This window comes from Alloalcanivorax sp. C16-1 (assembly GCF_046507805.1).
Lineage (GTDB): Bacteria > Pseudomonadota > Gammaproteobacteria > Pseudomonadales > Alcanivoracaceae > Alloalcanivorax.
The window spans coordinates 1,007,088-1,063,050 of record NZ_JBKFTK010000001.1 but is presented as its reverse complement, the minus strand read 5'-3'; the positions used below and the strand labels follow the sequence as shown (position 1 = coordinate 1,063,050).

50 protein-coding genes (2 of these 50 only partly in view) are annotated in these 55,963 nt (G+C 67.1%); 21 read left to right on the top strand and 29 right to left on the bottom strand.

The features are described 5' to 3' along the window. Together recF and gyrB are read left to right on the top strand one after the other, a co-directional pair. On the top strand, positions 1-45 hold the final stretch of the coding sequence (gene recF / locus ACLD0W_RS05085; RefSeq protein ID WP_410306403.1) for a DNA replication/repair protein RecF. It extends 1,053 nt beyond the left edge of the window; the window shows 45 of its 1,098 coding nt (coding positions 1,054-1,098); its start codon lies beyond the left edge, outside the window; its stop codon occupies positions 43-45. Positions 46-54: 9 nt separating this feature from the next. After that, positions 55-2,469 (top strand): DNA topoisomerase (ATP-hydrolyzing) subunit B, encoded by a 2,415-nt coding sequence (gene gyrB / locus ACLD0W_RS05080; protein WP_410306402.1) that lies wholly within the window; start codon positions 55-57, stop codon positions 2,467-2,469. Between the two features lie 54 nt (positions 2,470-2,523). On the opposite strand, the gene ACLD0W_RS05075 is transcribed toward gyrB, so the two are convergent. The 7 genes from ACLD0W_RS05075 to ACLD0W_RS05045 form a co-directional block, all read right to left on the bottom strand. Beyond that, positions 2,524-2,889 carry an H-NS family nucleoid-associated regulatory protein gene (locus tag ACLD0W_RS05075; protein WP_410306401.1) on the bottom strand — a complete coding sequence of 122 codons (366 nt, stop codon included), beginning with the start codon at positions 2,887-2,889 and terminating at the stop codon, positions 2,524-2,526. An 86-nt stretch (positions 2,890-2,975) separates the two neighbouring features. Further along, complete coding sequence (locus ACLD0W_RS05070; protein ID WP_410306400.1) at positions 2,976-3,737, bottom strand: lysophospholipid acyltransferase family protein; 762 nt, start codon at positions 3,735-3,737, stop codon at positions 2,976-2,978. After that, complete coding sequence (gene gmhB, locus ACLD0W_RS05065; protein ID WP_410306399.1) at positions 3,734-4,285, bottom strand: D-glycero-beta-D-manno-heptose 1,7-bisphosphate 7-phosphatase; 552 nt, start codon at positions 4,283-4,285, stop codon at positions 3,734-3,736. The genes ACLD0W_RS05070 and gmhB overlap by 4 nt, the downstream gene beginning before the upstream one ends. A gap of 46 nt (positions 4,286-4,331) precedes the next feature. Then, positions 4,332-5,126, bottom strand: a complete 795-nt coding sequence (locus ACLD0W_RS05060) for an SDR family NAD(P)-dependent oxidoreductase (RefSeq protein WP_410306398.1) — start codon at positions 5,124-5,126, stop codon at positions 4,332-4,334. A gap of 96 nt (positions 5,127-5,222) precedes the next feature. After that, entirely contained in the window at positions 5,223-5,987 is a 765-nt protein-coding gene (locus ACLD0W_RS05055) for a GntR family transcriptional regulator (protein ID WP_410306397.1), read from the bottom strand. After that, on the bottom strand, positions 5,984-6,883 hold the full coding sequence (locus ACLD0W_RS05050; RefSeq protein ID WP_410306396.1) for a polysaccharide deacetylase family protein: 900 nt from the start codon (positions 6,881-6,883) through the stop codon (positions 5,984-5,986). The genes ACLD0W_RS05055 and ACLD0W_RS05050 overlap by 4 nt, the downstream gene beginning before the upstream one ends. Next, positions 6,880-7,320, bottom strand: coding sequence for a nuclear transport factor 2 family protein (locus tag ACLD0W_RS05045; RefSeq protein ID WP_410306395.1), 441 nt, complete (start codon positions 7,318-7,320; stop codon positions 6,880-6,882). Before ACLD0W_RS05045 ends, ACLD0W_RS05050 begins: the two co-directional genes overlap by 4 nt. Before the next feature lie 278 nt (positions 7,321-7,598). On the opposite strand from ACLD0W_RS05045, the gene ACLD0W_RS05040 reads away from it, so the two are divergent. From ACLD0W_RS05040 to ACLD0W_RS05030, 3 genes are read left to right on the top strand one after another with little or no spacing between them, the layout of a single operon-like run. After that, positions 7,599-8,783, top strand: a complete 1,185-nt coding sequence (locus ACLD0W_RS05040) for an ABC transporter substrate-binding protein (protein WP_410306394.1) — start codon at positions 7,599-7,601, stop codon at positions 8,781-8,783. A 10-nt stretch (positions 8,784-8,793) separates the two neighbouring features. Continuing rightward, entirely contained in the window at positions 8,794-9,678 is an 885-nt protein-coding gene (locus tag ACLD0W_RS05035; RefSeq protein WP_410306393.1) for a branched-chain amino acid ABC transporter permease, read from the top strand. Further along, positions 9,675-12,176: an ATP-binding cassette domain-containing protein gene (locus ACLD0W_RS05030; protein ID WP_410306392.1), complete on the top strand. Its 2,502-nt coding sequence runs from the start codon at positions 9,675-9,677 to the stop codon at positions 12,174-12,176. Before ACLD0W_RS05035 ends, ACLD0W_RS05030 begins: the two co-directional genes overlap by 4 nt. Here the strand turns inward: ACLD0W_RS05030 and glyS are convergent. Beyond that, positions 12,157-14,235 (bottom strand): glycine--tRNA ligase subunit beta, encoded by a 2,079-nt coding sequence (gene glyS, locus ACLD0W_RS05025; RefSeq protein ID WP_410306391.1) that lies wholly within the window; start codon positions 14,233-14,235, stop codon positions 12,157-12,159. The genes ACLD0W_RS05030 and glyS overlap by 20 nt on opposite strands. Next, on the bottom strand, positions 14,232-15,218 hold the full coding sequence (glyQ, locus tag ACLD0W_RS05020; RefSeq protein ID WP_410306390.1) for a glycine--tRNA ligase subunit alpha: 987 nt from the start codon (positions 15,216-15,218) through the stop codon (positions 14,232-14,234). The genes glyS and glyQ overlap by 4 nt, the downstream gene beginning before the upstream one ends. A gap of 115 nt (positions 15,219-15,333) precedes the next feature. On the opposite strand from glyQ, the gene ACLD0W_RS05015 reads away from it, so the two are divergent. The 6 genes from ACLD0W_RS05015 (at position 15,334) to ACLD0W_RS04990 (ending at position 20,557) form a co-directional block, all read left to right on the top strand. Then, positions 15,334-15,894, top strand: coding sequence for a DNA-3-methyladenine glycosylase I (locus ACLD0W_RS05015; protein ID WP_410306389.1), 561 nt, complete (start codon positions 15,334-15,336; stop codon positions 15,892-15,894). Between the two features lie 92 nt (positions 15,895-15,986). Next, complete coding sequence (locus ACLD0W_RS05010; RefSeq protein WP_410306388.1) at positions 15,987-16,709, top strand: glutamine amidotransferase; 723 nt, start codon at positions 15,987-15,989, stop codon at positions 16,707-16,709. A 52-nt stretch (positions 16,710-16,761) separates the two neighbouring features. After that, on the top strand, positions 16,762-17,382 hold the full coding sequence (locus tag ACLD0W_RS05005; protein ID WP_410306387.1) for an acyltransferase: 621 nt from the start codon (positions 16,762-16,764) through the stop codon (positions 17,380-17,382). Between the two features lie 91 nt (positions 17,383-17,473). Beyond that, positions 17,474-18,115, top strand: a complete 642-nt coding sequence (locus ACLD0W_RS05000) for a TetR/AcrR family transcriptional regulator (RefSeq protein ID WP_410306386.1) — start codon at positions 17,474-17,476, stop codon at positions 18,113-18,115. Further along, positions 18,112-19,983, top strand: coding sequence for an MFS transporter (locus ACLD0W_RS04995; RefSeq protein ID WP_410306385.1), 1,872 nt, complete (start codon positions 18,112-18,114; stop codon positions 19,981-19,983). The genes ACLD0W_RS05000 and ACLD0W_RS04995 overlap by 4 nt, the downstream gene beginning before the upstream one ends. A 19-nt stretch (positions 19,984-20,002) precedes the next feature. Further along, positions 20,003-20,557, top strand: a complete 555-nt coding sequence (locus tag ACLD0W_RS04990) for an ATP-dependent zinc protease (protein WP_410306384.1) — start codon at positions 20,003-20,005, stop codon at positions 20,555-20,557. Between the two features lie 14 nt (positions 20,558-20,571). Here ACLD0W_RS04990 and ACLD0W_RS04985 read toward each other — a convergent pair whose 3' ends face one another. After that, positions 20,572-21,243 carry a fumarylacetoacetate hydrolase family protein gene (locus ACLD0W_RS04985; RefSeq protein WP_410306383.1) on the bottom strand — a complete coding sequence of 224 codons (672 nt, stop codon included), beginning with the start codon at positions 21,241-21,243 and terminating at the stop codon, positions 20,572-20,574. Then, on the bottom strand, positions 21,236-22,630 hold the full coding sequence (locus tag ACLD0W_RS04980) for an FAD-binding oxidoreductase (protein ID WP_410306382.1): 1,395 nt from the start codon (positions 22,628-22,630) through the stop codon (positions 21,236-21,238). The genes ACLD0W_RS04985 and ACLD0W_RS04980 overlap by 8 nt, the downstream gene beginning before the upstream one ends. Before the next feature lie 115 nt (positions 22,631-22,745). Here ACLD0W_RS04980 and serA point away from each other — a divergent pair, with 115 nt between their 5' ends. The 6 genes from serA (at position 22,746) to ACLD0W_RS04950 (ending at position 29,574) form a co-directional block, all read left to right on the top strand. Further along, positions 22,746-23,975, top strand: coding sequence for a phosphoglycerate dehydrogenase (gene serA, locus ACLD0W_RS04975; RefSeq protein WP_204426735.1), 1,230 nt, complete (start codon positions 22,746-22,748; stop codon positions 23,973-23,975). A 105-nt stretch (positions 23,976-24,080) separates the two neighbouring features. Next, positions 24,081-25,442, top strand: a complete 1,362-nt coding sequence (locus ACLD0W_RS04970; protein WP_410306381.1) for a COG3014 family protein — start codon at positions 24,081-24,083, stop codon at positions 25,440-25,442. Further along, the gene (locus ACLD0W_RS04965; RefSeq protein WP_410306380.1) at positions 25,439-25,828 is read left to right on the top strand and encodes a YcfL family protein; all 390 of its coding nucleotides are present in this window, start codon (positions 25,439-25,441) and stop codon (positions 25,826-25,828) included. Before ACLD0W_RS04970 ends, ACLD0W_RS04965 begins: the two co-directional genes overlap by 4 nt. 33 nt (positions 25,829-25,861) lie before the next feature. Then, positions 25,862-26,455 carry a penicillin-binding protein activator LpoB gene (lpoB, locus tag ACLD0W_RS04960; RefSeq protein WP_262730120.1) on the top strand — a complete coding sequence of 198 codons (594 nt, stop codon included), beginning with the start codon at positions 25,862-25,864 and terminating at the stop codon, positions 26,453-26,455. Positions 26,456-26,489: 34 nt separating this feature from the next. Continuing rightward, on the top strand, positions 26,490-27,797 hold the full coding sequence (locus tag ACLD0W_RS04955) for a CsgG/HfaB family protein (protein ID WP_410306379.1): 1,308 nt from the start codon (positions 26,490-26,492) through the stop codon (positions 27,795-27,797). A 4-nt stretch (positions 27,798-27,801) separates the two neighbouring features. Further along, positions 27,802-29,574: a monovalent cation:proton antiporter-2 (CPA2) family protein gene (locus ACLD0W_RS04950; RefSeq protein WP_410306378.1), complete on the top strand. Its 1,773-nt coding sequence runs from the start codon at positions 27,802-27,804 to the stop codon at positions 29,572-29,574. Positions 29,575-29,592: 18 nt separating this feature from the next. Here ACLD0W_RS04950 and ACLD0W_RS04945 read toward each other — a convergent pair whose 3' ends face one another. From ACLD0W_RS04945 to ACLD0W_RS04920, 6 genes are all read right to left on the bottom strand, one after another. Then, a complete protein-coding gene (locus ACLD0W_RS04945; RefSeq protein ID WP_410306377.1) occupies positions 29,593-30,018 on the bottom strand; it encodes an SRPBCC family protein in 426 nt (141 codons plus the stop codon). A gap of 98 nt (positions 30,019-30,116) precedes the next feature. Next, positions 30,117-31,817, bottom strand: a complete 1,701-nt coding sequence (gene ggt / locus ACLD0W_RS04940; RefSeq protein ID WP_410306376.1) for a gamma-glutamyltransferase — start codon at positions 31,815-31,817, stop codon at positions 30,117-30,119. A gap of 45 nt (positions 31,818-31,862) precedes the next feature. Then, positions 31,863-32,354, bottom strand: a complete 492-nt coding sequence (gene coaD / locus ACLD0W_RS04935; RefSeq protein ID WP_228232733.1) for a pantetheine-phosphate adenylyltransferase — start codon at positions 32,352-32,354, stop codon at positions 31,863-31,865. Positions 32,355-32,458: 104 nt separating this feature from the next. Further along, the gene (locus ACLD0W_RS04930) at positions 32,459-34,072 is read right to left on the bottom strand and encodes a GMC family oxidoreductase N-terminal domain-containing protein (RefSeq protein ID WP_410306375.1); all 1,614 of its coding nucleotides are present in this window, start codon (positions 34,070-34,072) and stop codon (positions 32,459-32,461) included. A gap of 59 nt (positions 34,073-34,131) precedes the next feature. Further along, positions 34,132-34,713 (bottom strand): Tat pathway signal protein, encoded by a 582-nt coding sequence (locus ACLD0W_RS04925; protein ID WP_410306374.1) that lies wholly within the window; start codon positions 34,711-34,713, stop codon positions 34,132-34,134. Between the two features lie 48 nt (positions 34,714-34,761). After that, positions 34,762-36,204 (bottom strand): coniferyl aldehyde dehydrogenase, encoded by a 1,443-nt coding sequence (locus tag ACLD0W_RS04920; protein ID WP_410306373.1) that lies wholly within the window; start codon positions 36,202-36,204, stop codon positions 34,762-34,764. Positions 36,205-36,325: 121 nt separating this feature from the next. Here ACLD0W_RS04920 and ACLD0W_RS04915 point away from each other — a divergent pair, with 121 nt between their 5' ends. Together ACLD0W_RS04915 and ACLD0W_RS04910 are read left to right on the top strand one after the other, a co-directional pair. Beyond that, the gene (locus tag ACLD0W_RS04915) at positions 36,326-37,018 is read left to right on the top strand and encodes a TetR/AcrR family transcriptional regulator (RefSeq protein WP_410306372.1); all 693 of its coding nucleotides are present in this window, start codon (positions 36,326-36,328) and stop codon (positions 37,016-37,018) included. A gap of 41 nt (positions 37,019-37,059) precedes the next feature. After that, the gene (locus ACLD0W_RS04910; protein ID WP_410306371.1) at positions 37,060-38,346 is read left to right on the top strand and encodes a hypothetical protein; all 1,287 of its coding nucleotides are present in this window, start codon (positions 37,060-37,062) and stop codon (positions 38,344-38,346) included. Here ACLD0W_RS04910 and ACLD0W_RS04905 read toward each other — a convergent pair. Next, the gene (locus ACLD0W_RS04905; protein WP_410306370.1) at positions 38,327-39,352 is read right to left on the bottom strand and encodes a YheT family hydrolase; all 1,026 of its coding nucleotides are present in this window, start codon (positions 39,350-39,352) and stop codon (positions 38,327-38,329) included. The two genes, ACLD0W_RS04910 and ACLD0W_RS04905, sit on opposite strands and share 20 nt — an antisense overlap. A gap of 110 nt (positions 39,353-39,462) precedes the next feature. Between ACLD0W_RS04905 and ACLD0W_RS04900 the strand changes: the two genes are divergently transcribed. Then, complete coding sequence (locus tag ACLD0W_RS04900) at positions 39,463-40,176, top strand: 16S rRNA (uracil(1498)-N(3))-methyltransferase (RefSeq protein ID WP_410306369.1); 714 nt, start codon at positions 39,463-39,465, stop codon at positions 40,174-40,176. Positions 40,177-40,185: 9 nt separating this feature from the next. Here ACLD0W_RS04900 and gloA read toward each other — a convergent pair whose 3' ends face one another. The 4 genes from gloA to ACLD0W_RS04880 all read right to left on the bottom strand — a co-directional run bounded on the left by gloA (position 40,186) and on the right by ACLD0W_RS04880 (position 42,821). Further along, entirely contained in the window at positions 40,186-40,743 is a 558-nt protein-coding gene (gene gloA, locus ACLD0W_RS04895) for a lactoylglutathione lyase (RefSeq protein WP_410306368.1), read from the bottom strand. Between the two features lie 70 nt (positions 40,744-40,813). Next, a complete protein-coding gene (locus tag ACLD0W_RS04890) occupies positions 40,814-41,773 on the bottom strand; it encodes an SPFH domain-containing protein (RefSeq protein WP_410306367.1) in 960 nt (319 codons plus the stop codon). Positions 41,774-41,794: 21 nt separating this feature from the next. Then, positions 41,795-42,265, bottom strand: coding sequence for an NfeD family protein (locus tag ACLD0W_RS04885; RefSeq protein ID WP_410306366.1), 471 nt, complete (start codon positions 42,263-42,265; stop codon positions 41,795-41,797). A 70-nt stretch (positions 42,266-42,335) separates the two neighbouring features. Beyond that, on the bottom strand, positions 42,336-42,821 hold the full coding sequence (locus tag ACLD0W_RS04880; RefSeq protein WP_410306365.1) for a peptidylprolyl isomerase: 486 nt from the start codon (positions 42,819-42,821) through the stop codon (positions 42,336-42,338). Positions 42,822-42,935: 114 nt separating this feature from the next. Here ACLD0W_RS04880 and ACLD0W_RS04875 point away from each other — a divergent pair, with 114 nt between their 5' ends. Further along, entirely contained in the window at positions 42,936-43,847 is a 912-nt protein-coding gene (locus tag ACLD0W_RS04875; protein WP_410306364.1) for a cation diffusion facilitator family transporter, read from the top strand. On the opposite strand, the gene ACLD0W_RS04870 is transcribed toward ACLD0W_RS04875, so the two are convergent. The 7 genes in view from ACLD0W_RS04870 to ACLD0W_RS04840 are tightly spaced (at most 43 nt apart) and all read right to left on the bottom strand, a layout consistent with a single transcriptional unit that may run on beyond the window. Beyond that, positions 43,801-44,823 carry a lysophospholipid acyltransferase family protein gene (locus ACLD0W_RS04870; protein WP_410306363.1) on the bottom strand — a complete coding sequence of 341 codons (1,023 nt, stop codon included), beginning with the start codon at positions 44,821-44,823 and terminating at the stop codon, positions 43,801-43,803. The genes ACLD0W_RS04875 and ACLD0W_RS04870 overlap by 47 nt on opposite strands. After that, entirely contained in the window at positions 44,820-45,836 is a 1,017-nt protein-coding gene (locus ACLD0W_RS04865; protein WP_410306362.1) for an MBL fold metallo-hydrolase, read from the bottom strand. Before ACLD0W_RS04865 ends, ACLD0W_RS04870 begins: the two co-directional genes overlap by 4 nt. Beyond that, a complete protein-coding gene (locus tag ACLD0W_RS04860; protein WP_410306361.1) occupies positions 45,833-46,318 on the bottom strand; it encodes a chemotaxis protein CheW in 486 nt (161 codons plus the stop codon). The genes ACLD0W_RS04865 and ACLD0W_RS04860 overlap by 4 nt, the downstream gene beginning before the upstream one ends. 43 nt (positions 46,319-46,361) lie before the next feature. Next, positions 46,362-47,375 carry a chemotaxis protein CheB gene (locus ACLD0W_RS04855; protein WP_410306360.1) on the bottom strand — a complete coding sequence of 338 codons (1,014 nt, stop codon included), beginning with the start codon at positions 47,373-47,375 and terminating at the stop codon, positions 46,362-46,364. Continuing rightward, positions 47,375-53,740: an Hpt domain-containing protein gene (locus tag ACLD0W_RS04850; RefSeq protein ID WP_410306359.1), complete on the bottom strand. Its 6,366-nt coding sequence runs from the start codon at positions 53,738-53,740 to the stop codon at positions 47,375-47,377. Before ACLD0W_RS04850 ends, ACLD0W_RS04855 begins: the two co-directional genes overlap by 1 nt. A 16-nt stretch (positions 53,741-53,756) precedes the next feature. Next, positions 53,757-54,632: a CheR family methyltransferase gene (locus ACLD0W_RS04845; protein ID WP_410306358.1), complete on the bottom strand. Its 876-nt coding sequence runs from the start codon at positions 54,630-54,632 to the stop codon at positions 53,757-53,759. A gap of 31 nt (positions 54,633-54,663) precedes the next feature. After that, positions 54,664-55,963 carry the 3' portion of a methyl-accepting chemotaxis protein gene (locus ACLD0W_RS04840; protein WP_410306357.1) on the bottom strand. The gene runs 725 nt beyond the window's last position, so 1,300 of the gene's 2,025 nt are visible here — the last part of the coding sequence; its start codon lies off the right edge, out of view; the stop codon is at positions 54,664-54,666.

Sequence of the window (55,963 nt, the reverse complement as noted above, 5' to 3'; positions counted from 1 at the left end):
CACGTGGAACATGGCCGTGTTCGACGGATATCGGACGACCCATAGGATTAGGACATGGCGGAGAAAAACTACGATTCATCCAGCATCAAGGTGCTCAAAGGTCTGGATGCGGTTCGTAAACGTCCCGGTATGTACATCGGTGACACCGACGATGGCACCGGTTTGCACCACATGGTCTTCGAAATCGTGGATAACTCCATCGACGAAGCGTTGGCCGGCCATTGCTCGGAGATCAAGGTAATCATCCACCCGGATGAGTCCGTCTCCGTGTCGGACAACGGTCGGGGCATCCCCGTGGACATGCACCCCGAGGAGGGTGTGAGCGCCGCCCAGGTGATCATGACCGTGCTGCACGCCGGGGGTAAGTTCGACGATAACTCCTATAAGGTGTCCGGCGGTCTGCACGGCGTGGGGGTTTCCGTGGTGAACGCCCTCTCCGAGCACTTGAAGCTGACTATCCGCCGCCATGGCAACGTCTACGAGCAGACCTATCATCACGGCGTGCCGCAGAAGGACCTGGATGTGGTGGGCAGCACCGACAGCACCGGCACCGCCGTGCATTTCCGCCCGTCCCCGGAGACCTTCACCAACATCAAGTTTCACTACGATATCCTCGCCAAACGCCTGCGGGAGCTGAGTTTCCTGAATTCCGGCGTGCGCATTCATCTGATGGACGAGCGCAGCGGCGATGAGGACGTATTCCAGTACGACGGCGGCCTGAGCGCCTTTGTCAGCTACCTGAACCAGAGCAAAAGCGCCCTCAATGAGGTGTTCCACTTCCAGATCGACCGGGAAGACGGTATTGGCGTGGAAGTGGCCATGCAGTGGAATGATTCCTACCAGGAAAACATCTTCTGCTTCACCAACAACATTCCCCAGCGGGATGGCGGCACCCACCTGGCCGGCTTCCGCGCCGCCCTCACCCGCAGCCTGAACAACTACATGGACAAGGAAGGCTTCCTCAAGAAGGAAAAAGCCAACCCGTCCGGGGACGATGCCCGGGAAGGCCTGACCGCGGTGATCTCCGTGAAGGTGCCGGACCCCAAATTCTCCAGCCAGACCAAGGACAAGCTGGTCTCCTCCGAGGTGAAGACCGCGGTGGAGCAGACCATGTCCGAGCGGTTCCAGGACTACCTGCTGGAACACCCTGGCGAGGCCAAGATGATCGTGCAGAAGATCATCGACGCCGCCCGCGCCCGGGATGCGGCCCGTAAAGCCCGGGAAATGACCCGTCGTAAGGGCGCCCTGGATATCGCCGGCCTGCCCGGCAAGCTGGCGGACTGCCAGGAGAAGGACCCGGCGCTGTCCGAACTGTACATCGTGGAGGGTGACTCCGCGGGCGGTTCCGCCAAACAGGGCCGTGACCGCAAGTACCAGGCCATCCTGCCGCTCAAGGGCAAGATCCTGAACGTGGAGAAGGCGCGGTTCGACAAGATGCTGTCCTCCCAGGAGGTAGCTACCCTGATTACCGCGCTCGGGTGCGGCATCGGTCGCGACGAGTACAACGCGGACAAACTGCGCTACCACCGCATCATCATCATGACCGATGCGGACGTGGACGGCTCCCACATCCGCACGCTGCTGCTGACCTTCTTCTTCCGCCAGATGCCGGAGATGATCGAGCGCGGCCACATCTATATCGCCCAGCCGCCTCTGTACAAGGTGAAAAAGGGCAAGCAGGAAACCTACATCAAGGATGACCCGGCCCTGGAGGACTACCTCACCACCCTGGCGCTGGACAAGGCCGCGCTCTATCCCGGTGACGGCGCGCCGCCGGTCAGCGGCGAGCCCCTGGCCAAGCTGATCGCGGAATACCGGCAGGTGATGCGCATCGTCGAGCGCCAGTCCCGGGTGTTCCCGGCGGTGGTGCTGGAGCAGATGATCTATATGGGCTCCCTGGACGAACAGCGATTGTCCGACCGGGCCGCCATGGATGAGTGGTGTCAGCGCCTGGGTGCCCGGGTGGACGCCCTCACCGACGCCACCCAGAGCTTCACGGTGAGCGCCGAGGAAGACAAGGAGCGGGGTCTATTCCTGCCACGTGTGCAAGTCATCGCTCACGGCCTGCCCCGCGAATACCGGGTCTCCCTGGAGTTCCTGCAGTCGCCGGACTACGAACGCATCAAGCACCTGGGGGAAACCCTGGAAGGTCTGCTGGCCGAGGACGCGGCGGTGGAACGGGGGGAAACCCGCCGACCGATTCGCCACTTCGCCGATGCCCTGAGCTGGCTGATGCAACAGGCCCGTCGCGGCACCAGTGTGCAGCGCTATAAAGGGCTGGGTGAGATGAACGCGGACCAGCTGTGGGAAACCACCATGGACCCGGAATCCCGGCGCATGCTGCAGGTGACGGTGGAGGATGCCATCGCCGCCGACCAGATCTTCACCACCCTGATGGGCGATGACGTGGACCCGCGTCGTCGGTTCATTGAGTCCAACGCGCTGCAGGTGTCCAACCTGGATATCTGATCGACCGGAAGGGACGCGCGACCGGCGGGGCCGGTCGCGCCGAACAAGGCGGGCTTAAACCTCGTAGTCTTCCAGCTTGGCGCCCTGCTCCACGGCTTCGCGCAGCCACACCGGGCGTTTGCCACGGCCGGTCCAGGTCTGGGAGCTGTCCTTCGGATTGCGGTATTTGATCTTGGCCGGCTTACGCACGCCCGCTTTCTTCTTGCGGGTGGTGGATTTGCGTGCCGTGGTCTTCTTCTTGCGACCCTTGTTCTCTTCCAGCAGATCGTCAACGGAAACGCCCAGATCCTTGGCGATCTTGTTGATTTCCGCCTGGGCGTTCTTCACCGCTTCCATGCGTTTTTTCTCGAGCTTGCGCTCCGCCTGGCGGATCAGTTTTTCCAGATCGGCGACGGAGTAATCATCCAAATTAATGGTCATTTCGGGTGTTCCTTAACGGTAGCGACGAACATGATTTATAAGCGGCTATCGCGGCCGACTGTAAGTATTATCCCGGGAAAACGCAATTAGGGCGTTGTATTTTTGTTTAACCGTCCCGGATAGTGATAAATAATCCACTGTTCGGCGGCGGCGGTCACGGTTTTTGCGTCCTTGCCATCGGTATTAATCACCGGACTGATACGCAGGGTGATTTCACCGGGAAAGCGCAACCAGGAGCGGGCCGGCCAGCAGTCACCACTGTTGTGCGCCATGGCCACCACCGGTACGCCGGCGCGGCAGGCCAGCAAAGCGCCGCCGTGATTAAAATGACCGAGCGTGCCCGGTGATTGCCGGGAACCTTCCGGGTAAATGACCACCGGAATACCTTCGTGCAGACGCGCCGTGCCCTGGCTGAGCAGGGCCTTCAAGGCCGCCCTGCCCTTGCCCCGGTCGATGCGGATCGGCCGCAGCAACGCCAGCCCCCAGCCAAAGAACGGTAACCACAACAATTCCCGTTTCAGCACCGTGGCCTGGGGGGAAATCAACAGTTGTAAAAAGAAGGTTTCCCAACTGCTCTGGTGGTTGGCCAGTACCACGAAGCCGCCCGCCGGCAAATGTTCGCGGCCCTCGACGCGGACCCGCACGCCGTTCAGATGGCGCAGCAACAGGATGGAAAAGCCGGTCCACAGATTCACGAAACGGTAACGTTTATGAAACGGTAAAAATGGCCCGATCAGCACGCAGAAAAAGCTGTGAATGACGCCGGCCAGGTTATAGAGAATAAAAAACAACACACTGCGAATGACGATGCCCGGAGTGGCGCGGCGAGCGCCGGCGGGTGGGTTCATGAAGCATCCTTGAGAAACTGATCGACAAAGCGGGCCAGGGAGTCATACACCGCCACCGGGCCCAGGTCTTCGGGCAGGCCCTTGTCCAGGGTGCGCCGGCCCTTGCCGGTGAGCACCAGGACCGGGCGGCAGCTCCGGGCAACCCCGGCCTGCAGGTCCCTGAGACTATCACCAACCAGGGGCACCCCGGCCACCTCGCCATAATCGGCAACAATTTGGTCGATCAGCCCGGCGGCGGGTTTGCGGCAGTCGCAGCCGTCGTCCGGGCCATGGGGGCAGACGTAGATGCCGTCCAGGTGGGCGCCGGCCTGCGCGAGATGGCCGACCATACGAGCGTGAATGGCCTCCAGGGTGGCGGCGTCGAACAAGCCGCGCGCCAGCCCGGATTGGTTGGTGGCCACCACCACCCGGTAGCCGGCCCGGTTGAGCCGGGCGATGGCGTCCGCGCTGCCGGGCAGCGGCTGCCATTCGTCCGGTGTTTTGATGTAGGCGTCGGAGTCTTCGTTAATGACGCCGTCGCGATCGAGAATAATCAGCTTATTGGTCATGGCGGCGAGTATACCAGCCGGGCCCCGCCGCGGCGCCGCTCGCTGATCAGGCCATGGTATCGACGATCCCGCCTTCCACGCGCAGGGCGGCGCCGGTGGTGGCGGAGGCCTGCGGCGACGCCAGATAGACCACCATATTGGCCACTTCCTCCACGTCGGCGACCCGTTGAATAATGGAGCTGGGACGGTTTTCCTTCACGAAGCGTTCTTCCATCTCCTGCTCGGACAGCCCTTTTTCCTCGGCCATTTCATGCAGCATTTTGCCCACGCCTTCGGAGCGGGTGGGCCCGGGCAGCACCGCGTTGACCGTCACGTTGGTGCCGCTGAGCACCTTGGCCAGGCCCCGGGAGATGGACTGCACGGCGGTCTTGGTCATGCCGTAGTGGACCATTTCGGTGGGAATATTGAGCGCCGATTCGCTGGACAGGAACAGCACCCGGCCCCAGTCCCGTTGTTTCATACCCTGGGCGTAGTGGCGGGACAGGCGTACCGCGCTCATCACATTAACCTGGAAAAACTGCTCCCAGTCTTCGTCGGGAATATCGAAAAACGGCGTGGGCCGGAAAATCCCCACGTTATTGACCAGAATATCCGCTTGCGGATGGGCGTCGATCAACGCCTGGCACCCTTCGGCGGTGCCCAGGTCCGCTTCCACGCCGTGGGCGGTAACGTCGGGAAGGTCGGCCTTGAGCCGCTCGATGGCCTGATCCACGCGCTGGCGGGTGCGGCCGGTGATCACCACCTCGGCGCCGGCGGCCGCCAGGCCCTGGACGATGCCGAAGCCGATGCCCGCGGTGGACCCGGAAACAATGGCTTTCTTGCCGGACAGATCAATACGCATGCTGACACTCCCTTGTTGCTGTCGGTGGCTTGCTGCTGTCGGTGCACTCGACGACGAGTGCGTCTCCCTGTCTAGTGGCGACGGCCATCGGCGATCTCAAGAGCGGCCGGGCAGACCCAGCATATCCGCCAGGCTCAGATCCGTGTCTTCCTCGATCAGCTGAAGGTGGGCTTCCAGATCCCGCAGGTGGCGGTCGTTCTCGCGTTGGGCGCCGGCCACGTCGCCGGCTTCCAGACAATCCACCACCCGCCCGTGCTCATCGTGTTCGCAGGTGGCGTTGCCCGGTGGCTGAAACAGGGCCACCACCAGGCAGCAGCGGGAAATGATTTCCGACAGATAGCGATGCAGCATGGGGTTGCGGGACAACTCCCCCAACCGCAAATGAAAGGCGCTGGCCAGGCCCGCCCACTCGGTCTGGGCGTAACGGTGCATGGCGTTCTGTTCCTTGCGCAACTGGCGGCGCAGGGAGGCGTAATCGGCGCGGCTGGCGTGGGCGGCCACCAGCGGCAGCACCGCCGCTTCCAGGGCCCGGCGGGCCTCGAACAGCTTGCCCACCTCCTCGCGGCTGGGCATGGCGACGATGGCGCTGCGGTTGGGCCGCAGTTCCACGATGTGGTCGTGGGCAAGCCGCTGCAGCACTTTCTGAACCAGGGTCCGGCCCACGCCGAACAGTTCGCACAGGGCGGCTTCCGGCAGGCGGGTGCCCGGTTTGAGCCGTTGTTCCATGACCCGGTCGACGATGGCGGCGTAGATCCGCTGCTCCTTGTCGGCGGGCTTTTCACGGGCCGCCGGCGCCTGGCCGGCCAGGGCCTGGGGGCGGACCTTGGGGCGGCCCCGGCCCTTGGGGGCGGTAGCGTTCATAGAAACAGACCGTCCATGTGGTCGCAGATGGCGCCGGGGGTGGTCAGCCACAGCGCGTCCCGGTGCGCGGCGATATGGGTCAGGGCCCGGCGCAGATGCCGCAGCCGGTAGGGTTGCCCCATCAAATACGGGTGCAGGGCGATGCCCATCACCAGCGGCTGCCGTTCCGACTGCGTCAGCATCTCGTCGAACTGATCCACGATCATATCGGCGAACGCCCGGGCGTCCAGCTTGCGGGCGATGATCATCGGAATGTCGTTCACCTCCTGGGGATAAGGGATCGCCCAGAGCCCGCGCCCGTCGCGGGTGCGCATGCGCACCGGCTGATCGTCATGGCACCAGTTCAGGGTATAGCGGTAGCCGGTTTCCGCCAGCAGGTCCGGGGTGCGCCGGGATTCGCCGATCCACGGCGACAGCCAGCCGGACGGGGCGGTACCGGAGGCCGCCGCCATGCGCTCGCGGCAATGTTCCAGCAAGGCTTTTTCCTGCTCCTCCTCCAGCGTTCCCTGGTAGGTGGCGTTGCTGTGGCCGTGGGCGATCAGTTCGTCGCCACGGGCGGCGCAGGCGTCCAGCAGTTCCGGGCAGTGATCGTAGAGCGCCGTGTTGGCGATGGTGCCGGCGGGCAGGCCCAGGGCGTCGAACAGTTCCAGGCAGCGCCAGGCACCCACCCGGTTGCCGTACTCCCGCCAGGCGTAGTTGAGCACGTCCGGCTCGGCGAACCGGGCGCCGAGCTGGGCGCCCATGCCCTCGCCGAAGGCGAAGTGTTCCAGGTTGAATCCCAGGTACACCGCCAGCCGCTTGCCGCCGGGCCAGTGATAGTCCGGGCGCTGCTCGATGCCCTGGTAATCGAAGCGGCCGTGGTCGGCCAAGGGGGCGAAGGGCTGTGTTTCGTTCATGAGGCGTCCTGGGCCAGGCCGGCGCGGATCAGCAGCCATTCGGCGCTGTCGTTCCACACGTCCATTTCGGTAATCCGTCCGTCGCGGACCAGGTACCGGTCCACATAACGGTTGCCTTCAAAAGGCGTGCCGTCCGGCCATTCCCCATACAGGGTGCCGATGTTGTAAACCACCGCCCGCGCCAGGGTGCCGCCGGCCACCACCTCGGTGGCCTCGAAGCGCTTCTTCACCCAGCCGTAGCGGTGGCGATTAAAGGCCGTGCATTCCGCCGGGTCGGTCATGGACCGGTTGCCGGTAAAGCGGATCACCAGGTCCGGCGCCACGAATTGGCGGGCGGTGTCCGGGTCCGGTTTCATGAGGATGGTCAGATAGGTATCGATCAGGGCGGCGGGGTCGCGAATCGGTGTGTCGCTGTTCCACTCTGGTGCGTTGTCCATGGTCGGATCTCCTTCTTGCCCCTTGCCTGTGCGCGCCGAACCCGTGGGCCGGTGGCGATCCGGGGCCCGTTCCGGGGCGCCGGGCGGCGGTATGAATCCGCCGCGATCCGGGGATTTTTTGTCGACAATTAAAGGTTTAAGTGACGCCAGAAATTAAAGCAATTTACGTGCCCGATAGCTGAAATCCGCAACATGGCACGGGCTTTGCGTTGTCGGTGGAGCGGATCGGCTGCAGGCGCCGCGCTCCGTTCCATCCCAACACCTGAAGGGGGAATCCCATGTTGCGTATCTCTCGCGTTTTAATGGCCGCCGCGCTCACCGCGCTGCTGGCCGTGCTGCCGTGGCGCGCCGCCGTGGCGGCGGAGCCGGTGAAGATCGGCCTGATCACCGCCCTGTCCGGGCAGTCGGCCCTGGCCGGCCAGGCCATCTCCCGTGGCGTGCAACTGGCCATCGACGAAATCAACGCCGGCGGCGGCGTGCTCGACGGCCGCGAACTGGTGCTGGTGCGCCGAGACGACGAGTCCAACCCGGCCAAAGGCGTGGTGGCTGCCCGCGAACTGATCCACAAGGAGAAGGTGGCGGTGCTGTTCGGCGGGCTCGACACGCCGGTGGCGCTGGCCATCGTGCCGCTGGCCAACCAGGCGAAGATGCCCTTCATGGATCCCTGGGCGGCGGGCACGCCGATCACCAAGAACGGCGCCGATCCCAACTTCGCGTTCCGGGTGTCCGCCATGGACGAGTTGGTGGACGTGGCCATGGTGGAGTACGCCCAGAAAACCTTCGGCTCGGAAAAATTCGGCCTGCTGATGATCAACAACCCCTGGGGTGAGTCCAACCACAAGGGTCTGGTGGCGGCGCTGGACGCCAAGGGCATGAAGCCCGCCGGCAGTGAAAAATTCGACGGCGACGCCATCGACGTGGTGCCGCAGCTCACCCGCCTGCGCGACGCCGGCGCCGATACCATTGCCCTGGTGGGCAACGTGGGCCCCTCCGCCCAGGTGGTGAAATCCCTGCGCCGCATGGGCTGGGACGTGCCGATCGTGTCCCATTGGGGCCCCGCCGGTGGTCGCTTCACCGAGCTGGCCGGTCCCGGCGCCGAGAAAGTCCATTTCGTGCAGACCTACAGCTTCTTCGGCGACCAGTCCGAAGTGGGCAAAAAGGTGATCGCCGCGCTGAAGGACAAGTACGACGACATCAACGGCCCGCAGGACATCACCCCGGCGGTGGGCGTGGCCAACGCCTATGACGCCATGCACCTGACCGCGCTGGCCATTGAAAACGCCGGTTCCACCGACGGCGACGCCATCCGCGAGGGCTATTACCAGATCGGCACCTACCCGGGCCTGATCAAAACCTACCAAAGCCCGTTCTCCAAGGAACAGCACGACGCCCTGGGCCCGCAGGATTATGTGTGGGCGCAATTCATCGACAACCGCATCGTGCCGGTTGGGCTGAGCGACTGACGGAAACACTATGGACACGCAGCTGGTATCGGCGCTGATCAGTGGCCTGGGCATGGGCAGCATGTACGGTCTCATGGCCCTGGGCTTCTACATCACCTTCGCGGTCTCGGGCACGGTGAACTTCGCCCAGGGCAGCTCGATGATGCTGGGGGCGGTGCTGTGCTACACCTTCGCCCAGACCCTGGACTGGCCCATCGGGCTGGCGGTGCCGGCGGCGCTGGCGCTGTGCGCGGTGTACGGCCTGCTGGTGGAGCGTTTGGCGGTACGGCCGTTCGTGCGCCGTGGTTCCGATGCCTGGCTGATGTCCACGGTGGCCCTGGGCATCGTGCTCGATAACGTGGTGATGCACACCTTCGGCAAGGAGCCGCGCAGCCTGCCCTCTTCCCTGGCGGTGTCGCCGGTGGAAGTGGGCGGGCTGGGCCTGAGCGTGTACCCGCTGCAATTGATCATTCCGCTGGTGGGGCTGGCGCTGGCCGCCGCCCTGCATCTGGTGGCGCGCCGCACCCGCTGGGGCAGCGCCCTGCTGGCCACCAGCCAGAACCGCGACGCCGCCCGGCTGATGGGCATCCCCATCGGCCGCGCGGTGGCCGGCGCCTTCGCCCTGTCCACGGTGCTGGCCGGGGTGGCCGGCATGATGATCGCGCCACTGGCCAACGTGAACTCGGACATGGGCACCCTGTTCGGCCTGAAAGCCTTTTCCGTGGCCATCCTGGGCGGCATCACCAGCGCCTGGGGGGTGATGATCGCCGGTCTGCTGTTCGGCGTGGCGGAAAGCGTGATCACCATGACCCTGGGTTCCGGCTACACCCACATCATCACCTTCGGGCTGGTGATCGTGGCGCTGGCCCTGCGGCCCAACGGCCTGTTCGGCCGCGCGGAGGTGAAAAAGGTATGAAGCGCCTGTCGATTCCGGCCGGCCTGGCGGTGCTGGTCGCCGCCCTGGTGATGGTCTTTTTTCTCAACAGCTACTACGTCTACGTGCTGGCCAACGTGGCGCTGATCGCCATTGTCGGCGTGGGCCTCAACGTGCTGCTCGGGCTCACCGGCCAGATCTCCTTCGGCCATGTGGGTTTCTACGCCATCGGCGCTTATACGGTGGCGATTCTTACCAGCCAGGCGGGCTGGTCGTTCTGGCCGGCCTGGCTGGCCGGCGCTTTGGTGGCCACCGTGGCCGGCCTGGTTCTGGCCCTGCCCGCCCTGCGCGTGAAAGGGCCCTACCTGGCCATGGTCACCATCGCGTTCAGCTTTATCGTCCAGCACGCCATCATCGAGATGGAAGGGCTCACCGGTGGCCAGAACGGCATCATGGGCATCGCCGCGCCCTCCTTGGGCGCGGACTGGAGCATCGAACAAACCGTGGCGGTGCTGGCGCTGCTCACCCTGGCCGCGTCGCTGGTCGCCTATACGCTGCTGGCTCGGGGCACCTGGGGCGCCGCCATGCGCGCGGTAAAGGACAGCGAAACCGCCGCCGAGTCGGTGGGCCTGGGGCCGCTGGTAATCAAGACCGTGGCGTTCATGGTGTCGGCCGGTCTGGCCGGCCTGGCCGGTGGCCTGTTCGCGCCGCTGGCCGGCTTCGTGACGCCGGACACCTTCAGCTTTATGCAGTCGATCCTGTTCGTGCTGGTGGTGATCGTGGGCGGTGCCGGCTCGGTGATCGGGCCGGTGATCGGCGCCGCCATCCTCGGCATGCTGCCGGAACTGCTGGCCACCCTGGAAGCCTACCGGCTGCTGTTCTTCGGCGGCCTGCTGCTGGTGGTGTTGCTGGTGGCGCCGAATGGTCTGATCGGCCTGGGCGCGGACCTGCTGGCGCGGCTGCGCACCGGCGGCGGTGTGAGCCGAACCCGGGCGGCGGCGGTCGCCGCCGGTCTCGCGCTTTCCGAACGGCGGCGCCAGGGGCTGCGTCTTAATGGACTGAGCATGACCTTCGGCGGGGTGCGCGCGGTCAGCGACCTGACCATGGAGGTGCCGGCGGCGGCGGTGACCAGCCTGATTGGCCCCAACGGCGCCGGCAAGACCACGGTGCTGAACATGGTGAGCGGCTTCTACCCGCCCACCGCCGGCCACTTCGCCCTCGGTGAGCGCACCCTGGGCGCCGGCCGGGCGTTCCGCATCGCCCGCCACGGCGTGGCCCGCACCTATCAGACCTCCCAGTTGTTCGACACCCTGTCGGTGGCCGACAACGTGGCCCTGGCCGCCTGCCGGGGCCGGCTCGGCAACCTGCTCGGCGCGCGCCGCTACCTGTCCAAAGCGGCACGGCAACGGGCCGCCGGTCTGTTGGCGTTCTGCGGCTATCAGGGCCCGCTGGACGTGCCCGCCTCGCAACTGCCCCATGTGGACCGGCGGCTGGTGGAGATCGCCCGCGCCCTGGCCACCGATCCGGACGCGCTGCTGCTGGACGAACCGGCGGCGGGCCTGTCCCGGGAAGACACCGACCGGCTGGCGGCGCTGCTGCGCGCCATCGCCGACGCCGGCGTGGCGGTGATGGTGGTGGAGCACGATATGGAACTGGTGATGCGGGTGTCCGATCAGGTGGTGGTGCTGGACACCGGCCGTCTGCTGGCCGCCGGCAAACCGGAGCAGGTACGCGCCGACCCGGCGGTGCGCCGCGCCTACCTGGGCGAGGATCTGGATGAAGCGCGGCCGGTGGCGGAACGGCCGCCACGCACCGGTCCGGAATGGCTGGGCGTCAACAAGCTGGTGGCCGGCTACGGCGCCGAACCGGTGCTGCACGGCATCAGCCTGAAGGTGCGCCAGGGAGAAATGGTGGCGCTACTGGGCGCCAACGGCGCCGGCAAATCCACCCTGATGCGTGCTCTGGCCGGGCTGCATCCGGTGCAGGCCGGCGGTGTGCACCTGGACGGCCAGGCACTGGAAAAAATGCCCGCCGAGGCCATCGTGCGCCAGGGCCTGGTGCTGGTGCCGGAGGGGCGTCAGGTGTTTGCGGAGCTGTCGGTGCAGGACAACATTCGGCTGGGTGCCTTCCTGTGTCCGGCGGACCGGGAGACGCGGCTGGAGGAAATGTTCGAGCGCTTCCCGCGGCTGCGCGAGCGGCGCCATCAGCGCGCCGGGCTGTTGTCCGGCGGCGAGCAGCAGATGCTGGCGGTGGCGCGGGGGCTGATGAGCAAGCCCCGGGTGCTGCTGCTGGACGAGCCGTCCCTGGGGCTGGCGCCGAAGATCATCGACGAGCTGTTCGCGGCGCTGGATCAATTGCGTCGGGAGAACATGACCATCGTGCTGGTGGACCAGATGGCGGCGCTGGCCCTGTCCCTGGCGGACCGCGCCTATGTCATCGAAGGCGGCCGGGTAATGGCCGAGGGCAGCGCCCGGGACATCGCCGCCAGCCCGGAGCTGGCGGACGCCTACCTGGGGGCTTCTACTCCTGCAGCAGGCTGATGTCGGCCACGTTCAGGAACAGATCGCGCAGGAAGCTGAGCAGGGCCAGGCGGTTGCCCCGCACCGCCGGGTCCTCGGCCATCACCATGACGGTGTCGAAGAAGGCGTCCACCGGCTCGCGCAGTTCCGCCAGCAGGGCCAGCACCGCCTCGTAGTCGCCGGCCTCCAGCAGCGGCTCGCTGCGTTCGTAGGCGTTGACCACCAGATCGGTGAGGGTCTGTTCCGCTTCGTCTTCCAGCAGGGCGCCGTCGATTTCCTCCGGCGGTGCCTCTTCCAGCTTGGCGAGAATATTGGACACGCGCTTGTTGGCGGCGGCCAGGGCGGCGGCTTCTTCCCGTTGCTGGAAGGCGGCCACGGCTTTCACCCGGCGGTCGAAGTCCAGCGGCCGGCGGCAGGCCTCGTCGATGGCCAGCACCGACAGGATCACCGGAGTGGCGATGCCCTGCTCCTGGTACATGGCCCGGTAGCGGCCCTTCACGAATTCGAACGCCTCGTCCACCTGGCCGGCGTCGATGCGGCCTTCCAGCTGCGCCGCCGCCTGTGCCAGCAGGTCGCGCAGATCCAGATCCAGACCGCCTTCGATGATGATGCGAAGAATGCCCAGGGTGGCCCGGCGCAGGGCGTAGGGGTCCTTGGTGCCGCTGGGGGTCTGGCCGATGCCGAAGATGCCCACCAGGGTGTCGATCTTGTCCGCCAGGGACACCGCCTGGCCGGTTTTGGTGTGCGGCAGGCTGTCCCCGGCGAAGCGCGGCAGGTACTGCTCGTGCAGGGCCTCCGCCAGTTCCTCCGGCAGCCCTTCGTTGCGGGCCAGGTAGTAGCCCATGATGCCCTGCATGGTGTCGAACTCGTAGACCATCTCGCTGTTGAGATCGGCCTTGCAGAGCGCGCCGGCGCGGCGCGCCAGTTGCTCGTCGCCACCAATATGACCAGCGATCACGCCGGCCAGGGCACCGATACGCTCGCATTTGTCGGCGAGCGTACCGAGCCGCTGCTGGAACACCACCTGGGCCAGGCCCTGGGCGTGTTGTTCCAGCGGCTTGCGGCAGTCGTTGTCGTAGAAGAAGGCGGCGTCCGCCAGACGCGGGCGGATCACCTTCTCGTTACCGGCGATCACCTGTTTGGGATCGCGGGACTCGATGTTGCTGATGGTGATGAAGGTGGGGGTCAGCTTGCCGTCCGCGTCCAGCACCGAGAAGTACTTCTGGTGCTCTTCCATGGCGCTGATCAGCGCCTCCTGGGGCACGCGCAGGAAGTCCTCGTCGAAGCGGCCGGCCAGGGCCACCGGCCATTCCACCAGGGCGGTGACCTCGTTGAGCAGGTCGTCGTCGATGCGCGCTTCACCGCCGGCGTCGCGGCCGGCCTTCTCCGCCTGCTGGCGGATCAGTTCCCGGCGGCGGGCGAAGTCGGCGATTACCTTGCCGTCCTGTTCCAGGCGGGTGGCGTAGTCACCCGCCTCGGCCAGCTCGATGGCGTCCGGCGCGTGGAAGCGATGGCCGTAGGAAGCGCGGCCGGCTTTCTGATCCAGCAGCTCGAACTCGATCACCTCGCTGCCGAACAGGGCCACCAGCCAATGGGCGGGGCGCACGAACTGCACCTTGCGGCGGCCCCAGCGCATGCGCTTGGGAATCGGCAGCTTGTTTACCGCCTGGGTGACGAAGTCCGGCACCAGCTCGGTGACCGCGCGGCCGGATTCCTCCAGCCGGGCGAACAGGCGCTCGCCCTTGTCGGTCTGCTGGCGGTCCAGCTGGTCCACGGTCAGGCCCACGGAGGCGGCGAAACCCTCGGCGGCCTTGGTGGGGTTGCCGTCCTGATCGAAGGCGGCCTGCACCGCCGGGCCCAGACGCTCCACCTGACGATCCGGCTGGCGGGCGTCCAGGTCGCGCACCAGCACCGCCAGACGGCGCGGCGCGGCGAAGCTTTCCACGGCCCCGTGGCCGAGGCCGGCGTCGTCGAGCTGGCGCACCAGCTCCTCGGTGAGGGCGGCGCTCAGGGCCGGCAGGGCCTTGGGCGGCAGTTCCTCGGTACCCAGTTCGATCAACAGATCCCGTTGCTGGCTCATTGTTTGCCCCCCTTCTGTTTCTTCGCCGCCTTCTGATCCTGCTGCCGGAGTTGCGCTTCCACTTCCTCGCGGATGTCCGCGTCGGCCATCGGGAAGCCCAGCTTGCGGCGGGCATCGAAGTAGGCCTGGGCCACGGCCCGGGCCAGGGTACGCACGCGCAGAATGAAACGCTGGCGCTCGGTGACCGAGATCGCCTTGCGCGCGTCCAGCAGGTTGAAGGTGTGGGAGGCTTTTAGAACGTATTCATAGGCGGGCAGCGGCAGGCCCGCCTCGATCAGCTTGGTGGACTCCGCCTCGAACAGATCGAACTGCCCGAACAGCGCTTCCACATTGGCGTACTCGAAGTTGAAGGTGGACATCTCCACCTCGTTTTGCAGGAACACGTCGCCATAGGTGACGGTGCCGGACGGGCCCTTGGACCAGACCAGGTCGTAGACCGAATCCACGCCCTGGATGTACATGGCCAGCCGTTCCAGGCCGTAGGTGATCTCGCCGGTGACCGGGTAGCAGTCGATGCCGCCGACCTGCTGGAAGTAGGTGAACTGGGTCACCTCCATGCCGTTGAGCCACACTTCCCAGCCCAGGCCCCAGGCGCCCAGGGTGGGCGATTCCCAGTTGTCCTCGACGAAGCGGATGTCGTGGGTGAGCGGATCGAAGCCGAGCTGGCGCAGGGAATCCAGGTACAGCTCCTGGATGTTGTCCGGGGACGGTTTAAGCACCACCTGGAACTGGTAATAGTGCTGCAGCCGGTTCGGGTTCTCGCCGTAGCGGCCGTCGGTGGGCCGCCGGGAGGGCTGCACATAGGCGCTGTTCCAGTTCTCCGGGCCGATGGCGCGCAGGAAGGTGCTGGGGTGAAAGGTCCCCGCGCCCACTTCCATGTCCAGGGGCTGCACGACCACGCAGCCCTGTTGGGCCCAGTATTGCTGCAGGGCCAGAATCAGGCCCTGGAAGGTGCTTACGTCCGCTTGCGGTTGATCCGCCATGGTGATTCCCGTTGTTCGTTCCGATCGCCGAGCATTGAAAATGAGGGGGGCAAGTATAGCGTCCCCCAGGGGCCGGTGATACCGTGCTCCGGTTCTTCCGAGGAGGGTTTCACCCATGGAACGCTGCCCCTGGTGCGGCACCGACCCGCTCTACGTGGCCTATCACGACAACGAGTGGGGCGTGCCCGAGCGCGATGCCGACCGGCTGTTCGAATTCCTGATCCTGGAAGGCGCCCAGGCGGGTCTCAGCTGGATCACGGTGCTGCGCAAACGCGACAACTACCGCCGGGCCATGGACAACCTGGACCCGCGCAAGGTGGCCCGCTACGACGACGCCAAGGTGGCGGGCCTGCTGCAGGACCCGGGTCTGATCCGCAACCGGCTGAAGATGCGCGCGGCGGTGGACAACGCCCGCGCCTGGCTGGAGCTGCAAGAGGCGGGCATCGACCCGGCGGCGCTGCTCTGGGACTTCGTGGACGGTGAACCGCGCGTTAACCGCTTTCGAAGCCTCGCCGAGGTGCCGGCGGTGACGCCCACCGCCGAGGCCATGAGCAAGGACCTGAAGAAGCGCGGCTTCCGCTTTGTCGGTCCCACCATCATGTACGCGTTCATGCAGGCCGCCGGGCTGGTCAACGACCATCTGGTGAGCTGCCCGCGGCACCGGGATCTGGCCTGAATCACAGAACACCAAACGTCACGCAGCTTTTACACCTTCTTCACCGAAGCTGGTACGCCCTTTGCTGGGGAACCTCCTGAACGGAGGCACCCATGAAACCTGTATTGATTCTGAAAACCGGCTCCACCTTCCCGACCCTGCGACAGCACTACGGGGATTTTGAACACTGGATAAGCAACGGCCTGGGCGAACATACCCCGGTACGCGTGGTGGACGCCCTGGATGGCGACGCCCTGCCCCACCCGGCGGAAGCCGCCGGCGTGGTGATCACCGGTTCCCATGCCATGCTCACCGATGAAGCCCCCTGGATGCGCCGGCTGATGCGCTGGCTGGAGGACGCCCTGGGGCGCGCCGAGGCACCGCCGATGCTGGGCATCTGCTTCGGGCATCAACTGCTGGCCCGCACCCTGGGCGGTGACGTGGACGACCACCCGCTGGGCATGGAAGCGGGCACCGTGGCCTTGCGGCTGACGGCGGCGGCGCGCACCGACGCCCTGTTCGCCGGGCTCTGGGATCAGCCCTGGGCGCAGATGATGCACCGCCAGTCGGTGCTGGTGGCGCCCCCCGGCGTGGACGTGCTGGCCAGCAACGGCCACGACAGTTGCCAGGCGTTTCGCTACGGCCATCAGGTCTGGGGTTGCCAGTTCCATCCGGAATTCAGCGCCGACGTGACCCGCGCCTATCTGCAGGCCCAGCGCGGCGCCTTGCTCTCGAACCAGCAGGTGGACGACACCCTGCCCCGGGTGCGCGAGTGCCCGCAGGCGTCGTCCCTGCTCGGCCATTTCGCGTCGCATGTGGTGCCCGCCGCCGCCTGAGCCGGATCATCGATTGGTGTAGCATGCGGGGCAAAGACGAGCCCGGATGCCCATGACCGACCCCTACCGCGACCAGCACAAGCAGCGCCTGGCTTACATGCCCTGGCTGTACCCGCGCCTGAAGCCGCGCCACCGGGCCTGGGCGGAACCCTGGCAGCGGGCGCTGCAGGAGGAATGGTCCAGATTGGAGACGGTGCGCTTTGGCGCGCACTGTTTTGTGGCGCCCCAGGCGCGCCTGTTCGCGGAACCGGGCCGTGACATCGTGATCGGCGATCACAGCCACATCGCCGCCGACTGTATGCTGCACGGCCCGCTGACCCTGGGGGAACACGTCAGTCTCAATCATCATGTGACGCTGGAAGGCGGCGCCGCCGGCATCGTCATCGGTGACCATACCCGCATCGCCGCCTATGCCACCCTGTACGCCTTCGACCACGGCCTGCGCGCGGAGAGCCTGGTGCGCGAACAGCCGGTGACCTCCCGGGGCATCGTGATCGGTCGGGATGTGTGGCTGGGGGCCCGGGTCGGGGTGGTGGATGGCGTCACCATCGGCGACCATGCGGTGGTCGGCATGGGGGCGGTGGTGACCCGGGACGTGCCGCCCTGGACCCTTGTCGCCGGCAACCCGGCCCGGCCCATCGGCCGCCGGCCCGGCGCGCCGGCGGAGTCCTGAAACCGGGCCGGTATTTTTCTCTTGAACACCGTTCATCAATCATCGTTATAATGCCCGCCATCGAGTCTTCAAGCGACGGATGGGATCCGCCATGGCACGACGCAACGAACACAGCAAACCGGAACTGCGCGCCCTGGCCATCGGCACGGTGCGCACCCTGGTGGCCGAGCAGGGCCTGGAAAAGCTCAGCGTCCGCGAGGTGGCCCGGCGGCTGGGCTATGCCCCGGCCATGCTCTACCACCTGTTCGAAAACCTGGATGACCTGATCCTGCACGTCAACGCCGACACCCTGGACACCCTGCTGGACCGCATGGACGCCGCCACCACCATGGAGAACCCGCGGGCGGCTCTGATCGCCATGGCCCACCACTATCTGGAGCTGTCCCGGGCGCAGACGCCGCTCTGGCGGCTGGTGTTCGAGCACCGCATGAACCAGGGGGCGCCGGTGCCGGGCTGGTATCAGCGGCGCACCCGCAGCCTGTTCCTGATGGTGGAGCAGCAACTGGAGCGGCTGGCGCCCTGGGCCACGGACCGCGAGCGGATGCTCGGCGCCCGCACCCTGTGGGGCAGCCTGCACGGCATCTGCGTGCTGTACCTGGGCGAAAAACTGGACGTGGCCGGTGACGTGGATCCCCGGGAAATGGTGGACTCGCTGCTGCGGCACTATCTGGCGGACTGGTCCGCCGCCACCAATAACGTGCCGCGAGACGGCCACGGAGGGGCACGCCCATGAAGGACGGGACCTTTTCCCTGCTCGGTAAACGGCGTTTCGGGCCGTTCTTCTTTACCCAGTTTCTGGGCGCCTTCAACGACAATGTGTTCCGCCAGGCGCTGATTCTGCTGATCGCCAGTGGCGTGGTGGCCGGCACCGAAGTGAACACCCTCAACAACGTGGCCCTGGCGCTGTTCATCCTGCCCTTCTTTCTGTTCTCGGCCCTGGCCGGGCAGGTGGCGGACAAATACGACCGGGCCATGCTGGTGCGACGCATCAAGTTGGCCGAGGTGCTGATCATGGGCTGCGCCGCCGCCGGCTTTTTCTTCAGCAGCGTCTATTTTCTGCTGGCGGTGCTGTTCCTGATGGGGCTGCAATCCACCTTCTTCGGGCCCATCAAGTACGCGATCATTCCCCAGCATCTGGGGCCCCGGGAGCTGGTCACCGGCAACGCCCTGGTGGAGATGGGCACCTTCCTGGCGATCCTGCTGGGCTCCATTTCCGGCGTGTTGCTGAAAATGGACGCCGCCAGCCCGGCGATCGTTTCCACCGCCGTGGTGGGTCTGGCGCTGCTGGGGTACCTGGCGGCGCGGGGCATCCCCTCGGCGCCGGCGGCGGACCCGGGCAGCCGGCTGGACTGGAACCTGTGGAAGGAGACCTGGCGCATCGTCGGCTACGCCCGCGATGTGAAGTCGGTGTGGATGTGCGTGCTGGGGATTTCCTGGTTCTGGTTTCTGGGCGCCGCCTACACCACCCAGCTCAAGGTGTACGTGGACGATTATCTGCTCGGCACCGACGGGCTCTACGCACTGCTGCTGGGCACCTTTTCGGTGGGCATCGGGCTGGGTTCCTGGCTGTGCGAGAAGCTGTCCGGCCGGCAGGTGGAACTGGGGCTGGTGCCGCTGGGCTCCATCGGGCTGAGCCTGTTCGGCGTGGATCTGTTTTTCTCCTACGCCGGCCTGCCCAAGGGCGTGGAGCTGGGCATCGGCGCCTTTCTGCAGGCGCCCGCCGGCTGGCGGGTGCTGGTGGACCTGCTCGGCATCGGCGTGTTCGGTGGTTTCTACATCGTGCCCCTGTTCGCGTTCATCCAGCAGCGCTCGGACCCGCGCCATCTGGCGCGCATCATCGCCGCCAACAACATTCTCAACGCTCTGCTGATGGTGCTGTCCGCCGCCGCCGGCATCGTGCTGGTGGGCTTGCTGGAGTTCACCGTGCCCCAGTTTTTCCTGGTGCTGGCGCTCCTCAACGTGGTGGTGGCCGCCTACATCTATACGGTGGTGCCGGAGTTTCTGATCCGCCTGCTGGTGTGGATGCTCACCAACGTGCTCTATCGGATCAAGCGCAAGGGCCTGGAAAACATTCCCGACCAGGGCCCCTGCCTGCTGGTGTGCAACCATGTGAGCTACGTGGACGCGCTGCTGCTCGGCGGCTCGGTACGGCGCCCGGTGCGCTTCGTCATGTTCAAGCCGATCTATGACCTGCCGTTGATGAACCTGATCTTCCGGGGTGGCAAGGCGATCCCCATCGACGGCAAGTCGCGCAACCCCGACGTGTACGAGGAAGCCTTCCGCCGAATCCGCGAGGAACTGGCCGCCGGCCAGGTGGTGTGTTTGTTCCCGGAAGGCCAGTTGACCGCGGACGGTGAGGTGGGTGAATTCCGCAATGGCCTGGAAAAAATTGTAAAGGAAACCCCCGTGCCGGTGATTCCTATGGCACTTTCCGGTCTATGGGGTAGCTTCTTCAGCCACAAGGGCGGGCGTGCGCTGACCCGGCTGCCCCGGCGGTTCTGGTCGCGGGTGGTGCTGAGCGCCGGTGAACCGGTGCCGCCGCAAGCGGTCGAACCGGAAGACATGCGCCGCCGTGTGCTGGCCCTGCGAGAACAACCCTGACACTACAATGAGGAATGTTATGCGACGGATTTTTATCGTGATCGGCCTTTTGCTGGGCGCTTCGATCACTCAGGCCAATACGGAGATTCAGAACGTATTCGGCTGGGTGGAAAACGCCACGCTCGAACCCATGGGCGCGAAGGTCAAGGCCAAGCTCGATACCGGTGCGCTGACCTCTTCCCTGCACGCGGTGAACGTGGAGCGGTTCGAGAAAGACGGCGAGGAATGGGTGCGCTTCAAGGTGAAGGTGGAAGACCAGAAAGAAAAGGAAGTGGTCAGCGAAACCTTTGAGCGTCCGATCTATCGTGATCTGACCGTGCGCGGCGCCGGCGGCAAGGACGACCGGGCGGTGGTGCTGATGAAAATCTGCTTCGGCAACACCATCTATGAAGAGCAGTTCGGCCTGGATAACCGCAGCGACATGATCTACCCGGTGCTGATCGGCCGTCGCACCATCCAGCATCTGGGCGTGGTGGATGTGACCAACACCTTCATGCACGAACCCAAATGCGATGAAGACAGCCCGGTGCAGGAATTCGACAAGGACAACACCGATGAGGACATCGGTGACTGAGTCCGCCGGCCGGGTCAGGCGACCCGGCCGAACACCTGAAGAATATTCCCGAGACGGGCGGTGAAGGTATCACCGCCGTTGAGGGGACCCACGCCGGCGGGGGTGCCGGTGAACACCAGATCGCCGGGCTCCAGGGTAAACACCCGATTGATGTCGGCGATCAATTCAAAGGTGGGAAACAGCATCTGGCCGGTGTGGCCGTGCTGCCGCATCTCGCCGTTGATCTCCAGGGACACTTCCAGATTCTGCCGCACGGAAATACCGCGGGCGTCCACGAAGCCGGACACCGGCGCGGCGCCGTCGAAGGCCTTGGCCCGCTCCCACGGCTGCCCTTTTTCCTTGAGCCGCGCCTGCACGTCGCGCAGGGTCAGATCCAGACCCACGCCGTAGGCGGCGATGGAATAGCGGATCACGTCCAGATCGGTTTCGCCACTCAGGCGCTTGCCGATCATCACCACCATTTCCACTTCATGGTGCACCTCGCCCTGCCCCTGGGGCAGGGCCAGCGGTTCGTGCAGGGTGCACAGCGCGTTGGCGCCTTTCATGAACAGCAGCGGCGAGTCCGGCACCTCGTTGCCGAGCTCCCGGGCATGGTCCGCGTAATTGCGGCCCACGCAGACGATCTTGCCCACCGGCAGGTCCATTTCCGACCCGTCGATCCAGCGGTGTACGTAACGCTCAGACATCGAACAGCTTCCCGGGATTCATGATGTTGTTGGGGTCGAACACCGTTTTGATGGCCTTCATGGCGTCGATGTCTTCCTCGCTGCGCGAGTAACCCAGGTAAGGTTTCTTGGTCATGCCCACGCCGTGCTCCGCGGAGATCGAGCCGTTGTAGCGCGCCACGATCTCGAACACCCATTTGGAGACCTCGCCGCAGCGCTGGAAGAATTCTTCCTTGGCCAGGTCCGCCGGTTTCAGAATATTCAGGTGCATGTTGCCGTCGCCGATATGGCCGAACCAGACGATCTCGAAATCCGGGTAGGCGTCCTGCACCACCTTGTCCACGTCCTCGACGAAATCCGGCACCTTGGAAATGGTCACCGAGATGTCGTTCTTGTAGGGCGTGTGCGGCGCGATCGATTCGGAGATCCGTTCGCGCAGCTGCCAGAGCTGCTCCAGCTGGCCCAGGGACTGGCTCATCACGCCGTCCAGTACCCAGCCCTGCTCCACGCAGTGCTCGAAGATTTCCATGGCGCGCTCGCCGACCTGCTCGGACAGCTGCTCGAACTCCAGCAGACAGTAGAACGGACATTCGGTGTCGAACGGCGCCGCCACGCCGTGCTGCAGCACATGGCCCATGGCCTTGTCGGAGAAAAACTCGAAGGCGGTCAGGTCGATGTCCTTCTGGAAGGCGTGCAGCACCTTCATCACCTCGCGGAAGCCCGGCGCGCCCAGCACCAGGGCGGTCAGATCCCGGGGGGGCCGGGTCAGGCGCACGGTGGCCTCCACCACGAAGCCCAGGGTGCCCTCGGAGCCGATGAACAGGTGGCGCAGATCGTAGCCGGTGGCGTTCTTGATCAGGCCCTTGTTCAGGTCCAGCAGATCACCCCGGCCGGTGACCACCTTGAGCCCGGAAATCCAGTCGCGGGTCATGCCATAGCGGATCACCTTGATGCCGCCGGCGTTGGTGTTGATGTTGCCGCCAATCTGGCTGGAGCCGGCGGAGGCGAAGTCCACCGGGTAGAACAGGCCCTGTTGTTCGGCGAATTCCTGCAGCTGCTGGGTGACCACGCCGGGCTGCACGGTGACGGCCCGGTCATACTCGTTGAAGTCGAGAATCTTGTTCATGCGGTCGAACGCCACCACCAGCTCGCCGTCGGCGGCCACCGCCGCCGCCGACAGGCCGGTGCGGCCGCCGGAGGGCACCAGGGGCAGGCCGTGCTCGTTGGCGATCTCGACGATCTGCTGCACCTCCTCGGCGGTCTCGGGCAGCACCACGGCGCAGGGCGCCGGCGCCCACACCTTGGTCCAGTCCACCCCGTAGCGCGCCGCGCTCTCCGCATCGGTCAGGCAGCGGCTGCCGAGCAGCTCGGTCAATTGGTCCAGCGCGGCATGGGCCAGGGCGGTCATAGGCAACTCCAGGCTTGTTCAAGTCGACTTGAAGACAACGATCAGCGGGATGGGTCTCATCCGGGGCGGGCTATGATACCATACGCGCCCATTTAACCCGCTACCGAGAGCACCCATGGCCAATACCTCTCTTGAGAAGGACAAGATCCGTATTCTCCTGCTCGAGGGCGTCCACCAGAACGCGGTGGATAATCTGAACGCGCACGGTTACAGCAACATCGAATTGCTGCCCACCGCGCTGACCGGCGATGACCTCAAGAAAGCCGTGAAGGACGCCCACTTCATCGGCATTCGCTCGCGCACCCAGCTTACCGAGGAGGTGTTCGAGGCCGCCGACAAGCTGATGGCCGTGGGCTGCTTCTGTATCGGTACCAACCAGGTGGACCTGAACGCCGCCCTCAAGCGCGGTATTCCGGTGTTCAACGCCCCCTACTCCAACACCCGCTCGGTGGCGGAACTGGTGATTGCCCACACCATCAACCTGATGCGGGGCATCCCCGAGAAGAACGCCGTGGCCCACCGGGGCGGCTGGCTCAAGTCCGCCAAGGACAGCTACGAGATCCGTGGCAAGAACCTGGGCATCGTCGGCTACGGCAACATCGGCGCCCAGGTGTCGGTGCTGGCCGAGTCCATGGGCATGAAGGTGTACTTCTACGACGTGGTGCCCAAGCTGCCGCTGGGCAATGCCCACCAGGTGCAAAGCCTCAACGAGCTGCTCAGCCTGTCCGACGTGGTCAGCCTGCACGTTCCGGACACCGCCGGCACCCGCTGGATGATCCAGGAAGAGCAGATTCGGGCCATGAAGCCCAAGAGCTACCTGATCAACTACGCCCGCGGCAAGGTGGTGGACATCGACGCCCTGGCGGCGGCGATCCAGGACGGTCACCTGCTGGGCGCGGCCATCGACGTGTTCCCGGAAGAGCCGAAGGGCAACGACGACGAATTCGTCAGCCCGCTGCGCGAGTTCGACAATGTGATCCTGACCCCGCACATCGGTGGCTCCACCCACGAGGCCCAGGAGAACATCGGCACCGAGGTGTCCGAGAAGCTGATCCGCTACTCCGACAACGGCTCCACGCTGAGCGCGGTGAATTTTCCGGAGGTGGCCCTGCCGTCCCATCCGGACATGCACCGGCTGCTGCACATCCACAAGAATATCCCGGGCATTCTCAGCCAGATCAACGCGATCTTCTCCGAGAACGACATCAACATCTGCGGCCAATACCTGCAAACCAATCAGGACATCGGCTACGTGGTGATCGACGTCAATAAAGGCTACAGCCAGCTGGCCCTGGATAAACTCCGCACCATCGAAGGCACCATCCGCACCCGGGTGCTTTTCTAGCGCCTTTTCGGCGCGCCGGTGCCTCGACAAGAAACCGGAGTCGGGCTAACTTGCCCACTCCGGTTTTTTTCTGTCTGGCCGTTGGGGAATAAGGATGCCTCGCCCTTGATCTGGTGGATCACCCGTCCCGCGCTGCTGTGCCTGCTGGGCGCGGCGCTGCTTTCCGGCTGCGCCACCCGCTCCCTGTTTCAGCCCTACCCGGACCAGGCCCGTGACTGGAAAAGCGGACTGGGCGCCGGCGCCGCGCCGGTGGCGCTGCTGGACAAGGGCGTGGACAGCGCCGACGGCGTGCTCTATCTGCAGGAGCTGGGCCGGGTGGAGCAGCTCAACGGCGACACCGACACCAGCCGCTCCGCCTTCGCCCGCGCCATCGACCACTACCGCGATACCGACGAGCAGGCCCGCCTGCGCGCCTCCGGGCTGGCCGCCAACGCCGGCGCCCTGCTGGTCAACGACAACGCGCGCCCCTATGTGGCGCCGGATTACGAGCGCATCTACAGCCACGCCTACCAGGCGCTGAACTACTGGCGGCAGGGCGACGTGACCGGCACCGCCGTGGAATTGCGCGCCGCCGCCAACGAACAGCGGGTGGCCGCCAACCGGCGCGACCGGGAAATCGCCGAGGCACAAAAGGAAGCGGACCAGGCGGACCTGGACACGGATCGCTTCGACGGCTACTTCGCCGGCCTGGACGCCGCCGCCGGCGACGTCAAAGCCAGCTTCCAGAACGCCTGGACCTTCTATCTGTCCGCGTTGTTCTGGGAAGCCCACGGTGAATACAACGACGCCCTGGTGGACTATAAAAAGGCGCTGGAAATCCACCCCACCTCCGATCTGCTCAAGGAGGACGTGACCCGGGTGTCCCGGGCCCTGGACGGCCGCCGCCCCCGTGGCCAGGGCGTGGTGGCGGTGCTTTATGAGCAGGGCTATGTGCCGCCGCGCCGCGAGCTGAGCCTGCCGATCCCCACCATCCACGGGCTGTTCGCGGTGGCGTTCCCGACCTACTCCCCCGCCGACAAGCCGCGCCCGACGCCGCTGACGGTGTCCGCGAACGGCGCCTCGGCGCGCACCGAGGTGCTTACCGACGTGGGCGGCCTGGCCGCCAAGCACCTCAAGGAACAGTTGCCCGGCATGCTGGTGCGCCAGACCCTGCGCGCCACCGGCAAATACAATCTGCAGAAAAAGGCCAACGACGATTTCGGGCCGGTGGGTGCGCTGCTGACCCAGCTGTTCAACCTGGTCAGCGAGCGAGCCGATCTGCGCGCCTGGCTGAGCCTGCCCGCCTACGGCCAGGCCACCCGTCTGTTATTGCCCCCCGGTGAGCAGCGTATCCAGTTGAGCACGCCCGGGGGCGGTGCTAGTTTGACCGTGCCCGTGGTGGAAGGCGGGCTCACCGTGATTCACGTGGTGTCGCTGCCCGATGGCCTGATCACCCGCGTGTTACCCGTTCAGGAGGGACCGCTATGAAATCCATTCTCGCGCCGTTGGGCGCCGTACTGCTGGCGGTGGTGCTGGCCGCCTGTTCCACCTCGAACATGGCGCGCCCCGGCGACGACGGTGAGGTGGTGCTGCACGCCAACAGCACCCTGCTGGGCAACCGCCTGTCGGTGGAAAGGTTGCAGGAAAAAACCGTGGGCGACCTGATGTATGTGCAGGCGACCCTGGAAAACGGCTGGAAGGCTGAACTGGATTTCCAATACAAGATCAAATGGTTCGACAAGGACGGCTTTGAAGTGGCGCCGGAATCCCAGCCCTGGCGACAACTGGTGATGGCCGGCCGCAGCCAGAACAATGTGCAGGCGGTGGCCCCCAACCCCAGCGCCGTGCGTTACGAAATCTGGGTTCGCGAATAATCGCGCCCGGAACCCATGAAAAAGGAGAAGGCAATGGTTCGCGTACTGTCCATGGCGGTGCTGGCAACCGCGCTGCTGCTCACCGGCTGCGCTTCCAAGGTGGATTACGGCGACGCCCAGGCGCGGGAAACCGTGACCACGGACTTCGGTTCCACCGACCTGCAGATGATCGCCGCCAAGATGGTGGACGACATGATGGTGTTTCCGCCCGTGGTCGAGATGACCCGCGACCGCCGCCCGGTGATGTTCGTGGACCGGGTCAAGAACAAGACCAGCGAGCACATCGACACCGAATCGATCACCGACACCATCCAGAGCAAGCTGATCAATTCCGGCAAGTTCCGCTTCGTGGATATGTCGGTGGTGGACCGGGTGCGTGAACAGCTGGAGTACCAGCAGGACTCCGGCATGGTGGATCAGTCCACCGCCGCTCAGATGGGCCGTCAGGTGGGCGCCGAGTTCATGCTCTACGGCAACCTGTCTTCCATCGTGAAGCGCGACGACAGCACCAAGGACGTCTATTACAAGTTCACCCTGAAGCTGCTCAATATCCAGAGCGGCATTATCGAGTGGTCCGGCGAGAAGGAAATCCGCAAGACCCGCAAACGCAGCCTGTTCGGTCTTTGATCCCGGCCCGGTGGCCGTCGCCAGGGAGAGTCCCATGTTGAAGCGCTTTTCGTTGCACCGGTTTTCCACGCTGATCGTGCTTCTGGCGCTGGCCCTGGCCGGCCCGCTGCGGGCTGCGGAAACCGAAACCGTGACCGCCCGGGGCTACGGGCAGGACCCGGAGCAGGCGGTGGCCAACGCCCTGGTGGCGGCGGTGCGCCAGGCCGGCGGGGTCACCCTGGCGGTGGACCCGGCGTTCCGGCGCCAGGTCAGCCAATGGGTGGTGCAGCGCCAGGGCGACGTGACCACCTGGACCGGCACCCGCACCTCGGTGGCCGAGCCGCAACTGCCCACCCTGGGCAGCCTGCAAAGCTACCGGGTCACCGGCGTGGCCCGGCAGGACGACGCCCTGTGGCGGGCCGAGGTGGAGGCGGTGATTCTGCGTCATCGGGCGCCGGGACCGGACCGCTCCCACCTGCCGGCCATCGCGGTGGCGCCGTTCACCACCTCGGCCAGCCGCTACACCCTGGGCGAAACCACCCTGCCCGCCGCCGAGGTGCGTGCCCGCCTGCAGGCCAATCTGGTGGACGCCTTCGCCCAGTCTGGCCGCTTCCGGGTGCTGGACCGGGCCCACCTGGCCGCCCGCGAGGCGGAGCAGGCGATTCTGCGCAACGGCAGCGCCGAGCCCGCCGAACTGTTGCGGCTGGGCAAGGCCAAGGGCGCCGACCTGTTGCTGGTGGGCAGCATCGAGGCTTTCGACATCGGCGACCAGGCGCGCACCTTCTACGGTGCCAGCTTCCAGGGTTACGAGCCCTATGTGCGGGTCCGCTACCGGTTGATCGACGCCGCCGGCGGCGAGATTCTGGCCGCCGGCCTGTTCGACTGGCAGCAATCCGAAGACAGCGTGCGGCAGCTGGCCCGGCAGCAGAACCTGGACCATTGGCGCCACCCGGAACGGCTGGCGGACCTGGTGTATCCGCGCATCGCCCGGGCTCTGGCCGGCGCCGCCACCGATACTCTTTATCCGGTGATCGTGCTCAAGGCCGACGGCGACCGTGTCTGGCTGAGCCAGGGCGAAGGTCGTCTGGAAGCGGACACGGTGCTTAACGCCTACCGGCCGATGGAGACCATCGAGGACCCGCAAACCGGCCTGCCGATCCGCATGGACAGCGAGTCGCTGGCCAGCCTGCGGGTGCTCGAGGTGCGTCCGGATTACGCGGTGGCGCGTGTCACCGAGAGCCGCGAACCCCTGCGGGCCGGCGACCAGGTGCGGGCGCCGGCCCCGGCGGAGAACCGGGCGGCTCTGCCCGCCGGCCAGCCGGACAGCCCCGGGTCGTCCGAAAAGCCCCTCTCCTGGGACTGAGTCCATGACCGGTTATTTCAATCAGGCGCTGGTGCTGCTGGCGGCGGCGGTGCTGCTGCTGCCCTTGTTCCAGCGCCTGGGCCTGGGCAGTATTCTCGGCTACCTGGCCGCCGGCATCCTGATCGGGCCCCTGGGCCTGGGGCTGATTCCCGGCGCGGAGGCGGTGCTGCACTTCGCCGAACTGGGCGTGGTGCTGATGCTGTTTCTGGTGGGCCTGGAACTGGCCCCGGATCAGCTGTGGGCGCAGCGCAAACGGTTGCTGGGGCTGGGGCTCAGCCAGATGCTGTTCAGCACCGCCCTGCTCACCGCCTTCTTTCTGGTCTGGGGACAAAGCACCCCGGCCGCCATCGCCATCGGCGCCACCCTGGCCCTGTCGTCCACCGCCTTCGCGGTGCAGATGCTGGTGGAGACCAATCAGCTGGGTACGCCCCAGGGCCGCAACGCCTTCTCCATTCTGCTGTTCCAGGATCTGGCGGTGATTCCCCTGCTGCTGTTGCTGCCGGTGCTGGCCGGCGGCGGTGGCGGCGAGGAAGAGCCGCAGCTGCTGATCGGCCTGGGTGCCCTGGTGCTGATGTGGCTGGCCGGCCGCTATCTGCTCAACCCCTGGCTGGCCTGGCTGGCCCGTTTGCACAACCGGGAGCTGATGACCGCCACCGCCCTGCTGCTGGTGCTGGGTGCGGCGGAGCTGATGGAAACTCTGCATCTGTCCATGGGGCTGGGCGCCTTCGTGGCCGGCATGCTGCTGGCCAACTCGCCGTTCCGGGAGCAGCTGGACACTGATATTCAGCCGTTCAAGGGGCTGCTGCTGGGCCTGTTCTTTATCGCCATCGGCATGACCATGGACCTGAAGCTGCTGATCAGCGCGCCGTGGCGCATCCTGGCCATGGGCGTGGCGCTGCTGGTGGCCAAGACCCTGGTGCTGATGGTCATCGCCCGGGTCATGAAGGTGGCCTGGCGGGACGCCCTGCGTTTTGGTCTGCTGCTCAGCCAGGGCGGCGAGTTCGCCTTCGTGCTGTTCACCCAGGCCGGTGCCCTGGGGCTGCTGGACGAGGCGATGATCGCCCGACTCAACCTGGTGGTGGCCCTGTCCATGGCGGCCACGCCGCTGCTGTTGAAACTGGTGGCGCGGCTGTGGCCGGCGCCGGCGCGCACCAGCCGGGGGGTGGACGACGAGCCGGCGCCCCACGGCCAGCCGCCGGTGATCGTGGCCGGCTTCGGCCGGTTCGGGCAGATCATCGGCCGGATTCTGGTCAACCGGCGCATTCCGTTCACCGCCCTGGACTCCAACCCGGAGCACATCGACACCGTGCGCCGCTTCGGCAACGAGGTGTATTTCGGGGATGTCACGCGGCTGGATCTGCTGCGCACCGCCGGCCTGGATCACGCCCGGGTGATGGTGCTGGCCATCGACGATGTGCAGGCGTCCCTGCGCGCGGCCTCGATGATCCGCGAGCATTTCCCGCACATCACCCTGATCGCCCGGGCCCGCGACCGCTATCACGCCTATTCGCTGATGGCCGAAGGGGTCGAGCATGTGATTCGCGAAACGCTGGATTCCAGCCTGCGCGCCGCCCAGACCACCCTGGTGCAACTGGGCGTGCCGGAAAGCACCTCCATCGAGGTGGTGCGCACTTTCCGCGACGTGGACGAACGGCTGCTGCGCGAGCAATTCCAGCATCGCGACCAGCTCGACAAGCTGATCGAGATTTCCGCCCGGGGCCGGGAAGAGCTGGAATCACTGCTGGCGGCCAGCGTCGACGGCAAGGATCAGCGCTGATCGCTGTCGCGCGGGACCTCAGAGCTTGAGCTTATCGAGGCCCCGGCGAATGCCGTTCTCCAGGGCCGGCTTCACCAGCGCCCCCACCAGCGGCAACTTGCCGCGAAAAACGATGGTGTACTGAAGCCGGGAGCCACCGTCACCGTGCTCGGAAAACACCATCTCGCCGTGGTGGTCGCGCAACGGGCTGCCCCGGGTGATGCGGTAGGCGATGCGCTGGTCCGGCTCGAAATCGGTGACCGTCTCCTCGAACGCCGGCGCCAGCGGCAGGCTCATGCGGCGCACCGAGCCCACCCCGTTGGGGTCGTCGATGCCGGTTTTCACCCGCCGTACCCGGATCGGGGCGAACAGCGCCGACAGATTTTCGTGCTGGCTGAGATGGTGGAACAGACGGTCCACCGGAAACGGAAAGGTTTTGTCGATCTCGATGCGCTGCAGGCCCATGGGCTCCCTCGTTAACGATAAACGGACCCCGGAGTCTGCCCGTTCACCGGCGCCGCGCCCAGGTTCCAACGGGCCAGACGCCGGTGCACGGTGGCCGGTCAGTGAGCGCTGGCGGCCTGGTCGGCGTGCCGTGGTTTGGCGGGGGGCCGCACCTCGGCGCTGCCGATGGCGCGGGGGTCGGCGGCGGCGGTGACCTGGTCGCCGTCCCGCCGCCAGAGAATCGCCTGCATATTGCCGTATTCCCGCTCCACCGAGACCAGATCGTGGCCGCGCAGGGTCAGGCTCTTCGCTTCCGGGCTGTCCAGGAAGGCGGGCTCCACCTGCACCCGGTCGGGCAGGTACTGGTGGTGGAAACGCACGCGGCTGACCCAGTCTTCCACCGGCTTGCCGGCGGCGGCTTCCATTACGCCCAGCATCACCATGGTGATAATGCGGCTGCCCCCGGGCGTGCCGAGGATCGCCACCCGGTCGTCGAACTCCACGAAGGTGGGCGTCATGGACGACAGCGGGCGTTTGCCCGGGGCGATGGCGTTGGCGCGGCTGCCCACCAGGCCATAGGCGTTGGGGCTGCCCGGCTTGGAGGAGAAATCGTCCATCTCGTTGTTAAGGATCACACCGGTGCCCGGCGGCATGAAACCGGAGCCGAACGGCAGGTTGATGCTCAGGGTGGCGGCCACCCGGTTGCCCTCCGCGTCGAGCACGGACAGGTGGGTGGTGTGGAAGCCTTCCTCGCTGACCACCGGCTCGCCCAGCTCGCTGCTGGGGGTGGCCCGATCCAGCTCGATGGAGGCGGCGCGCGCCTTGGCGTAGGAATCGCTCAACAGGTTATCCACAGGCATGTCGACAAAATCCGGATCGCCGAGATAGCGGCCGCGATCCTGGTAGGCGCGCCGCCAGGCCTCCACGGTAAGATGGGGAAGTAAGTCCTCACTAATCTCGCCGCCATTGAATTGACTGAGGATATTCAGCGCTTCCATCATCACGATGCCGCCGGCGGAGGGCGGCGGCGCGCTGATCACCCGACCGCCTCGGAAGTGCCCGACGATGGGTTGGCGTTCTTTAACCCGATAGTTTTCCAGGTCCTTTTTGGTCCAGATCCCGCCCGCTTCACGGACCCCCCGCACCAGCTTGTCGGCCACCTCGCCTTCGTAAAAGCCGTCGCGGCCGTCCTCGGCGATGGCCTCCAGCACCTCGGCCAGATCCGGCTGCTGGATCAGGGTGCCGGTGGCCGGAATGCGGCCGCCGTCCAGGAACACGCCGGCGGCCACCGGGTAGCGGTTGAGCACATCGTGGCGGTAGCCCGCCAGGGTGCGATAGTGCTGCTCCACCGGGAAGCCTTCCCGGGCCAGACGGATGGCCGGCGCCAGGGTCACCGACAGGGGCAGCGTGCCGTACTCCCGGGCCAGGTGCTCGAAGGCGGCGGCCTGGCCGGGGATGCCGGCGGCCAGGGGGCCGTTGATGGCCCGGTCGCGCACCACCTCGCCGTTGTCGTCCTGATACAGGTCCTCGGTGGCCGCCGCCGGGGCGGTCTCGCGGGCGTCCACCATGGTCTGGAAGCCGTCGCTCTGCCGGTGCAGCAGCCAGAAGCCGCCGCCGCCCATGCCCGCCGAGTAAGGCTCCACCACCGCCAGGGCCGCGGCCACCGCCACCGCCGCGTCGAAGGCGTTGCCGCCCCGGTCGAGAATCTCGAAGCCGGCCTCGGTGGCCAGCGGGTGGGCGCTGGCGATGGCCGCCTTGCCCGGCGCGGCGGCCTGGGCGGTGGCGGTGAACAGCAGAACGAGCAGGATCAACCCGCGCATTGCGATCTCTCCTTGAATGGGGTCAGCCGGAGTCGGTGGCGGCGGTCAGCCGCCCCGTTGCTGCTTTTTCAGTTCCAGTGCCTCCACCACATGGGCGGGCACGAAGTTGCGCACGTCGCCGTCCAGCAGGGCGATCTCGCGCACCAGGGAGCTGGAAATAAACGACAGATGCTCCGCCGGTGTCAGGAACACGGTCTCCAGCTCCGGCGCCAGTTGCCGGTTCATATTGGCGAGCTGGAATTCGTATTCGAAGTCGCTGACCGCGCGCAGGCCGCGCAGCAGGATATTGGCGTTCTGCTCGCGGCAGAAATGCGCCAGCAGGCGGGAGAAACCCACCACCTCCACGTTGTCCAGATGGCTGATGCTGTCTTCCACCAGCTTGACCCGTTCGTTGAGGGAAAACAGGGGGCCCTTTTTCTCGCTGGCGGCGATCGCCACCACCACCTCGTCGAACATCTTCGAGGCGCGTTCGATCAGGTCCTTGTGGCCATTGGTGATGGGGTCGAAGGTACCCGGATAGATCACACGATTGGTCATGCTCGGCTCGCTTTGTCCCGACAGAGGGCGCAAGCATAACGCAAGCGTCGCGGGAGTGCAGGGGTGGCCGGAATGGCGCGCGGGCCGGGGCGGCCCGCGCGGGTTCAGGCCGGTTTCAGCCGGTCCGCCAGGGCCTGGGCATTGCGCGCGGTCAGGCCGTAGATGGAAAGCTGCGGGTTGACCCCCAGACTGGTGGGGAACACGGACCCGTCGAACACATACAGGTTGTCCAGGTGCCGGTAGCGGCCCTGGCTGTCCACCAGTCCGCGCTGTTCGTCGCCCATGGCGCAGCCGCCCATCACATGGGCGCTGCCCAGGGCCACTTCCAGAGGCTTGTAGGGCAAGGTCGCCATGGCGTCGCGGGCCTGTTGCCAGCTGTCGTAATAAGGCGCGCGGGTGTGGCCCGGCCGCACCGCCCGGGCGCCGGCGGCGAACTGCATTTCCACCTGGCTGAGCAGGCTGCGGCGGGCGCCGTCCAGCACATAGTCGCTGAGCGGGTAGTCGAGCTGGGGCTCGCCGTTGTCGCGCAGACTGACGGTGCCGCCGGGGCTGTCTTCGTGGAAGCCGTCGCGCAGCAGCGCGATGGAGGCCGCCAGCCGGGGCAGTTCGGTGATCTGCTGGCGGGCCACGTCGCCGAAGCCGCCCAGCAGGGCGGCGGTGAGGCCCGGGTGCAGCGGCATCATCTCCAGCTTATAGCCGATGGCGCCGTCCACGCCGTCGGCGAAGGTGAACTGGTCGGAGTGCAACGACTGGGGCGCGCCGTAATACGGCGCCACCTCCTGATCGTAGTGACCGAAGGCGAAGCTGGTGACGTGCAGGAAGGTGCGCTTGCCCACCTGCTCCCCGGGGTCCGGCGCTTCGGAGCGCAGCAGCAGCGCCGGGGTCTGGATGCCGCCGCCGGCGGCGATCACGGTGGGCGCGCGCACCGTGAGCAGGCCGCCGGTGGGTTGTTTGCGGTGATCCAGTGGGCGCACTTCCACGGCGGTGACCTTCTGGCCGTCATGAATCAGGCGCTCGGCGCGGGCGCTGTGGATCAGGGTGGCGCCGGCGTCCATGGCCGCCGGCAGGGTGGTCACCAGCATCGACTGTTTGGCGTTGGTGGGGCAGCCCATGCCGCAGTAGCCGATGTTCCAGCAGCCACGCACGTTGCGCGGAATCACCGACCAGTCCCAGCCGAGTTTTTCGCAGCCCCGTTTGATCACGTCGTTGTTGGCGTTGGGCGGCATCGCCCAGGGCTCCACGCCCAGCCGGTCTTCCATGCGCTGGAAGTACGGGTCCAGATCGGCGCGGCCGGTGCCGGTGACGCCAAAGCGGTCGCGCCAGTGATCCAGCGTTTCGGTGGGGGTGCGGAAGCTGGAGGTCCAGTTGACCACCGTGGTGCCACCCACGGTGCGCCCCTGCAGGATGGTGATGGCGCCGTCCTGGGTGGCGCGCAGGGTGCCCTCCTGATAGAGCTCCCGATAGGCGTCCCCCTCGTTGAGGGTGAAGTCCCGGGAGCTGCGCAGCCGGCCGGCCTCGACCAGGATCACCTTGAGGCCCCGTTGGGCCAGGATCTCGGCGCTGACGCCGCCGCCGGCGCCGGTGCCGATGATCACCACGTCCGCCTCCAGGGTACGCCGGCCGGTCTCGGTGGCCCCGTCGATCACCGACCATTTGTCGCCGGCGTCCGCCCAGGGGTCGGCGATGTTCTGAATCTTGCGTTGGGACAGGTCCTGCATGGCACGGGCTCCGCTTAAAGCCAGAAAAAGGGGGGTAAAAACCGCCGCTATGGCGCGATTCAGGCGCTTTTTGCCGCCAGATTGCGCGGCGGGCCCGGGTAGCCGGTGGTCCGACCCCCCTCGGGGGTGACGTACCAGGCCATCATCAGGGGCTGGGTCAGGCCCTTGAAGGCGAGGCGGGCGAAGCCGCCGTCGTTGTCGGCCCAGCTCTGAAGCGTGTCGCGCAGCTGCGCCGGTTGCTGGTCGGCGAAGTGCGCCCAGGTGCCGGTGAGCCACCAGCGGGCGGCGCCCAGTTGCAGCAGATCGAGGAGTTGGAAGAGCTGGCCACGGGCGCCGTCGGAGCCGCCGGCCAGCAGCCGGTCGAAGGCCGCCAGGGCCTGATCCGGCCCGGCGTCGGGCACCGCTTCCAGGCCGCCGGCCAGCAGCGGCGCCATCAGGGGCCGCAGCAGTTCCAGGTCTTTCTGGCGCAGATAGTCGAAGCCGGAGGCCGGGCCCGGGTCGCCGCTGCAGCCGGTGAGCAGGCCGGCGCCGCCGGCGCCCAGGGTCAGGGCGGTGGCGCCCCAGAACCCGAGTTTCAGGAAGCCGCGACGGCTGACGCCGTCGCCGGAGGAGAGCTTCGAGGAGAGAGTGCCCTGGCTCATGGCATCACCCTTAATTTTTGTTGTTGTCGCGCGGCCGCGGGCGGCCACTTACTTGAGCATGAACTTATAGATCAGCTTGTGCATGCCACGGCCATAGGGCGGCAGGATGTGCTTGGTGGCGTTCATCTTGCCCTTCTTGTACACGCCCTTGGCCTTGGAGAAGGTCAGGAAGCCTTCCGGGCCGTGGTAGTGGCCCATGCCCGAGGGGCCGATGCCGCCGAACGGAATGTCGTCCACGCCCACCTGGGTGATGGTGTCGTTGAGGCAGACACCGCCGGCGTGGGTGTGGCGCAGCACGTGGTCGCCGTTGTCGCTGTTCCAGTCGAAGTAGTACAGCGCCAGCGGTCGCGGCCGGTCGTTGACGTAATCCAGGGCGTCGTCGAGGGTCTTGTAGGGCACCACCAGCATCAGCGGGCCGAAGATCTCGTCGGCGGCGATCTTCATGTCGTCGTTGACGTCCAGCACCAGGGTGTGGGGAATCTTGCGGCTGCCGGTCAGGTCCTCGTTGGCCGGGTTGATCTCGACGATGCGCGCGCCCTTGTCGCGGGCATCGTCCAGGTAGCTGCGCAGGCGCTGGTACTGGCGCTCGTTGATGATGCTGGTGTAATCCGGATTGTCACGCAGGGTGGGATAGAGCTGGCTGATCTGCGCGGTCCAGGCGGTGACGAACTCGTCCACCCGGTTCTCGGGGCAGAGAATGTAGTCCGGCGCCACGCAGGTCTGGCCACTGTTCAGGCATTTGCCGAAGGCGATGCGCTCGGCGGCGTCCTTCATCGGAAAGTCCTGGCCGATGATGCAGGGGCTCTTGCCGCCCAGCTCCAGGGTCACCGGGGTCAGGTTCTCGGCGGCGGCGCGCATGATGTGCCGGCCCACCGAGGTGGACCCGGTGAACAGCAGATGGTCGAACGCCAGGGTGGAAAAGGCGGCGCCCACTTCCACCTCGCCGTTGATCACCGCCACCTGGTCCTCGTCGAAGGTCTGACCGATCAGCTCTTCCAGCAGGGCGCCGGTGCGCGGCGTCGACTCGCTCATCTTGATCATCACCCGGTTGCCGGCGGCCAGCGCCGACAGCAGCGGGCCGATGGCCAGATACAGCGGGTAGTTCCAGGGCACGATGATGCCCACCACGCCCAGGGGCTGGTATTCCACCCACACCTTGCCGGGCCACTGGGCGGCGCCCACCTTGCGCTTGGACGGCTTCATCCACTTGCGCAGGTGCTTGGCGTGGTACTTGATGCCTTCCACGCTGGTGAGCAGCTCCGCCAGCTTGGTTTCGTCGGCGGCGCGGTTGCCGAAGTCGGCGTTGAGCGCCGCGATCCAGGCGTCCATGTTGTCCAGCAACATGGGTTTGAGGCGCTGGATATGCTCGATGCGCTGCTCGGCGGAGGGGAAGGGGTGATGGCGACAGGCGGTCTTCTGAACGTCGAAAATCCGCTTCATGCGTTCGATCTGTGCCTGGCCGGTTTGGAATTCTTTGATTTCGGCGACCATAATGCGCCTCCCTGGACGGTGATGAACCTGCTCCGATCTTTAGAGCAATTACTCTAGAGGTCAAGATACGATGCGTTAAAGCGGTTGTCTCCGCCCCGTTTATCCGCCAGATTGGCCTGTTATGACCGACACCAAGACGCGCATCCTGGACACCGCCCTGCGCCTGTTCAACCGGCACGGGGAGCGCAACGTCACCACCAACCACATCGCCGGGGAGCTGGGCATCAGCCCGGGCAATCTGTACTACCACTACCGCAACAAGACGGCCATCGTGGCCGCCCTGTTCGACCGCTACCAGGGGCATCTGCGCACCCTGCTCACGGTGCCGGCGGGACCGCTCACCTGGGAAGACAAGATGCGCTATTTCGAGGGCATCCTGGAATCCATGTGGGAAGGGCGTTTCCTGCACCGGGACCTGGCCCACTTTCTTCATCAGGACCCGGCCCTGCGCGAGCGCTACAAGGCGTTCGTGGAAGACAGCCTGGCCCGGGGTCTGGAAATCTACCGCCGGCTGCGCGACAGCGGCCTGATCGAGGCCGGCGACGAAGAACTGCGCGCGCTGCTGGTCAACACCTGGGTGCTGGCGGCCTCCTGGTCCGGCTTTACCCACGGCCTGAACCCGGACATCGCCGACGACGAAACCCTGGACCGGCGCCTGCTGCGCCAGGGCATCTATCAGATCATCTGCCTGGAAGCGCCGTTCCTGCGCGGCGAGGCCCTGCGGCACCTGGACGCCATGAAGCGCGAGTACCGTCTTGACGAAACCGCCCTGGACCGGCTGTTCGGCGCCGTCGGTCGGGTACGCCCGGAGTGAGGGCCGCCGGCGACCGAAGTCCGGTCTGGGTACTGCGATCGTTGTTCGCCTGGGTGGCGCTGGTGGCCGGCGTGCTGCTGCCGCTGCCCGGTGCCGACGTGGTGGCGGCGGTGGCGGTGACCACCGCCATGCTGCTGGGCTGGCGGGACCTGCGCCCGGTGGCGCGCATGCTGCTGGTGTTGATGCTGGCGGCGGCGCTGGCCGCCGCGCTGCTGGAGCCCCAGGCGCTGGCCCGGGGTGTGCGCAACATGGCGGTCCTGATCGGGCTGATCATTTCGGTGATTCTGCTGTCGGCGGTATTGAGCCGCTCCCGGGATCTGGCGCGGCTGTCCTCCAGCCTGTTCGGCGGGGGCTCGCTGACCCGTTACTACAGCCTCACCTTCGGCACCGCCTTCCTGTCGATTCCGCTTAACTTCGGCGCCGTGGGCGTGGTCGCCGCCCTGGTCGCCGACCGCATCAACGGCCGGGGCCATTCCGCCGGCACCCGCAACGCCGCCCGCGCCACCCTGCGCGGCTTCGCCGCCGCGCCCCTGTGCTCGCCGCTGTCGATCTCGGTGGCGGTGGTGCTGACCTTTCTGCCCGGCCTGCAGGGCTGGCAGCTGATCGGCATGGGCCTGCCGGTGGCGGTGCTGTTTCTGCTGGCCGGCGCCCTGTTCCGGGAGCCGGAGGCCGACGGCGCGGCGCCGCTGGAAGAGCGCGCCGCCGGGGCCGGGCCCTGGCTGCGGTTCACCGGCCTGATCGGCCTGATCTGCGCCGGCACCCTGGCGCTCAGCGCCGGGGTCGGCCTGAGTTATCCCCGGGCGGTGACCCTGAGCTGTCTGACGGTGGTGGTGCTGGGGCTGGCCTGGGGCGCCTGGCGCGGTGAGCGCCCCACTCCGCCGTCCCTGGCGCCGGCGTCCAACGAGCTGGTCATCGTCGGCGCCTCCGCCTTTCTCGGCGCCCTGGTCAGCGCCCTGGCGGAACACCACCTCAGTGCCAGCCTGGTGCTGCCCGGCTGGGGCTACCCGCTGGCGGCGCTGCTGGTGCCCTGGGTGTTCTATGCCGCCGGCATGGCGGGCTTCAACCCGATTCTCACCGGTACCCTGCTGGGCGCGGTGCTGGGGCCGATCTGGCCGCCGTCGGCGATCCAGGCGCTGGGCCTGTCGATGGTGTGCGGCTGGGCGATGACCGGGGTGAGCACCCCCTATGCGGCCAATGTGCTGCTGCTGGAGCGTTTCACCGGTTACCCGGCCTGGCGCACCGCGGTGCTCTGGAACCGGGTTCTGGCGATCACCGTGATGCTGGGCGGCGGCGCGCTCGCCGCCCTGCTCACCCTGCTGCTGGTGTAGCGCCGGTGGTGACCCGGCCGCCGGTGAGCCCGGCGGCGAAGGCGGTCAGACGTCGTTCCAGCCAGTAGTCCGGATGGCGGGGGCTGCCGGCCACGAACCCCACATGGCCGCCATGGCGGCTCAGCTCCAGGATCACGCCGGGGCCCAGATCTTCGCGGGCGGGCAGCGCCGCCGGCGTCATGAACGGATCGTCCACGGCCTGGATCATGAGGGTCGGTGTGCGGATCGCCGCCAGCCGGGAACCGGCGGAGCACTCGGCGTAGTAGTGGGCGGCGTCGCGGAAGCCATACAACGGCGCGATCACCCGGTCGTCGAACTGCCAGAACGAGCGGATGCCGGCCAGGTCCAGGGCCGCCAGCCGGCGGGCCTGATCCGGCGCCACCCGTTCCAGATGGCGCCGCTGGCGGTGCAGGTTATCGAGCAGCGCGCGGATCAGGTGACGCCGGTACAGCCGGGACAGGCCCCGGTCCATGCGGTCCGCGCAGATCGCCAGGTCCAGCGGCGTGCACACCGCCACGGCGGCGCTCAGGGTGCCGCTGTCACGGCGCGCCAGCCAGTTGAGCAGGCGGCTGCCGCCCAGGGACACGCCGATGGCCAGCAGCGGCCCCCCGGCGTCCTCGGCGCGCAGGTGGCGGAACACCGCGTCCAGGTCGTCGGTCTCGCCGGCGTGGTAGGTCAGAGCGGTGTCGTTGGCGGCGGCGGCGCCCCGGGAATTGATCGCCACCGAGGCGATGCCCGCCGCCGCCAGCCGCGCCTGGGTGCCGCGGATATAGTGGGAATCGCTGCAACCGGACAGGCCGTGCAGCAGCACCACGCGCAGATCGCCGGCCTCGGGTTCCGGGCCGGCCCGGTCCAGCAGCAGGTGGTCACCGTCGTCCAGCCTCAGGGTTTCGCGGCGCCGCTGCAGGTCCTCGGTGCGCCGCCACAGCGGTCCCCACAGGGTCTGCAGGTGCGGTGAGCGCAGCCACGACGGCGCGCGAAACGGCGCCTCGACGATTTCGGCCATCGACAGGTTTCCTTCCCGGGCAAGATCAGCGAGCGGGTATGGTAGCCTTTAGCGCCGACCGCGTCCGCCCTGCCCTGTTTGCGGAAGGTCTTATGTACGGAAGAGACCCCATGAGCCGCCGCTTTTTTGATGATCAGCCGTTCGCCGCCCAGCAGCCCGTGGCGCTGGGCCCGGGCCCCAGCCACCACATCGCCAAGGTCCTGCGCATGGGCGTGGGTGAATCGCTGACCCTGTTCAATGGCCATGGCGGCGAATGGTCGGCGGTGCTGGAAGAGGTGGGCAAGAAAGCGGTGATCGCGCGCCCCCTGGCGTTTACCGACGTGGACCGGACGGCGCCGCTGCCGGTGACCCTGGGGCTGCCGCTGATCAAGGGTGACCGCATGGACTTCGCGATTCAGAAAGCGGTGGAGATGGGCGTCGCCGCGATCCGGGTGCTGAACACCGAACGTACCGAGGTGCGCCTCAAGGGCGAGCGCGAGGACAAGAAAGTCGACCACTGGCGGCAGGTCATCATCAGCGCCTGTGAGCAGTGCGGCCTGAACCGGCCGCCGGCCCTGGAGGGCCCGCTGCCGTTGAGCGACTTCGTGGCCGGCGCCGGCGGGCTCAGGCTGATCGCCCACCCGGGCCGGGAACCGCTGCGCGCGGAGGCGCTGGCCGGCGCGGAGGCGATCACGCTGCTCACCGGCCCGGAAGGCGGCTTTTCCGACTCCGAACTGGCGGCCGCCGGCGCCGCCGGCTTTCTGCCGTTCGCGCTGGGGGAGCGGGTATTGCGCGCGGAGACCGCGCCGGTGGCGCTGCTCGGCGCGCTCTGGGCGTTGCGCTGAGCGCCGCCGTCAGGCGGACGCGGCGGCCTGGCTTTGCCGCTCCATCATGTCCGCCTGCAGAATCTCGATCCAGTAACCGTCCGGGTCCTTGATAAAGGCCAGGCCCTTCATGCGGCCGTCGTCCGGTTTCTTCACGAAGGCCACGTCCAGCGATTCGAACCGTTCGGCGGCGGCATAGACGTCCGGCACGGTGATGCCGATGTGGCCGAAGCCCTGGGGTTCGTCGTTGCCGTTGTGGTAGTGAAAATCCCGGTCGTCCTCGGTGCCCCAGTTATGGGTCAGTTCCAGCATCGCCTGGCGGCCGAAGGTGTAGGTCAGCCGTTTGGCGTCGTCCTCCGGCACCTCGGTGGCCTCGGTGTCGTTCAGGTAGGTCAGGAAGTAGAGAGTGAACTTCGCTTCCGGGAAATCCAGCTTGCGGATCAACCGCATGCCCAGCACCCGGGTGTAAAAGTCCAGGCTCACCGCCGGGTCCTTGATGCGCAGCATGGTCTGGTTGAACAGGTAGGACTGGGTATCGCGGTCCGGCTTGTCGCACAGGCCGGGGGCGGACTCGAAATGGCGGGGCATTGGAGGCTTCCTTCTGACACCGGGGGAACCCCGAATCATGGCGCCCCCGGTGTCGATTGCAAGCGCCGGATCAGGGCTCCGTGACGTCGATCTTCTTGAGCACTTTCTGCAGGCCGGCCACGGTACCGCCCACGTCGCTGAGGTTGGACGGCAACAGCAGGGTGGTGGATTCCTTGGCCAGCTTCTCGAACGCCGCCACGTACTGCTCGGCGATGCGCAGGCTGACCGCCTCGTCGCCGCCGTCCTGGCGGATCGCGGCGGCCACTTCGCTGAGGCCGGTGGCGGTGGCCTGGGCCAGCAGTTCGATCTGCCGGGCGCGGCCCTCGGCTTCGTTGATCTGCTTGAGCTTCTCACCTTCGGAGATATTGATCATCTCCTGCTTCTCGCCCTCGGAGCGGTTGATGGCCGCCTGCCGGTCCCCTTCGGAACGGTTGATGGCGGCCTGGCGGTCGCCTTCGGATTCCGCCACCACGGCGCGCCGTTCCCGCTCGGCGCGGACCTGCTTCTCCATGGCGTCCTTGATCGACGCCGGCAGGGTGATGTCGGCCACTTCATAGCGCAGCACCTTGACGCCCCAGGGCTGGGCCGCCTCGTCCACGGCGCGCACCACTTCCATGTTGATCTCCGAGCGTTCCTCGAAGGTTTTGTCCAGATCGATCTTGCCGATCACCGACCGCAGGGTGGTCTGGGCCAGCTGCTGGGAGGCCTGTACATAATCGTCCACGCCGTAGCTGGCGGCCTTGGCGTCCACCACCTGCAGGTACATGACGCCGTCGATGGACACCTCGATGTTGTCCTTGGTGATGCAGCTCTGGCGCGGCACGTCGCGGACGATTTCCTTGAGCGAATGCTTGTAGGCGACCCGGTCGATGAACGGGACCAGCACATGCAGGCCGGCTTCCAGGGAGGTGCGGTACTTGCCCAGCCGTTCCACCACGAAGATTTGGCGCTGCGGCACGATGCGCACCGTCATGAACAGCAGAATGATCACGCCCAGGGCGAGCAGCGCCGGAATAATGAGTCCCATCATGGTTGGTTCCTTGTTGGCGGGTTACGGAGTCGGATCGTCGGTGGTGGTGTGCGGGTCGGACCAGGGCGCCACGGTGAGCCACAGGCCGTCGTGGCGGATGATGCGCACCATCTGGCCGTCGCTCAGGGGCTGGCTGGATTGCGCCTGCCAGCGCGCGCCGCGATAGCGCACCGTGCCGATGCCGTTCTCGAAGGCGCCTTCCACGGTGGCGCGGGCGCCCACCAGGCCGGCGCTGTCGTCGCTGTTGACGCCCTGGGTTTCGCGGCCGAACAGGCGGTCGCGCAGATAGCGGCGGGCGAACACCAGCAGCAGCAGGCTGAGGCCGGCGAACAGAGTGATTTCCCAGACCGGGTTATCGAGCACGCCCAGGAACACCAGGGCGCCCACCAGCAGCGCCGCCAGACCGAGAAAAATGGTCACCAGCCCGGACAGGGCGAACTCGGCGATCACCAGGATCAAACCGAAGATGATCCAATAACTGTATTCCGGCACGTCTTTGCTCCCCGCTGGCGAACCGCCACTCTATCACCTTCCCGGTGACGGGTCCGTGCACCGTTCAAGGTCAGTGCTGGTGGCCGCCGGGTCCGTGCACGTGGCCGTGGGCTTTTTCCTCGGCGCTGGCGTCGCGCACGCCCATCACCCTCATCTCGAAGCGCAGATCGAGGCCGGCCAGGGGGTGGTTGGCGTCCACGTCCACGGTTTTCAGCCCCACCTTGAGCACGGTGACCCGGCGCGGGCCCTGCTCGGTGCGCACTTCCACCACCTTGCCCGGTTTGAGCTTGCCGGCGTGTTTCAGATACTTGGCGGAGAGCCGCTGGCGCAGGCTCTCATCGCGCCGGCCGTAGGCGTCCTCCGGGGGCAGGGTCACGGTCACCGCGTCGCCCTCGTCCTTGCCGGCCAGGGCCTGTTCCAGGCCGCGCAGAATATTGCCGTGGCCGTGCAGATAGGCGAGCGGCTGGTCGGCGGGGCTGTGTTCCAGCTCCAGGTCGTGCTCGGCGTCGAACAGGGTGTAATGCAGCGTGACGACCTTGTCTTTCTCGATGGGCATGGGGGCGATCTCCTGAAGGGCGGCGAAGGCGGGATTCTGCGGCGCCGGCGCGGCGCTGGCAAGACGTGCGCTTCCACGGCATGCTGCCCGGGTATCCATGGTCTGGAGGGACCCATGTCCGGTTCAAAAAAAGTGGTGATCGCGGCGATGGCCGGCAACTTGCTGATCGCCGTCACCAAGTTCGTGGCGGCGATGATCACCGGCAGCTCCGCCATGCTCTCCGAAGGCATCCACTCGCTGGTGGACACCGGCAACGGCGGCCTGCTGCTGCACGGCATGAGGCGGGCCAAAACACCGCCCAACGAGCGCTTTCCGTTCGGCCATGGCAAGGAAGTGTACTTCTGGGCGTTCGCGGTGGCGGTGCTGATCTTCGCCCTGGGGGCCGGTATTTCCCTGTACGAAGGGGTGGTGCACCTGTTCCATCCGGAGCCGATCAGCAATCCGTTGATCAACTACATCGTGCTGGGGCTGGCCATGGTGTTCGAGGGCACCGCCTGGACCATCGCCCTGAAGGAATTTCGCCGCACCAAGGGCGGGCGGGGGTACCTGGAGGCGATCAGCCGGGGCAAGGACCCGACCACCTTCGTGGTGCTGTTCGAGGATTCCGCGGCCATGCTGGGGCTGCTGGTGGCGCTGCTCGGCGTGCTGCTGAGCCAGGTCACCGGGATGCTGTGGTTCGACGGCCTGGCCTCGATCATCATCGGGCTGATCCTGGCCGGCACCGCCTGCTGGCTGGCCTACGAGACCAAGGGGTTGCTGATCGGCGAGGCCGCCAATCCCCGGGTGGTGGCGGGCATCCGCCGGGCCGCCCTGTCCATGCCCAGCATCGAGTCGGTGAACGAGGTGCTGACCATGCATATGGGCCCGGATTTCATTCTGGTCAACATCAGCGTGACCTTCTCGCCGTCCCTGGGCACCCACCGGCTGGAGAGCGTGATCGCCGAACTGGATCGCACCCTCAAGGCCGAGGACCCGCGCATCAAGCGAGTGTTCGTGGAGGCGGAGGCGCCGGCGGCGACGGCGTGAGCGGCGGCGGCGTCAGCCCCAGGGCGGCGCGGTCCTCGCCCCGCTCCAGACGGCGCAGCAGGCTCAGCGACTGGCGGTACCAGAGCCGCCGACCGCCGGGCCGCCATTTGAAGCGCTTGTAGGTCCACTGATACTGCGGCAGGTTGCGGCGGATGCATTCTTCCAGGCCGCGATTGAGCAGGGTCAGCACGCACGCCTCGTCGGCGGCCTGCTCCAGCTGCGGGGCCGGTTCAAAGCGGATGCGCACATCCCGCACGTTGCCCTCGCCCCGGTAACAGGAGACCACGAAGATACGCGGCCGGTAGCGCCGCACCAGCTTGTCCACCAGGGCCGGGGTGGGCACTTCATGGCCGAAGAAGGGCACGAACGGGTTGCTGCGGTTGCCGGGATTGTGGTCCGCCAGCAGCGCCAGGGTGCCGTTGCCGCGCAGTGTCGCCAGCCCTTCCTTGACGCCCTGGCCGTTGGTGGGCACCAGCCGGCAGCCGGTGCGCTCACGGGCTTTTTTGACCAGCGCGTCCACCAGGGTGGCCGGGTGTGGCTGGTACATCACCGTGGTGTTGCCCTGGCGTCCCAGGTACAGATTGATGGTTTCCCAACTGCCCTGGTGCAGCGACAGCAGCAGCACCGGGCGCTCCTCGGCGCAGGCATCCAGATAGGCCTGCTCGCCCTGGATCTCGGTGATGCGTTCCAGGGTCTGCTCCACCGGCCGCTGCCAGACATGGGCGAATTCGCAGAACGAGCGGCCCAGCTCGCGCAGGCTCTGGCGGCCGATGCGGCGCGCGTCGTCCAGGCTCAGCTGCGGCTGGGTGGCGACCAGATTGATCAGCACCGTGCGGTAGGCGCTGGCATAGCGCAGCGGTACCCGGGTGATCAGGTCCCCCAGCAAGGCGCCCAGGGCGGACGCGATCGGCAGCGGCAGCCAGGCGACCAGACGCATCAACCAGCGCAGCCGTTGCCCGCGGGTGTGGGCACTCATCGGGGCGGTTCCTCCTCGAACCCGTGGTCGTGGAGCGTGAGGGTATCGCCATGACCGGGGGCCTGAAAAGACCGCGTCGCCACGCCGTGCCGACGGCGCGCCGCGTCCAGCGCCTTGGGCGGCTCGTCCAGGGGCTCGTCGGTGAGCACGAAGGTGCCCCAGTGCATGGCCAGGGAGTGGGCGGCGGCCAGGTCCTGGTGGATGCGCACCGCTTCGTCCGGGTTGATGTGCACCGGCGCCATGAACCAGCGCGGCTGGTAGGCGCCGATCGGCAACAGGGCCACGTCCACCGGGCCGAGCACGTCGTGGATCTCCTGGAACACCGGCGCGTAGCCGGTATCGCCGGCGAAGAACAGGCTGAAATCGTCCCACTCCAGCCGCCAGCCGCACCACAGGGTGCGATTGCGGTCGCGGGCGCCACGGCCGCTGAAGTGCTGGGCGGGCAGGCAGAAGGCGTGGAAATCCTGGTGCCGCTGGTGTTGCCACCAGCCCAGCTCCACCACCCGGGCCACGCCCCGGCGGCGCAGCCACTCGCCCACGCCGTGGGGGGCGAACCAGCACAGGCGCTCGCCGAAACGCTCATTGAGCGCCCGCACCGAGGCCCGGTCCAGGTGATCGTAGTGATTGTGCGATACCAGCACCGCGTGGATTTCGGGCAGGGCGTCGATGCTCAGCGCCGGCGCCACGGTGCGCTTCGGGCCGGCGAACGACACCGGCGAGCAGCGCTCCGAGAACACCGGATCGGTGAGCAGATTCCAGCCCCGGTACTGCACCAGATAGGTGGCGTGGCCGATCCAGGTAAAGCGCGGGCGGTCGGCGCGGGTCGCCAGCAGCGCCGGGTCCGGCTGGCGCAGCGGAAACGACCGGTGCGCCGGGAAGCGGCCCCGGGTTTCCCGTTGCCAGCGCAGGAAGTCGCGCAGGCCGTGGTCCGGTGTGGGGTGACGATTCACATAGCGGGAGCCGGTGGGGCCACACTCGGTGGCCAGCCGGTCCAGGCGTGCCCAATCGATCATGCGGTGAGGCCGGTCACCGCCCGTTCGATGGCGTCCAGATCCGGGATCACCGCCAGGTCGCCGCCCACCTGCACGTACATGGCCTCCGCCGGGCCGGTGTCTCCGGGTTCCTCCACCGGGTCGCCCTTGTTGACCCGCAGCAAGCGCGGAATGCCCTGTACCACCGTGGCATAGAAGCGGGCACCGCCGGTCACCGTGTTGATCACCGCGATGCGCGCCTCCGGGCCGATCGCCACCTGTCCGGAGTCATTGAGCTTTTCGAAGGAAATCAGCGGCAGATCCTGCTCCCGCCAGTTGATCCAGCCGAGCAACCACTCCGGGCCGTGGCCGGGACGGTCCGGCTGGCGCAGGGGAATCACCTCGGCGACCACGATATTGGGGATCAGCCAGGGGCGCCCCTTCATCGGGATCAGCAGACTGGGAATGTCATCGGGGATCGGCGCGTCGGGCGCTCGTCTTTCAGACCTGGGTGATTCGGACATGGTTGCCTCGGGCATGGTTGTATCGGACCTCGTTAGCCTGAACTCAGGGGGCCGCCACGGCCACCTCCCGGCGCACTCGCTCCACCAGTTGCCGGGCCAGTTGCTCCGGTGTACCACTGTAGCTTACACAACCGGTTTCGCGCACGGCATCCGGCTGGCTGCTGACCGCGCAGCTGTCGGCGGTCTGCGCCCACACGGTGGTGCCGGCGGTGGCCAGCCGCGGAGCGGCGATGGCGCCGTCGTTGCCCATGCCGGAAAAGACGATGGCGCCGGCGCAGCCACCGAAGCCGCCGGCCACATTATGCAGCACCTGGTCGATGCTGGGCGCGTAGGGGCCTTCCCAGGACTGGCCGGTGAGCCGCACGCCCCCGTCCCGGTCGAATTCGATGCTTTCGGAGACCGGCGCCACCAACAGGCGACCGTGGCCCAGGCGGCTGCCCGCGCCGGCCACCTGGCAGTCCAGGCGGCTGTCCCGGCGCAGCACCTGGCACAGGGTCTCCAGAAAGCCGGCGTCGATGTGCTGGGCCAGCACGAACGCCACCGGCAGGTGCGGTGGCAGCGCGTCGAGAAACTGCTTCACCGCCGCCGGGCCGCCGAGGCTGGCGCCCAGCACCCAGACCCGTTCGGCCACGCCCTCGCCGTCGGCCAGCGGTTGGAATTCCCGGGGCCGGGGAATCGGCGCCGGGGCCGGCACCCGGGGCACGGTGTCCAGCCGCTCCACCGCCGGTTTGCCGATGTAGTCCACCAGCTTGGTGACCAGCCGCCGCTCCCAGCGCGGGTAGTGGCTGGCGGTGCGCGCCGGCGCCTGACCGTCGCAGAACAGCAGCGGCGCCGCCGCCTGTTCCAGCAGCCGGTCGAGGAACGGCTGCCAGCGATCTTCCCGGGACAGGTCCACCACCCACAGGTCCAGGGCGCCCTCTTCCAGCCAGCGATCTTCCAGGCTGTCCGGGGCGGTACTGACCAGCACCCGGTAGCCCTGCCCCTTGATGGCGGCGGCCAGCAGATGCCCTTGCAGGGTGTCGTCGGCGATCACCCCGACCCGCCCCGGGCCGGCCATCAGGCGCGCACCTCCCCGGTTTCGCCGAGCAGTTCACGCAGGGTGGCGAGCAGTTCGTTTTCCTGGAACGGCTTGCCCATGTAGCAGTCGACGCCGATGTCGAAGGCGCGCTCGCGGTGCTTCTCGCCGGTGCGCGAGGTGATCATGATGATCGGTACCGCCTTGAGCCGATCGTCGTGGCGCATATGGGTGGCCACCTCGAAACCGTCCATGCGCGGCATTTCGATGTCCAGCAGCAGGGCGTCCGGGGTTTTCTCCTCCAGGGTGGCGATGGCGTCGATACCGTCCTTGGCGGTGATCACCTCGTAGCCGCTGCGCTCCAGCAGCCGGCCGGTGACCTTGCGCACGGTCACCGAGTCGTCCACCACCATCACCAGCGGCAGGGTGTGGGTGTCCTCGTCCAGAGCCGGCACCGGCGGCGCCAGCGGCGCGTGGGCATCGCTGAGCGCCTTTTGCTGGGCCTGGGCGGCGCGGATCAGCGAGTGAATATCGAGAATGATCACCACCGCGCCGTCACCGAGAATGGTGGCGCCGCTGATGCCGGCCACGCTGGCCAGCTGCGGGCCCACGGATTTGACCACCACCTCCCGGGAGCCGATCAGGCTGTCCACCACCAGGGCCACACTGTGGTCGGCGCTGCGGATCAGCAGCACCGGCAGGGGCTGGCTCTGGCTTTCCAGGTTCGGGGCGGCCACGTCGTGCACGAAGCGGCCCAGGTAGTTCAGATCGTAGCGTTGCCCGGCGTAGTGATAACCGTCGCCCGCCCCGTCACTGTCCTGGCCCAGATGATCGCTCAGTTCATAGGGACTGATGCGCACGATGCCTTCGATCTGGTTCAGCGGGATGGCGTAGGCGTCGTCGCCAACGCGCACCATCAGCGCCCGGTTCATGGCCAGGGTGAACGGCAGGCGCACCAGGAAGCGGGTGCCCTGGCCGGGCCGCGAGTCGATGGTCACCGAGCCGCCCAGCTGCTTGATCTCGCTGGCCACCACGTCCATGCCCACGCCGCGACCGGACACCTGGGTCACCTGGCTGGCGGTGGAGAAACCGGCATGGAAGATGAACTGCTGAATTTCATGGTCCGGCAGCGCCGCGTCCTCGGCCATCAGGCCGCGTTCCACCGCCTTGCGGCGCACCGCCTCGGTGTCGATGCCGCGCCCGTCGTCGGCCAGGATCACCACCACCTCGCCGCCTTCGCGGGTCAGCTCCAGGGTGATATGGCCGCCCTCCTGCTTGCCCGCCTGCCGGCGCCCTTCCGGGGCCTCGATGCCGTGGTCCACGGCGTTGCGCAGCATATGCTCCAGGGGCGCCACCACCCGCTCCATGAGGGTGCGGTCCAGTTCGCTTTCCGGATTGAGAACGTCGAAGGTGACGCGCTTGCCCAGCTCGCCGGAAATCTGCCGCACGATGCGCCGCAGCCGCGGCACCAGCCGCGAGAACGGCACCATGCGGGTGCGCATCAGCTTTTCCTGCAGATCGGTGTTGATGCGCTGCTGCTGCAACAGCAGGGTTTCGGTGTCGCGGGTGCGATCCAGCAGGGTGTTCTTCAGGTCCAGCAGGTCGGAGGCGGACTCGGACAGCTGCTTGGTGATCTGGTGCAGTTCCGAGTACTGGTCCATTTCCAGCGGGTCGAAGCGGCCGTCGAACTCACCCCGGTCCACGCCCTGCTGATAATTGGAGAGAATCTGCGCTTCCGTTTCCACGTCCAGGCGGCGCAGCTGCTCGTACAGCCGGGTCACGGTGGCGCCCATTTCCGCCACGTTGAAGCCGAACTCGCTGATACTCTGTTCCACCCGGCCCCGGTTGATGGAGGTTTCCCCGGCCAGGTTCACCAGCGCCTCCAGCACGTCGGCGCCGACCCGCACCATTTCCTGCGGCTGCGTCTGGGGACGGCGCTCCTCCCGTTGCGGGCGCGTCGCTTGCGGGTCCGGGCCGGCCACCGGGGCCGGCGGCCCGGCCGGCGCCGGACGCGCCGCCACCCGCTCGCGCAAACCGGCGAGCCGTTGGCTGATGGCGTCGAAGTGGGCCAGCATCGCCTCGAAATCGCCGTCTTCCGGGTCCCGGCGCTGGCTTTCCAGCCGGTTGATCAGGCCCTCGAAACCGTGGCTCTGGTCGCCCAGGTCCTGCAGGCCGGCCAGACGGGCGCCGCCCTTGAGAGTGTGCAGGGCGCGCTTCAGGTCGTCGCTGAAGTCTCGGCTTTCGGGATGATCCCGCCAGGCGATCAGGCAGCCGTCGATGATTTCCGCCAGCTCCTCGGACTCCTCCAGGAAGACGTCCAGGATTTCCGGGTCCAGATCCTCCGGCAGGTCGCCGTCGAGGGGGGCGGCCGCTTCAACGGCGTCGCCGTCGGCGGCAACGGGCGCCCGCCGCGCCTCGCCCAGGGCGGTGATCAGATCGTCCGCCGGGGCCGGCGTGCCGCCGGCGGCCACCGCCTCGACCATGTCCGCCAGACGGTCGTGGCAACCGTGCAACAGGGCGGCCACCGGCGGTGTCAGCAGGGCGCGTTGCCGGCTCAGAGCGTCGTAGAGCGTTTCCAGCTCGTGGCCCAGCTCGCCCACGGCGCCGATGTCCGCCATCCGCGCGCTGCCTTTGAGGGTGTGCAGATCGCGCTGCAGGGATTGCAGCTCCAGGCGGTTGTCCGGGTCGGCCAGCCAGGTGTCCAGGCTGCGGCCGGCGGCCTCCAATACATCGCGGCCCTCTTCCACGAACAGGGCGATCAGTTCCTGGTCCGGCTCGGAGGGAGTGCCGGTCGGCGCCGGGTCCGCCGCCGCTATCGACAGGTCGCCGTCCACGGCCTCGCGCAGGGAGGCCAGCAGATCCGGCGCCGGCGCCGGGGCTCGGCCCTGGCGCAGGTCGTCGATCATATCGGCGAGCCGGTCATGGCCCCGGTGCAGCAGGTCGAACAGCGCCGGCTCCGCCGGGCGGTCCGGGCCGCCGGCCATTTCATAGAGGTTTTCCAGCTCGTGGGCCAGGTCGCCCACCGGCGTCACGCCGGCCATGCGCGCCCCGCCCTTGAGGGTGTGCAGGTCCCTCTGCAGGGCCGCCAGGCTGGCCTGGCCGCCCTGCTCCCAGGCCGCCAGATGTTCGCTGGAGGAGAGCAGCAGATCCTCGGCCTCCTCCAGGAACAGGCTCACCAGTTCCGGGTCGGTGTCGTCGTCCGCCGGCAAGGCCGGGCCGTCACCGGGACCGTTCGGGCCGGAGGTCTCGGCCAGGTCGCGCAGGGCGTCCACCAGACCCAGCTCGGCGCGCACGGTCTGGCCGGCGGCCAGACAGTCCATCATGTTCATCAACGCTTCGTGGCCTTCCCGGGCCAGCTCCAGCAGGCTCGGGCTGAAGCGCAGCCGGCCCTCGTTGACCGCGGAATACACCAGCGCCAGCGCCTGGGCCAGGCCATGAATCTCGTCGAGGCGGGCGGTGCGCGCGCTGTTCGCCAACAGCGCCAGCTCGTCGCGCAGGCGCGCCAGCTCGGCGGTGTGCGCCGGGTCGGAGGCCCACTGTTCCAGCAGCTTGTCGGTGTCGATGATCAGGTCCATGCCCTCGGAAAGGAACACGGACAGAATGTGCGGGTCGGTGCCTTCGCGGTGCTCGTTGAGCGTGGCGCGGGCCGCCACCAGGCGCTCGATCAGCTCCGCCGCGCCGGGCAGGGTCACCGGGCCCTGGCCCAAGCGCGCCAGGCCGTCGCTCAATTGTTCCCGGGTGGCGCCGATCAGCGCCACCAGTTCCGCGTCGGCCCGGTGGCCGCCATTGATCAGTTCCTTGACCAGCTTTTCCGCCGGCTCCGCCAGTTCCGCCATGGCGTTGATTTCCGCCATGCGGGCGCTGCCCTTGAGGGTGTGCAGGGCGCGGTGCACCTCGTCGTCCACCCGATGTTCGGTGAGATCCGGATCGAGTTGCGCCAGCCAGTCCCCCACCAGCGCCAGATTACGTCGCGCCTCGCTGTGGAAGATCTCCAGCAGCACCGGGTCCGGACCGTCGCCGGCGGCGGGCGCCGACGGTTCCCCGGGCGGCAGCTCGAACTCCAGGTGGTCCAGGTCGGCCAGCGGATCGTCCTCCGGCGCCTGTTCCTGTTCAGGTTCCGGCTCCGGTTCCAGAACCGGTGGCGCCGGCGGTGGTTCGTCGGCGGTTTCCGGAGCGAGGGTGGGCGCCGTCGAGGGGGCGCCATCGACCCGGGGCACCGCGTCCAGCCGGCCGCCCTCCGCCAGGGTAAAGGCGGCCCGCTCCAGGGGCGTCACGTCCCAGGGCGGCGGGCGCCGTTCCGCGAAGGCCTCCACCAGGGCCGGGATCAGGCCGTGCACGGTGCGCACCAGCTCGATCAGGGTGGCGTCCGGCTCGACGCTGCCGTCGATCACCCGGTTCATCATGTTCTCGATGGCCCAGGCCAGCTCGCCCACGGTGGTGGCGCCGACCATGCGGCCGGAGCCCTTGAGGGTGTGGAAGGCACGGCGGAATTCCACCAGCGCGGTCTGGTCGCCGGTGTTGGCGGCCCAGCGCGGGAAGTGCTGGTTCAATGCCTCCAGGACCTCGCCGGCCTCCTCGACGAAGATTTCGATGATCTCGTCGTCGATCAGATCGTCGTCGTCCTCTTCCGCCGGGGTGTCCGGCGGCGTCTCGATGGCGGCGTCGTGGTGGGGTTCCGGTTCGGACGCGTCGGTTGCCTCGACGTCCTCGTCGGCGGGTGCTTCTTCCTCCGGCAACGGGTAACCCAGGTCACTGACGCTGGCGCGGGCCAGCTGCAGGATGTCGTCGCGGGTTTCCGGGTCGTCGCTGAGGCGCTCGAGGTAGTACTCCACCGAGGTGATGGCGTCGGCCAGGGTGTCCATGCTGCGCCAGTCCGGGGTGGCGTCGCCGTGCAGCAGGCGCTCCTCGATAAAGCGCACGCACTGGCGCAGGATGCCGGCGGGCCGGTCCAACTGCACCACCTCGAGCCCGCCGCGCACCGCGTTGAGTTTGTCCGGCACCGTGGTCAGGTGCTCCCGGTCCCATTGCGAGGCGATGAACTCGACGATGCCGTCCTTGGCCTCTTCCAGGCCGGCCCGGCATTCACGCAGCACCGCGTCCATGGCCTGGCCCACGTGCCGGGGCAGTTCGACGCCGGCGGCGGAGGCCGGCCGGCGCTGGTCGCCGCCGATGCCGGCCAGGGTGGCTTCCACGTAGAGCAGCGCGCCGGCCACGTCCATCAGGGTGTCGCGCCGGGGTGGCTGGCGCCGGTCGACGATGGCTTCCATCACCCGCAGCTGTTCTTCCACCAGCACCCGGGGCTGGCCCAGGCCGAGCATGGCGATGGTGTCGGACACCTGCTTGAGGCCGGTGATCTGCGGCTCCAGGGCGGCGGGGTCGGAGTCGCCCTGGTGCACGAACCGCTCCAGGGCGTCCTTGATCTTGGTGATTTCCTCGGACAGGGCGCTGACCACCGAGCTCATGGCCAGGGCGTCCGGGCCGGTCATGCGTTCCCGCTCGGCATTGATCAGATCGTCGGAGGGCAGTGCCTCGTCCAGGCGGAAGCCGGCGCGCACCTCGCGGATGCGCGGGCTGTCGTGGTCCGCCTTGGCCACATAGTAGAGCAGGTTCTTGAGCAGCTCCGGCGGAGCCGGGCGCTCCAGGCTGTCGACGCCGTCGGCGGCCAGTTCGCGCAGGGTGCGGTCGACCTGCCCGAGCATCTGCTTCACCGAGCTGCCCAGTTCGATCACGTCCTCGCGCAGCCCCTCCGCCAGGGCGTCGGCGATGCGCCACAGCGGCGCCCGGGCGGCGTCGCCGGTGACCTGCTCCAGTTTGGCGAACACCTTGCGCATGTAACCCAGGTTGCGGTCGATGTCGTCGTTGCGCATGACGCCCACCAGGGCCAGCTGGAACATCTGACGGATCTTGCGCGCCAGCTGCGGGAAGCGCGGGTCGGCGCGCACCGATTCCGGCACCCGGCCCTGCCCTTCGGCGTGGCGCAGATCCGGCTTGAACAGGGCGGTTTCGGACAGCAGGGACTCGCCCCGGGCGGCGCGCAGATCGTTGAGCAGCGGCAGCAGTACCACCGGCAGGTCGCGCCGGTTGCTGGCCACCCGGTCCAGATAGGGCGGCAGCTGCAGGATCGCCCGCATCAGCGTTTCCTGGCCGTCGCTTACGTTGCCCACGCGCCCTTCCACCAGCGCCCGGGCCAGCTTTTCCATTTCCTCGGCGAGCAGGGCGGCGCCGTAGAATTCCACCATCTGCAGGGTGCCGTACACCTGATGCAGGTGGGTCTGGCAAAAGCGCAAGCGGGTGGCGTCGTCCGGATGCTCGACGAACGCCTCCAGGGCCTGCTGGGCCTGGTTCAAGGTCTCCTGGATTTCCCCACGAACCCAATCCAGTGCCAGATAGTCGTGACGGTTGCTCATGACGTCTCCCGCGTTCTTATTGCCGGCGCCGGAAGGCCAGGGTGTCGGCGAACTGGACACGTTCCAGTCGCGGATCCTGCCAATCGGTGATTTCGCCGGGTCCGAGCACCAGTAATCCCCCGGGTGCCAGCCGGCCGGCCAGCCGGTTGACGATCTGCCGTTTCCGCCAGCGGCGGAAGTAAATCAGCATGTTCTGGCAAAAGATCAGGTCCATGTTGTCCATCGGTGCCTGATCCAGATTCAGCACGTTCAGATAGGCGAAGCACACCCGCTCGCGCAGCGTCTGGGCCACCTGTTGGTGGCGGCCGTCAGCGTCGCTGAAGTAGGCCGCGCGCAGCGCCGGGTCGATCTGCTCCACCCGGCGGCGGGGGAACAGGCCACGGCGCGCCTTGGACAGGGTGGGCAGGCTGATGTCGGTGCCGGTGATGCCGTAGAACAGAGGCTTGCCGCTGTCGGCGAAGCGCTCGTTGATCAGCATCGCCAGGGAATAGGCTTCCTCGCCGGTGGAACAGCCCACGCTCCAGGCATTGAGGGTGGCGCCGCCGGGCCGCTCGGTGGCGAACCGGTCGACGAATTCCTGCACCAGGGCGAACGAGCCCGGATGCCGGAAGAAGCTGGTCTCCTGGACCGTGAGGCGGTCCACCAGTACCGACCATTCCATGGCGCGGGCCTCGGTGGCGCCGGTGACCAGCTGCTCGTAATACAGGTCGTAACTGGCGATGCCCAGCTCGCGCATGCGGATATTGAGGCTGGTCTCCAGGAACGGCTTGCGCTCCGCCGCCAGCGTCATGCCGGTGCGCTCCTCGAGCAGGGCCTGCCAGAGCTGGAACTGCTCGGCATCCATGGCGGGGGCGCTCTTGATCGACCAGCGATCTGTCACTGCGTAACCCATGGTTCCGTCTCCGGAACCGGCTCAGGCCGGCTCAGGAATGTTCCGGCAGGCGGAAGCCGGCCACCGAATTCCGCATCTCCTGGGCCATTTCCGCCAGATCGCCAATCGAGCGGGCGGTGGCGGTGGTACCGGCGGAGGTCTGCGAGGTAATTTCCTGGATCACGTTCATGGTGTTGGAGATGTGACCCGCGGAGGCGGCCTGCTGGCGCGCCGCGTTGGAAATGTTCTGGATCAGGTCGGCCAGGTTCTTGGATACGTTTTCAATTTCTTCCAGCGCCACACCGGCGTCCTGGGCCAGGCGCGCACCCTTCACCACCTCGGCGGTGGTGGCCTCCATGGAGATCACCGCCTCGTTGGTGTCGGTCTGAATGGTTTTCACCAGGGTTTCAATCTGCTTGGTGGCGGCGGCGGAACGTTCCGCCAGGCGCTGCACCTCATCCGCCACCACCGCGAAGCCGCGGCCCGCTTCGCCGGCCATGGACGCCTGGATGGCGGCGTTCAAAGCCAGAATGTTGGTCTGGTCGGCGATGTCGTTGATCAACGATACGATGTCGCCAATCTCCTGGGAGGATTCACCCAGGCGCTTGATCCGCTTGGAGGTTTCCTGGATCTGCTCGCGGATGGTGTCCATGCCGTGGATGGTGGCCTGCACCACTTCCGCGCCCTTGTTGGCGATCGCCACCGCTTTTTCCGCCACCGCGGCGGACTCGGCGGCGTTGGCGGATACCTGGTCAATGGACACCGCCATTTCGTTCACCGCCGCCGAGGCGCCGGCGATTTCCTGGGCCTGGTGCTCGGAGGCTTCCGCCAGGTGCATGGCGGTGGACTGGGTTTCCTGGGCGGCGGACGCCACCTGCACGGCGGAGTTGTTGATGGTCTGTACCAGGCTGCGCAGCTGGTCGATGGAGTAGTTGATGGAGTCGGCGATGGCGCCGGTGAAGTCCTCGGTCACCGTCGCTTCCACGGTCAGGTCACCGTCGGCCAGGTCGCCCAGTTCGTCGAGCAGACGCAGAATCGCCGCTTGGTTACGCTGGTTCTCGCTTTCCAGTTCGTTCCGGCGGCGGGCCGCCTCGCGGTTACGCTGCAGCATGATCAGGAAGAACATCAGTACCGCGATACCGGCGCACACGGCGCCCAGCCCCAGGGACGGGAACAGGCCGGTGGTGGTGCTCTCGAACTGCTCGTTCAGGTTGGTGGATTCCTGCAGCAGATCCTGGGAGGTGCGGAAAATGGTGTCGGCGGCGCTGGCCACCTGAAACAGATCCGGGGCGGTATAGAGAATCTCGTCGATGGACTGGGTGACGAATTCATCGAACAGACGGGACACCCGT

Excerpts from the sequence above, each read along its gene's own strand:
- ACLD0W_RS05070 (WP_410306400.1), bottom strand. The coding sequence starts at position 3,737 with ATGAACCCACCCGCCGGCGCTCGCCGCGCCACTCCGGGCATCGTCATT.
- ACLD0W_RS04855 (WP_410306360.1), bottom strand. The coding sequence starts at position 47,375 with ATGGCCGGCCCGGGGCGGGTCGGGGTGATCGCCGACGACACCCTGCAA.
- ACLD0W_RS05015 (WP_410306389.1), top strand. The coding sequence starts at position 15,334 with ATGGAACGCTGCCCCTGGTGCGGCACCGACCCGCTCTACGTGGCCTAT.
- ACLD0W_RS04985 (WP_410306383.1), bottom strand. The coding sequence starts at position 21,243 with ATGTCTGAGCGTTACGTACACCGCTGGATCGACGGGTCGGAAATGGAC.
- ACLD0W_RS04900 (WP_410306369.1), top strand. The coding sequence starts at position 39,463 with ATGAGCCGCCGCTTTTTTGATGATCAGCCGTTCGCCGCCCAGCAGCCC.
- coaD (WP_228232733.1), bottom strand. The coding sequence starts at position 32,354 with ATGACCAATCGTGTGATCTATCCGGGTACCTTCGACCCCATCACCAAT.
- ACLD0W_RS04950 (WP_410306378.1), top strand. The coding sequence starts at position 27,802 with ATGACCGGTTATTTCAATCAGGCGCTGGTGCTGCTGGCGGCGGCGGTG.
- ACLD0W_RS05005 (WP_410306387.1), top strand. The coding sequence starts at position 16,762 with ATGACCGACCCCTACCGCGACCAGCACAAGCAGCGCCTGGCTTACATG.
- ACLD0W_RS04845 (WP_410306358.1), bottom strand. The coding sequence starts at position 54,632 with ATGGGTTACGCAGTGACAGATCGCTGGTCGATCAAGAGCGCCCCCGCC.
- gloA (WP_410306368.1), bottom strand. The coding sequence starts at position 40,743 with ATGCCCCGCCATTTCGAGTCCGCCCCCGGCCTGTGCGACAAGCCGGAC.
- ACLD0W_RS04995 (WP_410306385.1), top strand. The coding sequence starts at position 18,112 with ATGAAGGACGGGACCTTTTCCCTGCTCGGTAAACGGCGTTTCGGGCCG.
- gmhB (WP_410306399.1), bottom strand. The coding sequence starts at position 4,285 with ATGACCAATAAGCTGATTATTCTCGATCGCGACGGCGTCATTAACGAA.
- ACLD0W_RS05035 (WP_410306393.1), top strand. The coding sequence starts at position 8,794 with ATGGACACGCAGCTGGTATCGGCGCTGATCAGTGGCCTGGGCATGGGC.
- ACLD0W_RS05045 (WP_410306395.1), bottom strand. The coding sequence starts at position 7,320 with ATGGACAACGCACCAGAGTGGAACAGCGACACACCGATTCGCGACCCC.
- ACLD0W_RS05055 (WP_410306397.1), bottom strand. The coding sequence starts at position 5,987 with ATGAACGCTACCGCCCCCAAGGGCCGGGGCCGCCCCAAGGTCCGCCCC.
- lpoB (WP_262730120.1), top strand. The coding sequence starts at position 25,862 with ATGGTTCGCGTACTGTCCATGGCGGTGCTGGCAACCGCGCTGCTGCTC.
- ACLD0W_RS04875 (WP_410306364.1), top strand. The coding sequence starts at position 42,936 with ATGTCCGGTTCAAAAAAAGTGGTGATCGCGGCGATGGCCGGCAACTTG.
- ACLD0W_RS04865 (WP_410306362.1), bottom strand. The coding sequence starts at position 45,836 with ATGATCGATTGGGCACGCCTGGACCGGCTGGCCACCGAGTGTGGCCCC.
- ACLD0W_RS04860 (WP_410306361.1), bottom strand. The coding sequence starts at position 46,318 with ATGTCCGAATCACCCAGGTCTGAAAGACGAGCGCCCGACGCGCCGATC.
- ACLD0W_RS04980 (WP_410306382.1), bottom strand. The coding sequence starts at position 22,630 with ATGACCGCCCTGGCCCATGCCGCGCTGGACCAATTGACCGAGCTGCTC.
- ACLD0W_RS04925 (WP_410306374.1), bottom strand. The coding sequence starts at position 34,713 with ATGAGCCAGGGCACTCTCTCCTCGAAGCTCTCCTCCGGCGACGGCGTC.
- ACLD0W_RS04880 (WP_410306365.1), bottom strand. The coding sequence starts at position 42,821 with ATGCCCATCGAGAAAGACAAGGTCGTCACGCTGCATTACACCCTGTTC.
- ACLD0W_RS04890 (WP_410306367.1), bottom strand. The coding sequence starts at position 41,773 with ATGATGGGACTCATTATTCCGGCGCTGCTCGCCCTGGGCGTGATCATT.
- ACLD0W_RS04915 (WP_410306372.1), top strand. The coding sequence starts at position 36,326 with ATGACCGACACCAAGACGCGCATCCTGGACACCGCCCTGCGCCTGTTC.
- ACLD0W_RS05030 (WP_410306392.1), top strand. The coding sequence starts at position 9,675 with ATGAAGCGCCTGTCGATTCCGGCCGGCCTGGCGGTGCTGGTCGCCGCC.
- ACLD0W_RS04945 (WP_410306377.1), bottom strand. The coding sequence starts at position 30,018 with ATGGGCCTGCAGCGCATCGAGATCGACAAAACCTTTCCGTTTCCGGTG.
- ACLD0W_RS04870 (WP_410306363.1), bottom strand. The coding sequence starts at position 44,823 with ATGAGTGCCCACACCCGCGGGCAACGGCTGCGCTGGTTGATGCGTCTG.
- ACLD0W_RS04990 (WP_410306384.1), top strand. The coding sequence starts at position 20,003 with ATGCGACGGATTTTTATCGTGATCGGCCTTTTGCTGGGCGCTTCGATC.
- ACLD0W_RS05060 (WP_410306398.1), bottom strand. The coding sequence starts at position 5,126 with ATGCGTATTGATCTGTCCGGCAAGAAAGCCATTGTTTCCGGGTCCACC.
- ACLD0W_RS04930 (WP_410306375.1), bottom strand. The coding sequence starts at position 34,072 with ATGCAGGACCTGTCCCAACGCAAGATTCAGAACATCGCCGACCCCTGG.
- ACLD0W_RS04850 (WP_410306359.1), bottom strand. The coding sequence starts at position 53,740 with ATGAGCAACCGTCACGACTATCTGGCACTGGATTGGGTTCGTGGGGAA.
- ACLD0W_RS05075 (WP_410306401.1), bottom strand. The coding sequence starts at position 2,889 with ATGACCATTAATTTGGATGATTACTCCGTCGCCGATCTGGAAAAACTG.
- ACLD0W_RS05010 (WP_410306388.1), top strand. The coding sequence starts at position 15,987 with ATGAAACCTGTATTGATTCTGAAAACCGGCTCCACCTTCCCGACCCTG.
- glyQ (WP_410306390.1), bottom strand. The coding sequence starts at position 15,218 with ATGGCGGATCAACCGCAAGCGGACGTAAGCACCTTCCAGGGCCTGATT.
- glyS (WP_410306391.1), bottom strand. The coding sequence starts at position 14,235 with ATGAGCCAGCAACGGGATCTGTTGATCGAACTGGGTACCGAGGAACTG.
- ACLD0W_RS05040 (WP_410306394.1), top strand. The coding sequence starts at position 7,599 with ATGTTGCGTATCTCTCGCGTTTTAATGGCCGCCGCGCTCACCGCGCTG.
- gyrB (WP_410306402.1), top strand. The coding sequence starts at position 55 with ATGGCGGAGAAAAACTACGATTCATCCAGCATCAAGGTGCTCAAAGGT.
- ACLD0W_RS04920 (WP_410306373.1), bottom strand. The coding sequence starts at position 36,204 with ATGGTCGCCGAAATCAAAGAATTCCAAACCGGCCAGGCACAGATCGAA.
- ACLD0W_RS05050 (WP_410306396.1), bottom strand. The coding sequence starts at position 6,883 with ATGAACGAAACACAGCCCTTCGCCCCCTTGGCCGACCACGGCCGCTTC.
- serA (WP_204426735.1), top strand. The coding sequence starts at position 22,746 with ATGGCCAATACCTCTCTTGAGAAGGACAAGATCCGTATTCTCCTGCTC.
- ACLD0W_RS04955 (WP_410306379.1), top strand. The coding sequence starts at position 26,490 with ATGTTGAAGCGCTTTTCGTTGCACCGGTTTTCCACGCTGATCGTGCTT.
- ACLD0W_RS04965 (WP_410306380.1), top strand. The coding sequence starts at position 25,439 with ATGAAATCCATTCTCGCGCCGTTGGGCGCCGTACTGCTGGCGGTGGTG.
- ACLD0W_RS05000 (WP_410306386.1), top strand. The coding sequence starts at position 17,474 with ATGGCACGACGCAACGAACACAGCAAACCGGAACTGCGCGCCCTGGCC.
- ACLD0W_RS04905 (WP_410306370.1), bottom strand. The coding sequence starts at position 39,352 with ATGGCCGAAATCGTCGAGGCGCCGTTTCGCGCGCCGTCGTGGCTGCGC.
- ggt (WP_410306376.1), bottom strand. The coding sequence starts at position 31,817 with ATGCGCGGGTTGATCCTGCTCGTTCTGCTGTTCACCGCCACCGCCCAG.